53 protein-coding genes and 4 tRNA genes (2 of these 57 running past the window's edge) are annotated in these 57,671 nt (G+C 58.0%); 36 read left to right on the top strand and 21 right to left on the bottom strand.

Annotated features, from left to right (window positions below; genetic code table 11):
* The 4 genes from G5332_RS13770 to G5332_RS13755 all read left to right on the top strand — a co-directional run.
* On the top strand, positions 1-420 hold the end of the coding sequence (locus G5332_RS13770) for a fimbria/pilus outer membrane usher protein (protein ID WP_227341713.1). Its footprint begins 2,046 nt before the window's first position; only the last 420 of its 2,466 coding nucleotides appear in the window; its start codon lies off the left edge, out of view; its stop codon occupies positions 418-420.
* Between the two features lie 34 nt (positions 421-454).
* The gene (locus G5332_RS13765; RefSeq protein WP_216952570.1) at positions 455-1,198 is read left to right on the top strand and encodes a fimbria/pilus periplasmic chaperone; all 744 of its coding nucleotides are present in this window, start codon (positions 455-457) and stop codon (positions 1,196-1,198) included.
* Positions 1,199-1,328: 130 nt separating this feature from the next.
* Complete coding sequence (locus G5332_RS13760; RefSeq protein WP_216954480.1) at positions 1,329-1,775, top strand: fimbrial protein; 447 nt, start codon at positions 1,329-1,331, stop codon at positions 1,773-1,775.
* A gap of 185 nt (positions 1,776-1,960) precedes the next feature.
* Positions 1,961-2,869: a hypothetical protein gene (locus tag G5332_RS13755; protein ID WP_216952568.1), complete on the top strand. Its 909-nt coding sequence runs from the start codon at positions 1,961-1,963 to the stop codon at positions 2,867-2,869.
* A 284-nt stretch (positions 2,870-3,153) separates the two neighbouring features.
* On the opposite strand, the gene G5332_RS13750 is transcribed toward G5332_RS13755, so the two are convergent.
* From G5332_RS13750 to fabV, 4 genes are all read right to left on the bottom strand, one after another.
* Positions 3,154-4,401: a winged helix-turn-helix domain-containing protein gene (locus tag G5332_RS13750; RefSeq protein ID WP_421311297.1), complete on the bottom strand. Its 1,248-nt coding sequence runs from the start codon at positions 4,399-4,401 to the stop codon at positions 3,154-3,156.
* A 216-nt stretch (positions 4,402-4,617) separates the two neighbouring features.
* Complete coding sequence (locus G5332_RS13745; protein ID WP_421172825.1) at positions 4,618-5,802, bottom strand: NAD(P)/FAD-dependent oxidoreductase; 1,185 nt, start codon at positions 5,800-5,802, stop codon at positions 4,618-4,620.
* Between the two features lie 150 nt (positions 5,803-5,952).
* Positions 5,953-6,477: a non-heme ferritin gene (gene ftnA / locus G5332_RS13740; RefSeq protein ID WP_005339225.1), complete on the bottom strand. Its 525-nt coding sequence runs from the start codon at positions 6,475-6,477 to the stop codon at positions 5,953-5,955.
* A gap of 92 nt (positions 6,478-6,569) precedes the next feature.
* Positions 6,570-7,757: an enoyl-ACP reductase FabV gene (gene fabV / locus G5332_RS13735; protein ID WP_421172826.1), complete on the bottom strand. Its 1,188-nt coding sequence runs from the start codon at positions 7,755-7,757 to the stop codon at positions 6,570-6,572.
* Between the two features lie 401 nt (positions 7,758-8,158).
* Here fabV and G5332_RS13730 point away from each other — a divergent pair, with 401 nt between their 5' ends.
* Positions 8,159-8,596: a universal stress protein gene (locus G5332_RS13730; protein WP_005339229.1), complete on the top strand. Its 438-nt coding sequence runs from the start codon at positions 8,159-8,161 to the stop codon at positions 8,594-8,596.
* A 192-nt stretch (positions 8,597-8,788) separates the two neighbouring features.
* Positions 8,789-9,802, top strand: a complete 1,014-nt coding sequence (gene trpS, locus G5332_RS13725) for a tryptophan--tRNA ligase (protein ID WP_103252027.1) — start codon at positions 8,789-8,791, stop codon at positions 9,800-9,802.
* On the opposite strand, the gene G5332_RS13720 is transcribed toward trpS, so the two are convergent.
* A complete protein-coding gene (locus G5332_RS13720; RefSeq protein WP_227341710.1) occupies positions 9,781-10,740 on the bottom strand; it encodes a LysR family transcriptional regulator in 960 nt (319 codons plus the stop codon). The two genes, trpS and G5332_RS13720, sit on opposite strands and share 22 nt — an antisense overlap.
* Positions 10,741-10,831: 91 nt before the next feature.
* On the opposite strand from G5332_RS13720, the gene G5332_RS13715 reads away from it, so the two are divergent.
* Together G5332_RS13715 and G5332_RS13710 are read left to right on the top strand one after the other, a co-directional pair.
* Complete coding sequence (locus G5332_RS13715) at positions 10,832-11,731, top strand: DMT family transporter (protein WP_219265247.1); 900 nt, start codon at positions 10,832-10,834, stop codon at positions 11,729-11,731.
* Complete coding sequence (locus G5332_RS13710) at positions 11,716-11,877, top strand: hypothetical protein (RefSeq protein WP_005339236.1); 162 nt, start codon at positions 11,716-11,718, stop codon at positions 11,875-11,877. Before G5332_RS13715 ends, G5332_RS13710 begins: the two co-directional genes overlap by 16 nt.
* Before the next feature lie 504 nt (positions 11,878-12,381).
* Here G5332_RS13710 and G5332_RS13705 read toward each other — a convergent pair.
* A complete protein-coding gene (locus G5332_RS13705) occupies positions 12,382-12,843 on the bottom strand; it encodes a DUF6314 family protein (protein ID WP_216952561.1) in 462 nt (153 codons plus the stop codon).
* Positions 12,844-12,882: 39 nt separating this feature from the next.
* Between G5332_RS13705 and G5332_RS13700 the strand changes: the two genes are divergently transcribed.
* On the top strand, positions 12,883-13,737 hold the full coding sequence (locus G5332_RS13700) for a carboxylate/amino acid/amine transporter (RefSeq protein WP_421249737.1): 855 nt from the start codon (positions 12,883-12,885) through the stop codon (positions 13,735-13,737).
* Positions 13,738-13,743: 6 nt separating this feature from the next.
* Here the strand turns inward: G5332_RS13700 and G5332_RS13695 are convergent, their stop codons facing one another.
* Both G5332_RS13695 and G5332_RS13690 read right to left on the bottom strand, forming a co-directional pair.
* The gene (locus G5332_RS13695) at positions 13,744-14,607 is read right to left on the bottom strand and encodes a sensor domain-containing diguanylate cyclase (protein WP_216952557.1); all 864 of its coding nucleotides are present in this window, start codon (positions 14,605-14,607) and stop codon (positions 13,744-13,746) included.
* A 70-nt stretch (positions 14,608-14,677) separates the two neighbouring features.
* A complete protein-coding gene (locus tag G5332_RS13690; RefSeq protein ID WP_005357122.1) occupies positions 14,678-15,391 on the bottom strand; it encodes a 3-deoxy-D-manno-octulosonic acid kinase in 714 nt (237 codons plus the stop codon).
* Between the two features lie 222 nt (positions 15,392-15,613).
* Here G5332_RS13690 and G5332_RS13685 point away from each other — a divergent pair, with 222 nt between their 5' ends.
* From G5332_RS13685 to G5332_RS13650, 8 genes are all read left to right on the top strand, one after another.
* Positions 15,614-16,666 carry a glycosyltransferase family 9 protein gene (locus G5332_RS13685; RefSeq protein ID WP_421172827.1) on the top strand — a complete coding sequence of 351 codons (1,053 nt, stop codon included), beginning with the start codon at positions 15,614-15,616 and terminating at the stop codon, positions 16,664-16,666.
* Between the two features lie 303 nt (positions 16,667-16,969).
* A complete protein-coding gene (gene gmk / locus G5332_RS13680) occupies positions 16,970-17,596 on the top strand; it encodes a guanylate kinase (protein ID WP_005339253.1) in 627 nt (208 codons plus the stop codon).
* A gap of 79 nt (positions 17,597-17,675) precedes the next feature.
* The gene (gene rpoZ / locus G5332_RS13675; RefSeq protein ID WP_005307060.1) at positions 17,676-17,951 is read left to right on the top strand and encodes a DNA-directed RNA polymerase subunit omega; all 276 of its coding nucleotides are present in this window, start codon (positions 17,676-17,678) and stop codon (positions 17,949-17,951) included.
* A 131-nt stretch (positions 17,952-18,082) separates the two neighbouring features.
* Entirely contained in the window at positions 18,083-20,200 is a 2,118-nt protein-coding gene (gene spoT, locus G5332_RS13670; RefSeq protein ID WP_005339255.1) for a bifunctional GTP diphosphokinase/guanosine-3',5'-bis pyrophosphate 3'-pyrophosphohydrolase, read from the top strand.
* A 44-nt stretch (positions 20,201-20,244) separates the two neighbouring features.
* The gene (gene trmH, locus G5332_RS13665) at positions 20,245-20,976 is read left to right on the top strand and encodes a tRNA (guanosine(18)-2'-O)-methyltransferase TrmH (RefSeq protein ID WP_421311296.1); all 732 of its coding nucleotides are present in this window, start codon (positions 20,245-20,247) and stop codon (positions 20,974-20,976) included.
* The gene (locus G5332_RS13660) at positions 20,976-21,635 is read left to right on the top strand and encodes a CatB-related O-acetyltransferase (protein WP_421311295.1); all 660 of its coding nucleotides are present in this window, start codon (positions 20,976-20,978) and stop codon (positions 21,633-21,635) included. The genes trmH and G5332_RS13660 overlap by 1 nt, the downstream gene beginning before the upstream one ends.
* Positions 21,635-22,675, top strand: a complete 1,041-nt coding sequence (locus tag G5332_RS13655) for an alpha/beta fold hydrolase (protein ID WP_421311294.1) — start codon at positions 21,635-21,637, stop codon at positions 22,673-22,675. The genes G5332_RS13660 and G5332_RS13655 overlap by 1 nt, the downstream gene beginning before the upstream one ends.
* An 89-nt stretch (positions 22,676-22,764) precedes the next feature.
* Entirely contained in the window at positions 22,765-23,580 is an 816-nt protein-coding gene (locus tag G5332_RS13650) for a Cof-type HAD-IIB family hydrolase (protein ID WP_005339262.1), read from the top strand.
* Positions 23,581-23,614: 34 nt separating this feature from the next.
* Here the strand turns inward: G5332_RS13650 and G5332_RS13645 are convergent, their stop codons facing one another.
* From G5332_RS13645 to G5332_RS13625, 5 genes are all read right to left on the bottom strand, one after another.
* Positions 23,615-24,130 (bottom strand): ricin-type beta-trefoil lectin domain protein, encoded by a 516-nt coding sequence (locus G5332_RS13645; RefSeq protein WP_421258371.1) that lies wholly within the window; start codon positions 24,128-24,130, stop codon positions 23,615-23,617.
* A gap of 179 nt (positions 24,131-24,309) precedes the next feature.
* A tRNA-Pro gene (locus tag G5332_RS13640) sits at positions 24,310-24,386 on the bottom strand.
* Positions 24,387-24,462: 76 nt separating this feature from the next.
* Positions 24,463-24,548: transfer RNA gene (locus tag G5332_RS13635), tRNA-Leu, on the bottom strand.
* A gap of 20 nt (positions 24,549-24,568) precedes the next feature.
* A tRNA-His gene (locus G5332_RS13630) sits at positions 24,569-24,644 on the bottom strand.
* A 51-nt stretch (positions 24,645-24,695) separates the two neighbouring features.
* Positions 24,696-24,772, bottom strand: a tRNA-Arg gene (locus G5332_RS13625).
* 232 nt (positions 24,773-25,004) lie between these two features.
* Here G5332_RS13625 and G5332_RS13620 point away from each other — a divergent pair.
* The 10 genes from G5332_RS13620 to G5332_RS13575 all read left to right on the top strand — a co-directional run bounded on the left by G5332_RS13620 (position 25,005) and on the right by G5332_RS13575 (position 41,506).
* Positions 25,005-25,601, top strand: coding sequence for a TetR/AcrR family transcriptional regulator (locus G5332_RS13620; RefSeq protein WP_005339267.1), 597 nt, complete (start codon positions 25,005-25,007; stop codon positions 25,599-25,601).
* On the top strand, positions 25,598-26,731 hold the full coding sequence (locus G5332_RS13615) for an efflux RND transporter periplasmic adaptor subunit (RefSeq protein WP_216952544.1): 1,134 nt from the start codon (positions 25,598-25,600) through the stop codon (positions 26,729-26,731). The genes G5332_RS13620 and G5332_RS13615 overlap by 4 nt, the downstream gene beginning before the upstream one ends.
* A gap of 15 nt (positions 26,732-26,746) precedes the next feature.
* Complete coding sequence (locus G5332_RS13610) at positions 26,747-29,827, top strand: multidrug efflux RND transporter permease subunit (RefSeq protein WP_216952542.1); 3,081 nt, start codon at positions 26,747-26,749, stop codon at positions 29,825-29,827.
* Positions 29,828-29,945: 118 nt separating this feature from the next.
* Positions 29,946-31,913, top strand: a complete 1,968-nt coding sequence (locus tag G5332_RS13605) for an ATP-binding protein (RefSeq protein ID WP_421311293.1) — start codon at positions 29,946-29,948, stop codon at positions 31,911-31,913.
* 76 nt (positions 31,914-31,989) lie between these two features.
* On the top strand, positions 31,990-33,339 hold the full coding sequence (gene gorA, locus G5332_RS13600) for a glutathione-disulfide reductase (RefSeq protein WP_421311292.1): 1,350 nt from the start codon (positions 31,990-31,992) through the stop codon (positions 33,337-33,339).
* Positions 33,340-33,698: 359 nt separating this feature from the next.
* Entirely contained in the window at positions 33,699-35,393 is a 1,695-nt protein-coding gene (kdpA, locus tag G5332_RS13595; RefSeq protein WP_421311291.1) for a potassium-transporting ATPase subunit KdpA, read from the top strand.
* Between the two features lie 67 nt (positions 35,394-35,460).
* Entirely contained in the window at positions 35,461-37,518 is a 2,058-nt protein-coding gene (gene kdpB / locus G5332_RS13590) for a potassium-transporting ATPase subunit KdpB (protein WP_421311290.1), read from the top strand.
* A 62-nt stretch (positions 37,519-37,580) separates the two neighbouring features.
* Positions 37,581-38,108: a potassium-transporting ATPase subunit C gene (locus G5332_RS13585; protein WP_042054362.1), complete on the top strand. Its 528-nt coding sequence runs from the start codon at positions 37,581-37,583 to the stop codon at positions 38,106-38,108.
* 126 nt (positions 38,109-38,234) lie between these two features.
* Complete coding sequence (locus G5332_RS13580) at positions 38,235-40,823, top strand: sensor histidine kinase (protein ID WP_005355773.1); 2,589 nt, start codon at positions 38,235-38,237, stop codon at positions 40,821-40,823.
* A complete protein-coding gene (locus G5332_RS13575; protein WP_047439862.1) occupies positions 40,823-41,506 on the top strand; it encodes a response regulator in 684 nt (227 codons plus the stop codon). Before G5332_RS13580 ends, G5332_RS13575 begins: the two co-directional genes overlap by 1 nt.
* A gap of 4 nt (positions 41,507-41,510) precedes the next feature.
* Here the strand turns inward: G5332_RS13575 and G5332_RS13570 are convergent, their stop codons facing one another.
* Positions 41,511-42,638 carry a multidrug effflux MFS transporter gene (locus G5332_RS13570; protein ID WP_421311289.1) on the bottom strand — a complete coding sequence of 376 codons (1,128 nt, stop codon included), beginning with the start codon at positions 42,636-42,638 and terminating at the stop codon, positions 41,511-41,513.
* Positions 42,639-42,730: 92 nt separating this feature from the next.
* Here G5332_RS13570 and G5332_RS13565 point away from each other — a divergent pair, with 92 nt between their 5' ends.
* Positions 42,731-43,555 carry an AraC family transcriptional regulator gene (locus G5332_RS13565; RefSeq protein ID WP_421311288.1) on the top strand — a complete coding sequence of 275 codons (825 nt, stop codon included), beginning with the start codon at positions 42,731-42,733 and terminating at the stop codon, positions 43,553-43,555.
* Here G5332_RS13565 and G5332_RS13560 read toward each other — a convergent pair.
* Positions 43,485-43,718 (bottom strand): hypothetical protein, encoded by a 234-nt coding sequence (locus tag G5332_RS13560; protein ID WP_421311287.1) that lies wholly within the window; start codon positions 43,716-43,718, stop codon positions 43,485-43,487. The genes G5332_RS13565 and G5332_RS13560 overlap by 71 nt on opposite strands.
* Before the next feature lie 292 nt (positions 43,719-44,010).
* Here G5332_RS13560 and G5332_RS13555 point away from each other — a divergent pair, with 292 nt between their 5' ends.
* Positions 44,011-45,261: a valine--pyruvate transaminase gene (locus tag G5332_RS13555; protein WP_421311286.1), complete on the top strand. Its 1,251-nt coding sequence runs from the start codon at positions 44,011-44,013 to the stop codon at positions 45,259-45,261.
* Between the two features lie 72 nt (positions 45,262-45,333).
* Here G5332_RS13555 and G5332_RS13550 read toward each other — a convergent pair whose 3' ends face one another.
* Both G5332_RS13550 and G5332_RS13545 read right to left on the bottom strand, forming a co-directional pair.
* Positions 45,334-45,774 (bottom strand): Hsp20 family protein, encoded by a 441-nt coding sequence (locus tag G5332_RS13550; RefSeq protein ID WP_139735959.1) that lies wholly within the window; start codon positions 45,772-45,774, stop codon positions 45,334-45,336.
* A 92-nt stretch (positions 45,775-45,866) separates the two neighbouring features.
* A complete protein-coding gene (locus tag G5332_RS13545) occupies positions 45,867-46,280 on the bottom strand; it encodes an Hsp20 family protein (protein WP_005339298.1) in 414 nt (137 codons plus the stop codon).
* A 280-nt stretch (positions 46,281-46,560) separates the two neighbouring features.
* Between G5332_RS13545 and G5332_RS13540 the strand changes: the two genes are divergently transcribed.
* A complete protein-coding gene (locus tag G5332_RS13540) occupies positions 46,561-47,331 on the top strand; it encodes an MBL fold metallo-hydrolase (protein WP_421311285.1) in 771 nt (256 codons plus the stop codon).
* Positions 47,332-47,422: 91 nt separating this feature from the next.
* Positions 47,423-48,382 (top strand): helix-turn-helix domain-containing protein, encoded by a 960-nt coding sequence (locus G5332_RS13535; RefSeq protein ID WP_319920837.1) that lies wholly within the window; start codon positions 47,423-47,425, stop codon positions 48,380-48,382.
* 103 nt (positions 48,383-48,485) lie between these two features.
* Here the strand turns inward: G5332_RS13535 and gyrB are convergent, their stop codons facing one another.
* The 4 genes from gyrB to dnaA form a co-directional block, all read right to left on the bottom strand.
* A complete protein-coding gene (gene gyrB, locus G5332_RS13530) occupies positions 48,486-50,897 on the bottom strand; it encodes a DNA topoisomerase (ATP-hydrolyzing) subunit B (protein ID WP_158114267.1) in 2,412 nt (803 codons plus the stop codon).
* Positions 50,894-51,997, bottom strand: a complete 1,104-nt coding sequence (gene recF / locus G5332_RS13525; RefSeq protein WP_005339305.1) for a DNA replication/repair protein RecF — start codon at positions 51,995-51,997, stop codon at positions 50,894-50,896. The genes gyrB and recF overlap by 4 nt, the downstream gene beginning before the upstream one ends.
* A 2-nt stretch (positions 51,998-51,999) precedes the next feature.
* A complete protein-coding gene (gene dnaN, locus G5332_RS13520) occupies positions 52,000-53,103 on the bottom strand; it encodes a DNA polymerase III subunit beta (protein ID WP_005339306.1) in 1,104 nt (367 codons plus the stop codon).
* Positions 53,104-53,186: 83 nt separating this feature from the next.
* Entirely contained in the window at positions 53,187-54,557 is a 1,371-nt protein-coding gene (gene dnaA / locus G5332_RS13515) for a chromosomal replication initiator protein DnaA (RefSeq protein ID WP_005339307.1), read from the bottom strand.
* A gap of 311 nt (positions 54,558-54,868) precedes the next feature.
* On the opposite strand from dnaA, the gene G5332_RS13510 reads away from it, so the two are divergent.
* The 5 genes from G5332_RS13510 to rnpA form a co-directional block, all read left to right on the top strand.
* Complete coding sequence (locus tag G5332_RS13510) at positions 54,869-55,627, top strand: amino acid ABC transporter substrate-binding protein (RefSeq protein ID WP_005339308.1); 759 nt, start codon at positions 54,869-54,871, stop codon at positions 55,625-55,627.
* On the top strand, positions 55,628-56,296 hold the full coding sequence (locus G5332_RS13505; RefSeq protein ID WP_019445518.1) for an amino acid ABC transporter permease: 669 nt from the start codon (positions 55,628-55,630) through the stop codon (positions 56,294-56,296).
* Positions 56,297-56,308: 12 nt separating this feature from the next.
* On the top strand, positions 56,309-57,043 hold the full coding sequence (locus tag G5332_RS13500; protein ID WP_005339311.1) for an amino acid ABC transporter ATP-binding protein: 735 nt from the start codon (positions 56,309-56,311) through the stop codon (positions 57,041-57,043).
* A gap of 270 nt (positions 57,044-57,313) precedes the next feature.
* A complete protein-coding gene (gene rpmH / locus G5332_RS13495) occupies positions 57,314-57,448 on the top strand; it encodes a 50S ribosomal protein L34 (RefSeq protein ID WP_005307156.1) in 135 nt (44 codons plus the stop codon).
* Positions 57,448-57,671 carry the 5' portion of a ribonuclease P protein component gene (gene rnpA, locus G5332_RS13490; protein ID WP_005342318.1) on the top strand. The gene runs 136 nt beyond the window's last position, so 224 of the gene's 360 nt are visible here — the first part of the coding sequence; it begins with the start codon at positions 57,448-57,450; its stop codon lies off the right edge, out of view. The genes rpmH and rnpA overlap by 1 nt, the downstream gene beginning before the upstream one ends.

Raw genomic sequence — 57,671 nt, 5'->3', positions numbered from 1 at the left:
ACCTTCACGAATCAAAATGGCAAGGCGGTTGTAGCCGATATATCCAGCTACTATCGTCAACGAACCAGCATCGACATCGATCAATTGGGTGATGATGTTGAGCCTATTGGGACACCTATTTCCATGGGGACCCTGACCGAAGGAGCTATCGGTTATCGTCATTTCGATATGTTGTCGGGCGGCAAGCGCATGCTTGAACTGGTCAAAACAGATGGCAGCCCAGTTCCATTCGCCGCTGAAGTCGTCAATGACAAGGGGCAACAATTGGGGATGGTCGGTGATGATGGCATGGCCTATCTCGCAGGCCTGCATGAAGGAAGTCCTGTGGAGGCTCGCTGGGGCAGCGAGCAGCATTGCCGCTTTTATTTGCCATCACCGCTACCAGAAGTCTACACGACGGCGAGACTGACTTGTCAGTAATCGATTTTGTATAACCAGATTGAGATAAACCGATATGACCAAGAAACTGTTGTTCACTCTGCCTCTATTGCTAACCATGATGGCTAGCCAGGTTCAGGCTGCCGTCTCATTGGATCGTACCCGGGTGATCTACCCGGCGGGAGCCAATTCAATGAGCCTGACGATCCACAATAACAACAAAACACTGCCTTACCTGGCCCAGGCCTGGCTGGAAGATGCCAATGGCAACAAGATAAATAGTCCGTTCACCCTGTTACCACCGGTTCAGCGGCTGGAGCCGGGTATGGAGAGCCTGGTCAAGGTGCAAGCATTACCCGCTGTCGCTCTGCTGCCCCAGGATAAAGAGAGCTTGTTCTACTTCAACTTGCGGGAGATTCCCCCTCGCAGCGACAAGCCAAACACCCTGCAGCTTGCACTGCAAACCCGGATCAAGTTCTTCTACCGCCCCGCAACTCTGCTGGTTGAGCCGGGCAGCAACCAAGCGCCGTGGCAAGAAAAAGTTACCCTGCAAGCGGTAGGAGGAAAATACCAGTTGACCAATCCGACCCCTTACTACATCTCCATTGTGGATGGGGCCCGCACACTCAATGCGGGTAGTACTACGGGATTTGAGCCAGTCATGATTGCCCCCAATAGCAGTGCCATGGTCAATCTTGGTGTGGCCCAGCTTGGCCAGCAACCCACTTTTACCTATGTGGATGACTACGGCGGCCGTCGAACCCTGAGCTACCGCTGCACCGGGATCTGCCATTTGTTGCCCGCTCAAGATGCAAAATAGAGAGATAAATATGTCGCCAGGCTCTTCTCCGCGCGCGGCCCACTCAGGTGTTCGTTACCTGTGGTTCATATTGATCACATTGCAGGGCATGCTTCTCCCGTCTCAAGCTCAGGCGGGGAGTGATAACTTGATGATTAATGTTGTCGCAGAGGTAGTCAATCAAGCCTGTTCGCTGCGCCCCGGTGATGAAACCATCACCGTCAACTTTGGCAATATCGTGAACAAAGAGTTATTGAGGGACAAACGCACACCAAGTAGAGAGTTTCAGCTTCATCTTGAAGAGTGTGACCCCGATATCTCCAAGGGTGTGAAGGTGACATTCAGTGGTCAAGGAGCGCCAGACAATCCGGACTTGCTGGCGCTGATGGGGGACAGTACCGCCAAAGGGATTGCCATCGGACTGGAGCATCAGGGAAAGGCATTACCCCTCAACAAAGCAAGCCGTGCATTGATGTTAACTGCTGGTGACAACGTACTGACCTTTGCGACCTATGTGCAATTGCTACCATCGGGACAAACGGGCTTGGTATCAGGTACGTTTAGTACAAGTGCCAACTTCAAGCTAGAGTATGAGTAAAGATACTGAGTTAAAATTAGAATCCACAGTGTTCCTTCTCGAGATTTTCGACGCCCCCCCGTGGCTTACTAAATTTCTACATGTGGTGGTGGATAAGTCTTAAACTTAAGTTAAGCATCATGCTCCATGCTCTCTTAATAGCAATTTTTAGCACCTTATTAATATTTATGTGATACTGAGGTTATATGGTCTTTTTTTTCGAAATAATACGAGGTGTATTTAGCACCAGTGATTTTAAAAAACACCTTGGTTACTTTTGGTGCTTCATAACAAATGTTATGTTTGTTTTTTTACTTGGCATAACAAATACCTATGCATCTAGCCTTTCCATTTCTTTAACCGAAGCTCCAGGACTTACAACGAAAGGCGATCCATATATGAAAGCGGTAATTATTGGGGGAGATAATAATGATCTCACGCCTAATTTATGTGCTGGTAAGAAATGGGGTGATTGTTCCATATTAGCTTGGTTAGTTGAAAGGTCATGGCCAAACAAACAACTTGATGGGTATAAATCATATGATGCCGGTGGCATTAACTCAGAGTCATGGCGAAGCTGTGTAAATTCCAATGAAAATAAAACGTTAGGAAAGGTTATTTCTTGCTGGCGAAATAATGGCGTACTTCAGAGACCCTTATATGATACTATCGGTAGTCGTAGACTTAAATCAGGCCCTGATTTATGTCTTTTTTATGGAAGAGATATAGTACAATCAGCCTCATATCCTGGACCAATATCAAATTGCGTATCAGGTTATAAACCAGCTGAGAGTTGTAAATTTGGCCCTAACATTTCCATAAATGCAAAAGGTACAGCAAGCGAATTTAAAAATATGTCTGCAAGTGCAGAAAGTTACTTAGAGTGTACGAATACAACCTCAGGCACAATTAAATTAACCGATGAAAAAGGTCAATTGGTTTTAGATGGTGGAGGTTATTGTAATCTTGATTTAGGTTCTGGTCCAAATAAACCTCATAAGTTAACAGTGCAATATGGAATGCGGAAAAAAGTGATCGCTAAATGCCTATTTTCAGGCGTGAATACTCTAGGTTTACATCGAGGTGCGGGAATAATTGTATTTACGGTAGATTAAATGCCCAGAAAATTTGGAAGTGCTGCTTCGGCTCGTTACATATAAAGTAAAGATTAAGTTATAATTTGATATCACTTTGACGCTGATATCAGATTGTAACTTGACACATACGCTTTATATATTAGCTTTTACTTATAACTCCATATCAAAACAAGCATTATTATTCTGACTTTATTAACATCTCATTACCGATAATTCTATTTATAAAACAATGTGTCAGTCATTTCTCTATCTGGCGACAAGTAATCATCCATATTAATGAGACACTCAACTTTCTTAAAGTACTAACTATTTTTACCATTGAATACTTTTGTATAAAATAAAACCCCACCAAAAAGACTTGTTACATGAACAATCTCATTTTTTATCTTAATTGTGCGCAAATAAGCATCATCCTGTGTAAATTGATCAAAAATGGTATAAATTTGAGGATCGGCTTGCAAAATATCTTGCTGTATCGATTTGACCTTCAATGACTTATTCTCAAGATGTCTCAAACCATTCTCATAAAAATGCACGCGAGAAATCTTTTTTATTTCAAACACCATGTTTTGCTTTGCATCGTTAAACATCAAATCTTGAGCCCATGCGGCTTGTTCAACATTATCATTATCAATGCCGGTAGTTTTGATCAACATATAACCGATATAGTCTGCTTTAATCTGGCATGGGCGATAGAATCTCAAACGCACAAATCCCATCCCAGGAATATCGTGTACATTGATCGGTGAAACAGCTTCAAGATTAATATTCTGAGCAATGCATTCCAGCTGTTTCTTTATGTCCAGCCGCTCATCCATTAAAAATGTTTTTTGCCAAACTATATTATCCTTTATATTAAAGTCCAAATATGAGAATGCATCTTTTGATGCAAGAGCATAAAAGTTTCGGTCTTTTTTTATCAACTTTTCAATATATTTATACTCGTCAGGGGAACGAATATCCTCTGTATACATAACAATACGATTAACACTTGGTGTTGCTAATTCCTTTATCTTTTCAAGCTTTCTAAATTCTAATGAAACCTCATCTTTTTCTGTCAAAAAATAATATGATGTAATAGTTGAAATGACAGTAACAATAAAAACAAAGAACATTAATATATATTTATCAAGTCGACCGCGATCAAAGAGTCTTTGTTCCTCGTTTGCATCAACATCATCGGATTCCTCAGTCTTTGTGATCACCTCCGTACGGTGTGACAATTCATCACCATGACCAAGTTCAACCTCCAACTTGAAAATGTAACCCACACGAGGAATTGTTTCTATAGAATTGAAAATCCCGATAGACTCAAACTTCCTACGTAGTAGAAGAATTGTTTTGTTGAGACTAATATCCCTGCTTTCTGTTTCACCCCAAATATCATCAAGTATTTTTTTTCTTTCAACAACTCGCAGACTATTATCACAAAGCACTTCCAGCAATACGGTTTCTTTTTGACTGAGCTTTATTTCTTTCTCGTCAAGAATAATTCTGTATGTCTCAGGTTCAAATATGAACGTGTCGTTATACTTATATTGCTTTGTCATGATTTTATTTAATCTCAACGTTCTGTTGAACTACATTGTATATGATTTTATATACCTTAGAGGAATTTTCTAGGGAATGCGGTAACACGTAATCATGAACAGATAACTGTAGGCACAGCCCCAAGCCGACATACTCGGCCCCCAGTATGTCGGCAATGAAAAACCACACTTATACATAATGTTCTCTTGGGCTCTCCAACAGGGGATATACCCGAATTAGCAGTACTGCCCGGCCACCCAACCGGAAGACCAGGCCCACTGGAAGTTGTAGCCACCGAGCCAGCCGGTCACATCCACCACTTCACCGATGAAGTAGAGGCCCGGTACCTTGCGCGCTTCCATGGTCTTGGAGGAGAGCTCGTTGGTATCGACGCCGCCCAAAGTCACTTCAGCGGTGCGATACCCCTCGGTGCCGTTGGGCAGGATCTGCCAGTCACCCAGCAGGTTGGTGATCGCCTCAAGTTCCCGCTCGTTGTACTGACGCATCGGCTTGCTGACCAGCTGCCCCAGCTCCACCAGCTTGTCGACGAAACGCTTGGGCAGCTCGCGCCCCAGCACGGTTTTCAGCTCCTGCGCGGGGTGCGCTTGCGCCCACTCGCGCAGGGCGGCCGGAATATCCAGCTCCGGCAGCAGGTTGATGTGGATCTTCTCGCCGGCATGCCAGTAGGAGGAGATCTGCAGGATGACGGGACCGGAGAGGCCGCGATGGGTGAACAGCATCGCCTCCTTGAAGCAGGTGCCATCCTCGGCGGTCACCGCCACCGGCAGGCTGATGCCCGCCAGATCGGCGAACGCCTCTTTCTCTGCCTGATGGAGGGTAAAGGGCACCAGACCTGCGCGGGTCGGCAGCACCTTGAGACCGAACTGCTCCGCCAGCTTGAAGCCATACGGAGTCGCGCCCAGCTTGGGCATGGAGAGACCGCCGGTCGCCACCACCAGCGAGTGGCAGCCGATCTCACCCTTGCTGGTGGTCAACACAAAGCCTTCGTCCTGCTTGCTGACGGTGAGGATTTCGGTCTGGAACTGCAGGGTCACCCCGGCCCAGTCGCACTCGGTGAGCAACACATCGACGATATCCTTGGCGCTCTCGAGACAAAACAGCTGCCCCAGGGTGCGTTCGTGATAGCTGACCCCGTGGCGATCCACCAGATCGATAAAGTCCTGCTGGGTGTAGCGGGCCAGCGCCGACTTGCTGAAGTGGGGATTCTCCGACAGGTAGGCGTGAGCGCCCGCCTGATGGTTGGTGAAGTTGCAGCGGCCACCGCCACTGATGAGGATTTTGCGGCCCGGCTTCTTGGCGTTGTCGAGCACCAGCACGGAGCGGCCACGGTAGCCCGCCTGCGCCGCACACATCAATCCGGCCGCACCGGCCCCGATCACCACCACATCGACCTGCTTCATCATCACTCACTTATCAAAATAGAAACGGCACCTGGCCAGAACCGAGATTGCCTCTGGCGGAACAGAACCATAGTGGCTGCCCACCAGAATAAACAACGGCCCTTAAAAGGGCCGTTATTGTACTGGCTGAACACTAAGTGTCCACGACTATCAGGCGTTGCTGTCCATGATGCTGGCAGGGGCGCCCTTGGCCAGTTCGGCCAGCTCCTTGTCGATGAAGTAGAGGCCTTTGCCATCTTCACCCACCAGACCCAGACGGTCGACGATGCTCTTGAACAACTTCTCCTCTTCATGCTGCTCGGCCACATACCACTGCAGGAAGTTGAAAGTGGAGTAGTCCTGAGTGGTGAAGGCTACGTGGGCCAGACCATTGATGCACTTGGTGATGTGGTACTCGTGCTCCAGGGTGGTACGGAACACGTCGCCCAGCGACTTGAACTCGTGGGGAGGGGCATCGATGGCACCCAGCTTGGGCATGGCGCCGGTCTCGCTCACATAGGTGAACAGACGCTCCATGTGCTGGCGCTCCTCGACCGCGTGCTGACGCAGGAAGGTCGCCGCCCCTTCAAAGCCCTTGTCTTCGCACCAGGCGCTCATCTGCAGATAGAGATTGGAGGAGTAGAACTCCAGGTTAATCTGCTCGTTCAACTTCTCAATCATGGCTTGGGCCAGCATCTTGTTTCTCCTCAGTGATTTGGTATCGATTGTCGCCACACTCCCGCCGCGAATCAACCCGCCAACGAGAGGGAGATCCCGTTTCTTTCAGCTCAGGGGGTCAGCTCCCCAAGGGAGGCGACATCCACGGGCGCAGCATAATCTACGCCCGGCAGCTCGAAGCCGTTGAGCTGCATGAAATCCTGCCGCAGCCCGGCAAAGTCCCCCAGCGCGTGGAAATTGTCCGGCGTCACCTTGGGCCAGAGCGCCGAGACGGCGGCCTGAATGGCCGAGTCCAGCTCGTGGTCATCCATTCGGATCAGCCGGTTGCCATCGGCCACCACCCCATTGGGCCCGTACATCTTGGCGGCAAACAGTCGCTGCATCTGCTCGATGCAGCCTTCGTGCACACCGCGCTCCTTCATCACCCCCATCAGCAGGCCCAGATAGACCGGCAACACCGGAATATAGGCGCTCGCCTTGGTTACCAACGCCTTGCAGACTGACACCCAGGCATGGCCACCAATCTCGGCCAGCTGCAGGTTGATGGTCTCGGCGGTGGCGTGCAGATGCTCCTTGGCATAACCGATGGTGCCATCCCGATAGAGGGGATAGGTGGATTCGGGGCCGATATAGGAGTAAGCGACGGTTTGGGCACCGAGGGCCAGACAATCGGCCTGCTGCAACGCCTGCATCCAGAGCTGCCAATCCTCGCCCCCCATCACGGTGACGGTATCGCGGATCTCCTCCGGCGTGGCAGGCGCCAGCGACTGCTGCACCAGAGTATCGCGCTCCAGATCCAGCCCCCAGCCGCTGAATGGCTGGCCGGTGGTCTTGAGCACGGAGCGCACCTGCGTGCCGTCGGGCAGCACCCGGATGCCGCTCGCCATCGAATAGATCACCAGATCCACCTGCCCCAGCTGCTGACGGATGGTGTCGATGGCCTGCTGACGCATGCCGTCGGAGAAGGCATCACCGATCAGGTTGATGGCGATACGCCCCTCCTGCTCCGCCTCCTTGCGAAACCAGATGTTGTTGTACCAGCCGGCGCTGCCCAATCCTTTGTCGGAAGGGCCGCGCTCGAAGGAGATACCAATGGTGTCGGCACCGGCACCAAAGGCGAGTGCAATGCGCGACGCCAGTCCAAACCCGGAGGAGGCACCCAGCACCAGCACCCGCTTGGGGCCGTTGAACGGGCCAGCGGCCTTGATCCGTTCGATCTGCTGCTGCACGGCGGCGCGACAGCCGATGGGGTGACAGTTGCGGGCAACACAACCTTGAATCTGGGGATGAATGATCATGGGAAGGCCTCCAAAGAAACTGGCTACAGCATAACCAAATCGAAGGAGATTAACTTGATGCCGGATCGCTATCAGTCAGAAAAGCCGCGGGAATTGAGGCAGAAAAACAAAAGGGAGCACGTGGCTCCCCAAAGCGGTATTCAGATGCTTTTTGTTGTTTTGTGTTCATTGCGAAGCACGGGCCCATCCTATGCCTCTCCCCCCTGATCGGCAAGCCGAGGGGTGTGACCGGCGTCAAACTCTTGTTTAATTTATAGGCAAACAGTGGTTAATAACTGAGTGACTGACCCTGTGTCACACGTCATTAAACTCATTTAAATCCCAAAACTGTGCCTGAGGCACCATTTTAGTTTCAGCAGAGATTGGTATAGTGGACTGAAGGATCGGTAAGGAGAACCCCCATGAGTGGAACAACCTATTACAAGCATATTCTGGCCGCGATCGACCTCTCTGAAGATAACCGCAAGGTGATCGACAAGGCGGTGGACAGAGCCCGCTCCAACGGCGCCAAGCTGTCGGTTATCCATGTCGATGTGGACCTCAAGGATCTCTACACCGAGATGATCGATATCGACATCGACAACGTGCAGGATCAGGTGATCGCCGAAGCGAAAGAGAAGCTGGAGGCATTTCTGGCCTCGGTGGACTATCCCATCGAGAAGAAGCTGGTGATCTGCGGCGATCTGAGCGAGCGGGTCAATCAGGCGGTCAAGGAGTACGAGATCGACCTGCTGGTGTGCGGCCATCGCCAGAGCTTCTGGAGCCTGCTCACCTCGAGCGCCCGTCAGCTGATGAATACGGTGCCCTGCGATCTGCTGGTCGTCCCCTTGCAGAAGTAATGAAACCGGCGTAGTTTGATTTGCTATGAACATGACCGCATTCAATCACAACTACTGGTGGTGCTGCTCCTAAACAGGCGGCACCGCGTTTCCATTCAAGATTTCCCAAAGAAAACACCGTGACCGCCGAGAGGCGGTCAACTGTTTTTATCCCTTTGTCGCCTCCCGGCTCACCCAACTGGAGAGAGTGACATGCACAACCCCGTAATCCTGACTGGCGATCGTCCCACCGGCAAACTGCACATCGGCCACTATGTCGGCTCCCTGCGCCAGCGCGTCGAAGCTCAGCACCACTACCGTCAATTCGTGATGATCGCCGACCTGCAGGCGCTGACCGACAACGGCCACAACCCGGCCAAGGTGACAGACAACGTGCTGGAGGTGATGGCTGACTATCTGGCGGTCGGCCTCGACCCGGCCAAGACCACCTTCTGTTTGCAGAGCGCCCTGCCCGCCCTCGCCGAACTCACCTGCTACTACCTCAATCTGGTCAGCGTCGCGCGGCTGGAGCGCAACCCCACCGTCAAGGCGGAGATCCAGCAGAAAGGGTTCGAGCGCACGCTGCCGGCCGGTTTTCTGGTCTATCCGGTGAGTCAGGCCGCCGACATCACCGCCTTTCGCGCCAGCCATGTGCCGGTCGGGGAAGATCAGCTGCCGATGCTGGAGCAGACCAACGAGATCGTCCGCCGCTTCAACTCTCTGGTAGGCAAAGAGGTGCTGACCGAATGCCAACCGATCCTGAGTGACACCGGCCGCCTGCCCGGCATCGACGGCAAGGCCAAGATGTCCAAATCCCTCGGCAACACCATAGAGCTCGGCATGTCGGCGGAAGAGGTCAAACAGGCGGTGTTCGCCATGTATACCGACCCCAACCACCTCAAAGTGAGCGATCCGGGTCAGGTGGAGGGCAATACGGTGTTCGCCTATCTCGATGCCTTTCACCCCGACAAGGCGCTGGTCGCCGAGATGAAGGCGCACTACCGACGCGGTGGACTGGGGGACATGCGCTGCAAACAGGTGCTCAACGACTGCCTGCAGACCCTGCTCGCCCCGATGCGGGAGCGCCGTGCCGCGGCCATCGCCGACAAGAAGATGCTGCTGGAGCTGCTCTATCAAGGCACCGAGCAGGCTCGCATCATCACCGATGAGGTATTGGCGGAGGTGAAAAGCGCCATGGGGCTGGATTACTTCGCCAACATCCGCTGAGCGGGGGTCCCGAGCGCATCGTCGCCGTAGAGGTCGAACACCAGCTGGTGCAACAGGCTCTTGAACCAGCCTATCGCCTCGTCGTGGGCGGTGAGCGGGTGCCCCGCCATCAGGTAGACGATGGGGATTGCGGGGTCGAGCTGGTGCATCCGCAGCGGGTAGTAGCGGCAGAAGTGGCGCCCGATCATCTCGGGCACCACCACCAGATAGCGGCCGGTCGCCATCAGTGGCGGCACCGCCATAAAGCTCGGCAACCGCACGCCCAGCTCCCGCTCCACCCCGAAACGGGCCAGCCAGAGCTCCACCATCGCCTGACTGTGACCCCAGCTGGAGGTGTGGATGTGGGGGCGGCTCACCAGCTCGACCGGAGTCAGCACATCGGGCAATTCGCTGCCGAGCGGCGACAGGCAGACCAGCGGGTTGTTGAACCACTCCTCCCGCCACAAGCGGGGTGAGAGATGATTCGCCCCGGCGAAACCGATCACCAGATCCAGCTCACCCTTTTCCAACTCCCGCTCGTAGTCGCTGTCCGCCAGCTCGCACACCTCAAGCCGACAGTGAGGGGCCTGCCGATGGAGCCTCTCCACCAGCACCGGCACCAACCCATGCTCCACCGAGCCCGGGGTGGCGATACGGAAAATCCGCCGCGCAGTGGTGGGATCAAACCCTTTGGCCTGCCGCAATCCCTGCTCCAGCATCGCCAGCGCCTGGCGCACCGGCCCAGCCAGCGCCTTGGCTCGCTCGGTCGGCATCATCTCGCGCCGACTCATCACGAACAGCGGGTCATCCAGCGCCCCCCGCAGCCGCCCCAAGGCGTGACTGACGGTGGACTGGGAGAGATGCAGCCGTTCGGCGGCACGGGTGACATTGCGCTCCTGCATCAGCATGTCGAATACGGCGAGCAGGTTGAGGTCGAGACGGGCGAGCGAGCTATCCATCGATATTAGCCATAGTTAAATGCCAACAATTCATTTTTACCATAGTAACAGATTGCCTAGAATGCGCTGGCTTAATACATCGGAGATTCAAATGCGTAGCTATCTGTTATTGCTGGCCATTGGCCTGCTGTGGGGTTCCCAATTCATTTTCATGCACCAGGCCGTTGCCGAGTTGCCCCCCATTCTGGTGGCTGCCGGTCGTGCCCTGTGCGGCAGCCTGACCCTGGGTCTGCTCTGCCTGTTCATGCGGCTCAAGAGTGAGCACACCCCGTGGCGTACCTATATGCTGATCGCCCTGCTGGATGCCACCATCCCCTTCATCATGGTCGCCTGGGGCCAACAGTATGTGGATAGCGCCATCGCCGCCGTGGTCATGGGTTGTATCCCGTTTGTGACCATTCTGGCTGCACCGCTGTTTATTTCTGGTGAAAGAATCACCAAAGCCGGTCTGCTTTCCGTGATCATCGGCTTTGCCGGTGTGCTCACCCTGTTCTGGCCGAAACTCTCCCAGGGCATGAACGCCGGTCTGCTCGGTGCCATGGCCATCCTGCTGGGTGCCAGCTGCTTCGCCATCGGCCTGCTGATGATCAAGCGCTTCGCCAAGGACCATCCGGTCGTGGTCGCCCGCAATATCCTGATCTCCTCGGCAATCCAGTTGCTGCTGGTCGCCCCCTTCATGGTTGACCTCAGCAGCCTGGCCCTACCGAGCACCCAGGCCCTGAGCGCGATTACCGTGCTGGGTACCCTCTGTACCGGTCTGGTCTACTTCCTCTACATGGCGCTGATCCAGAAGGCCGGCCCGACGTTCGCCTCCTTCAGCAACTATCTGGTGCCGCTGTTCGGCGTGATGCTGGGTGCCCTGTTCCTCGGCGAGCAGATCCACCCCACCACAGGTGTTGCTCTGGCCCTGATCCTCGGCTCGGTCGCCATGAACCAGTGGGCGCAACAGCGTCGTATGCAGCGCGAGGTCTCCCTATGTCAGGCATCCTGACCACACTGTGCGGTGGTCTGGTACTGATTGCCGGCTGGCAGTATCGCCAGCGGCTGGCCGGGATCCTGGGCCTGCTGATGGTACTGCTGCCCTGGTTCTTCGATAGCAAGCTGCAAGCCATGCTGAGCTATGCCCTGAATGCCTGAAGTCCATCTCTGAATGTGTGACGAGAGTCTATCTCTCCTGTTTTTGGGACTGTTTTAAAAAACCTCCGATTTGTCCCCCGCTACCGGCGCTCTGCGCCGGTTTTTTTATGTTCGAGATCAGGAGAAGACCGTTACCTGTTATCAACTGTTTTGATGGGGGGCTGATCTAACAGTGGTTTCTCACCAACGGTGAATCCTTAAAGAACTGGGTATTAGGAATAAAACCGACTCATTAAGGTAATTTACATGCGTACTCATCTTGTCATATCCGATACCCTTCATGCCTTGGCGACCAATAGTCCGTTAGAAAACCTATGCGTTGCCGTAGCAGCGTTTGCCCTGATAAGGCTGATAAACGCTTTTGCAGAGCTACTGACAACATAGAGTGTGAGCAACACCTTCACGGGAAACTTAGCCGAGCTCGCCAGACTGATACACATTCCACCAGTCAGCCTGATATATCAGACTGACTGGCCAAAAAAGCCAACGACAACCATCTGAAACTCAAACCGAATAGCGATAGCTGAGTCGCTCGTTCTTGCGCGGCCCGGTGATCTGCCAGCTCAGCAGAAAACCGCCGTCTATCTCGGTCAGCTCGGCGCTGTAGTGATCCGCCCCGCACAGATGGGGCTCGGCTGTCAGCCAGCAGCCATCCCCCTGCGGCAGCAGCTCGAACAGTTCGACCGGCTCCTCATAACGCAGATGGGAGAGACGGATCCCCCGCGCACTGCGCTGCCACCAGAAGCGGTTATGCATGGCGAGCACCCTTCCATGGGGCGTGGTGTAGCGACCCTGCTCGCTAAACAGCCAGCCACCCTGATGATCGGTCACCTGCACACGCCCCTCGCCCCGACCATTCCAGTCGGTCGCCGACCCCTCGCCATTGCTGGCGGTAAAGGAAAATGCTCCGACCTGTGGCAATCGCCCCCATAAACACTGGATTGCCGCTTCCATCTCGGCCATCATAGCCCCCTTAAAATTGACAACTGACGATAAATCAAACACATGAACTACTTGATAGGGGTCACCCTGCTCTGGTCATTCTCCTTCAGCCTGATCGGGGTCTACCTCGCTGGCCAGGTGGATGCCTACTTCTCGGTGCTGACCCGCATCGCCCTCGCCAGTCTGGTGTTTCTGCCCTTCCTGCGCCGCCGCTGGCTGCGCCCCGATCTGGCGGCCAAGCTGATGGCGCTGGGCGCCATCCAGCTCGGCATCATGTATCTCTTCTACTACCACTCCTTCCTGCTGCTGACAGTGCCGGAAGTGCTGGTCTTTACCATCTTCACCCCCATCTACGTCACCCTGCTCCACGACTTGCTGGAAGGGCGCTTCAAGCCCACTTATCTGTGGGGTGCCCTGCTGGCGGTGCTCGGGGCTGCCGTCATCCGCTTCGACGGCCTGACCGAAAGTTATGTGCTGGGATTTCTGGTGGTGCAGGGGGCCAACCTCTGTTTCGCCCTGGGTCAAGTGGGCTACAAGGTACTGCTGGCAAGGGAGGTGGAGCAACCGCCGCAACTGGCGGTGTTCGGCTGCTTCTATCTGGGAGCGCTGGTGATCGCACTGCCCGCCTGGTGGCTGCTGGGCAAGCCGCAATACCCAACGTCAGGGTTGCAGTGGGGCATTCTGCTCTGGCTGGGGGTGGGTGCCTCCGGCCTCGGCTACTTCCTCTGGAACAAGGGGGCGACGCTGGTCACCAGCGGGGTGCTGGCCATCATGAACAATGCGCTCATTCCGGCCGGCTTGCTGGTCAATCTGCTGCTCTGGGGCAAGGATACCGACCTGACCCGACTGACCATCGGCGGCCTGCTGATGCTGGCCTCGCTCTGGGTCTGCCAGCGTGACAAGCGCGGCCAACCCTGACCGCACTCAGCCGACGACGGTGTTGTGCTCCCGTCTGGCCTGACTGTGACAGCTGGCCAGCCGGGCCAGCAGATGATCGAGCTGCTCGCCAGCCTGACTCTGCACCAGCCCGATGCTGACGGTGACCGGCCGCTGTGACAGCAGGCTGGCATCGGCAATCTCGAGGCGCAGCCGCTCGGCGATCTCCAGCGCACTCATCCGCTCGGTCTGGGAGAGCATCAGGATAAAACCGTCCTCATCCCAGCGGGCGAAGGGATCTTCCCGCCGCAGTTCGTGACGCACGATACGCGCCAGCTTGGCCAGCATGGCGTCGCAAGCCGCTTCACCAAACAGTTGCTGGATTTTGGCCATGTGATCGACCGAAAACTGCAGCAGACTGAAAGTGCCGCTCTCGGTCGCCAGCCGCTCTTCAAGCAGTTGCTCGAAACGGCCACGGCTCTCCAGACCGGTCAGCGGATCGGTGCCATGTCGCTCCTCCACCAGCACCACGGCAGGATCGAGGTGACGGACCACCCCCAGCAGATACCCCCGCTCATCGCGACGCATTCGCTCTTCCAGCCGGATGTAGTGACCGTGATGATGCAAAATGCGGTATTCGAGGCGCAGACCGCTGCTGCGGCCGCTCTGGCAGGCGAGCAGGGCATCTTCCAGCCGGGCAACATCGTCGGGATGAACCCGATCCAGCCAGCCGAGATCATCCGGCCAGCACTCTCCCAATCCCAACAGGCGCAGGCAGGAGGGATCACGCTGCAGTCCATGTTGGGCTGACCAGCTCCAGATCCCCGCCTCCAGCAGCGCCATGGCATCAGACAGCAGACCCGGATCAAGCCGGGCAGTCACATCGACCAAAGGTGTCTTGAGCATTTCCATGGGGGACCTCGAAACAGGATCTGAATACCTGCTCAATAAGTAACATTGGCGTTCACGCCGAGCAACAGGGTCAGATCGCTTTTCCCTGATACCCGTTCATCAAGGTCTGCCAGTTCTCCGGTACGAAGTGGAAACTGGTGTGCAGTTGAGACTCTTTATTGAATGAACGGAGCAAGCGTTCCAGATTGGCCTTCTGCCATTCGCCGGGGGAGCGGATCGCCCCCTTGTCAAAATCGATCACCCACACCTTGCCCTCTTTATCGAGCAGCAGGTTGTGGCTGTTGAGATCGGCGTGATAGACCCCGGCATCGTGCAGCTGGCGCACCGTCTGGCCTATCTTGTGCCACACCTCGGTCGCCACCGGCCCCTGCTTGAGCAGCGCCACCATATCCTTGGCACCGCGAATTCGCTCAATCAGGATATCGGCACGATAGAAGGGGCCCTGTTTGACCATGCGGGCACCAAACGGACGCGGCACCGGCAGCCCCAGCTCGCACAGCTTGGCCAGCAGGGTGTATTCGGCCATGGCGCGGCTCGACTCAACCCCTTCGAACCAAAAGCGATCCCGCACCACCTTGCCCACCATGCCGCCACGATAGTAGTGGCGCAGCACCAGATGGCGGGACTCATCCTTAACGAACCAGGTCACTCCCCGTCCGATGGAGGTTCCCACCACCTGACGGTTGTTCTGCCACCAGGCAGGATCGAATAACTGGGGAGAAGGGTCGCGAAAGGCCCCTTCGGCATACCAGCAGATCTGGTTGTGTTCGGTCTGTACTCGCATCGTGGAGATCCCGCTCGGTGGGTCATGGATCGCAATTTTTCAATTGGCGATGAGGCTGCCGCTCTGGCATGCCCGCAATAGTGGCCTTTAATCAACAACGTGCAGAGACAGGTCATGGCGCTGGGCCCGGCCTATCCCGGCTGACGATTGTGCGCAATTTTACAATCCAGAGGGGAGTTTGCATAATGCCATCCACCCTTTTTGCCAGCCGTGCGCCACAACATGCCGCTATTTCAAACGCCCCCCTCCTCCATCTGCATCCTGCGGCTCTCCGCCATCGGGGATTGCTGCCACGCACTGGCGCTGGTGCGCGTCATCCAGCGGGAGTGGCCACAAACCCGCATCACCTGGATCACCGGCAAAATCGAGGCAACCCTGTTTGCTGATCTGCCCGGCGTCGAAGTAATCCCCTTCGACAAGAGCAAGGGGTGGCGCGGCTATCGCGATCTCTGGCATACCCTCAAGGGGCGCAAATTCGATGCCCTGCTCCACCTGCAGGCGGCGATGCGGGCCAGCATTGCCACCCTCGGCATCAGCGCCAAGGTCAAACTCGGGTTTGATCGGGAGCGGGCCAACGACGGCCAGTGGCTGTTCACCAACCACAAAGTGCCTTCGCCTGCCTCCCCCCATGTGCTGGACGGTTTCCTCGCCTTCGCCAAAGAGCTTGGCATCAAGGATCTGACCCCGGACTGGCAACTGCCCATCAGCGCCGATCATCAGGCGTGGGCAAGGGAGAAGATTGGCGGCAAACCGACTCTGCTTATCTGCGCAGCCGCCAGCAAGGCATTCAAAAACTGGACGGCCGCAGGCTATGCCGCGCTGGCAGATCACGCCGCCAACAAGGGCTTTCAGGTCTATCTCTGTGGCGGGCCTGCCAAACTGGAGCGGGATCTGGCTGCCGAGATCCAGCGCTTAAGCCAGAGCAAACCGGTCGATCTGGTGGGGCAGACCAACCTCAAGCAACTGCTGGCGCTGATTGGTGAGGCGAGTCTGGTGCTGGCCCCCGATACCGGCCCCACCCATATGGCCACCATAGTGGGCACGCCGGTGATCGGTCTCTATGCCCACCACAATCCGGCCCGCACCGGCCCCTATCTGTGCCGCGACTACGTGGTCAGCGTCTATCAGGAGCTGGTCGAACAGGAGACCGGCAAGCCGCTGGCCGAATTGAGCTGGCGCACCCGTCTCAAAGACCCGGAGGCCATGCGAAAAATCACCAGCGAGCAGGTGATCACCGCCTTCGACCGCCTCTGTGCAGATCGTCAACTGCCGTAATGACAGGACACCTCGGGAATTCCGAGCCATCAGGCAGGGATAACCTGATAGCCTCTGCCCTCAGCCAAAGGCACAATGCAGGCTGATGTGGGTTACGCTCCCGCAGCAAGCTACGAATACTTTGATCGGCTGGAATATGATTCCGGCCGTTTTTTTATTCGCCGCATTCTGGTAAAATTCGCCGCCTTTACATCACCCTGACTCAAGAATTTTCCGCGTTTTGCGTTTGGCTGTCTCCCTTTCGGGCACAAGACGGCGGTCTCTGCTACAACCAAAACAGCGGTTTCGATTAAAGGTAATAATATGGCGCAACAAGGCACACTCTATATCATCTCTTCTCCGAGCGGCGCGGGTAAATCCAGTCTGCTCAATGCCTTGCTGACCAACCACAATCAAGCTGGCAAGATGCAGCTATCGGTTTCCCACACCACTCGCGCCACCCGCCCGGGCGAAGAGCACGGCGTACACTACCACTTCGTTCAGGTGGAAGAGTTCAAGGCGCTGATCGAGCGTGGTGATTTTCTGGAGTGGGCCGAAGTATTCGGCAACTACTACGGCACCTCACGCGCCGCCATCGAAGCCTGCCTGGCCAAGGGGATCGACGTATTCCTCGACATCGACTGGCAAGGTGCCCGCCAGATCCGCGAGCAGATGCCGACCAAATCCATTTTCATCCTGCCCCCCAGCCGCGAAGAGCTGGAGCGCCGCCTGATTGGGCGCGGTCAGGACAGCGCCGAAGTGATTGCCGGCCGGATGGCGAAAGCCATTGCCGAAATGGTGCACTACGACGAGTATGACTATGTCATTATCAACGAAGACTTCGAGCAGGCGCTGTTCCAGCTCAGGTCCATTATTGAGTGCCAACGGCTGGAGATGCGTCACCAGCAACAGGCTCAAAAAAACTTGCTGCAACAGCTACTGGCAGAGTAAGCCAAAAACAAGTAAACTTTTGCGTCATTTTTAAACACTGCTTTTCTAAATACAGAAAGCCCAAACACTGGAGTCCTGCATGGCACGCGTTACTGTAGAAGATGCTGTAAAACAGGTAGGTAACCGTTTTGACCTGGTGCTGGTCGCCGCGCGCCGCGCTCGTCAAATCGCGGTACAAGGCAAAGATCCCCTGGTCGACGAAGAGAACGACAAGCCGACTGTGATCGCCCTGCGTGAGATCGAGCTGGGTCTGGTGAACAATCAAGTGATGGACACCCAGGACCGCTACGAACAGCAAGAGCAGGAAGCCGCCGAGCTGGCTGCCGTTGCTGCCATCGCCGAAGGCCGCGGTTAAGTTATTCCTCCGGTTGGCACCCGCCCGGGTGCCGACTGTTCATCCCCATTTACAACCGCTCGAAAACCTCGCAAACTCAGGGCTATACCCTCAATTCCACGAATTGCCGTTTCACCGCTGCGGGGACTGTCTTGTATTTATTTGAAAACCTTAAAGAAATAGCCAGTTCCTACCTGCCGCCAGAGCAGGTTGAGAAGCTCAAGCAAGCCTATGTGGTGGCCCGTGATGCCCACCAGGGTCAGATGCGTTCCAGTGGCGAGCCCTATATCACCCACCCTGTTGCCGTTGCCCGGATCCTGGGTGACATGCGCCTCGATCATGAAACCCTGATGGCCGCCGTGCTGCACGACGTCATCGAAGACACCTCTGTCACCAAGGCCGATCTGGCCGAACAATTCGGCAACGCGGTTGCAGAACTGGTGGCCGGGGTCTCCAAGCTCGACAAGCTGAAGTTTCGCGATCGCAAAGAGGCGCAGGCCGAGAACTTCCGCAAGATGGTGATGGCGATGACCCAGGATATCCGGGTCATTCTGATCAAGCTGGCCGACCGCACTCACAACATGCGCACGCTAGGCTCGCTGCGCCCTGACAAACGCCGCCGCATCGCCCGGGAAACCCTCGAAATCTTCGCCCCCATCGCCAACCGCCTCGGTATTCACACCATGAAGAACGAGCTGGAAGAGCTGGGTTTCGAGGCGCTCTATCCCATGCGATCCCGCGTGTTGCGCGAATCGGTGCGCCGCGCTCGTGGCAATCGCCGCGAGATCATCGACTCCATCCAGAGCGAAATCAGCGGTCGCCTGAAAGAGGCAGGGATCGAGCATCAGGTCAGTGGCCGCGAGAAGAATCTGTTCTCCATCTACAACAAGATGGAGAAAAAAGAGCTGCAATTTCATGAGGTAATGGATATCTACGCCTTTCGTGTCAAGGTGAAGGACATAGATACCTGTTACCGGGTGCTGGGACAGATGCACAGCCTCTACAAGCCGCGCCCCGGCCGCTTCAAGGATTACATCGCCATCCCCAAGACCAACGGCTACCAGTCGCTGCACACCTCTCTGGTGGGGCCGCACGGGGTACCGGTCGAGGTGCAGATCCGCACCGAGTTCATGGACCAGATGGCCGACAAAGGGGTTGCCGCCCACTGGGCCTACAAGCAGGATGGCGACAGCTCGGGCACCACTGCCCAGATCCGCGCCCAGCGCTGGATGCAGAGCCTGCTGGAATTGCAACAGAGCGCCGGCAGCTCGTTTGAATTTATCGAAGGGGTCAAGACCGACCTCTTCCCCGACGAGATCTACGTGTTCACGCCGGAAGGACGCATCATGGAGCTGCCCGCTGGCGCCACGCCGGTGGACTTCGCCTACACGGTGCACACCGATATCGGCCATGCCTGCGTCGGTTCGCGGGTCGACCGCCACCCCTACCCGCTCAGCAGCCCGCTGCACTCGGGCCAGACGGTGGAGATCATCACGGCACCGGGCGCTCGCCCCAACGCGGCCTGGCTCAACTTTGTGGTGACCACCAAGGCACGATCCAAAATCCGCCAATTCCTCAAGAACCTGCGCACCGAAGAGTCGGTGGTGCTGGGTCGCCGCCTGCTCAACCATGCGCTGGGCGCCAAGAATATCGAAGACATCCCCGAGCCGCGCATCAAGCAGGTGCTGGCTGATACCAAGCATGAGAACCTGCAGGGGCTGCTGGCCGATGTGGGCCTCGGCAACGCCATGAGTGTTATGGTGGCGCGCCGCATGCTAGGGGATGAACTGCCGCCGGAAGAGCAGCCCAAAACCAGCAGCAAAAAGATGCCGATCAAGGGTGCCGACGGCATGCTGGTCACCTTCGCCAACTGCTGCCGCCCGATCCCGGGGGATGCCATTATCGCCCACATCAGCCCGGGCAAGGGTCTGGTGATCCACCAGGAAGCCTGTCGCAACATCAAGGGCTACAGCAAGGAGCCGGACAAGTACCTGCCGGTGCAGTGGGAAGTGGACAAGGAGCAGGAACAGGAGTTCCGCACCGGTATCAGCATCGAGATCGTCAACCATCAGGGTGCGCTGGCCGAGCTGGCCAACGTGATTGCCGCCACCGGCGCCAACATTCACGCCATCAGCACCGAAGAGAAGGATGGCCGGGTCTATCAGGTCAGCCTGCTCATCACCACCAAGAGCCGCATCCACCTGGCCAACATCATGCGCAAGATCCGCGTGATGCCCAACGTGCTCAAGGTGAGCCGACAGAAGAACTGAACACAGGCGGCGCAAGCCGCCTGCTGCTTTTATAGAGACAAGCCATGACCCCCGAACGCTTCAAGCGCATCACCGATATGCTGGCCCAGCGTCAGCTCGATTTGACCGTCTGTATGGAAGAGGTCCACAAACCTCACAATCTGGCCGCTATCGTGCGTACCGCCGATGCCATCGGCATCCACCGGGTACACGCCGTCTGGCCCAAAACCTGGATCCATAAGCGCAAGGGCACCGCCCGCGGCAGCCAGAACTGGGTGGATGTAAAACTGCACTCGGATATCGGCACAGCCGTTGCCGAACTGAAAGCTTCAGGCATGCAGATCCTGGCAACCCACCTCTCCGACAGCTCCGTCGATTTTCGCGCTATCGACTACACCAAACCGACCGCCATTCTGGTGGGTCAGGAGAAACACGGCATCGGTGAAGAGGCGCTGGCGCTGGCCGACCACCATATTGTCATTCCCATGGTCGGCATGGTGCAGTCCCTCAACGTCTCGGTGGCTGCTGCCGCCATCCTCTACGAGGCGCAGCGCCAGCGCGAGCTGGCCGGTTGCTATCAGCGCGGCTGCCCGCTCACGCTGGAGGAGCAGAACAGCATCCTGTTCGAGGGGGGTTATCCTATCTATGCCCAGCTCTGCAAAGAGAAAGAGATACCCTACCCCCAGCTCGGCCCGGCCGGTGAAATTCTGGCGGACGAAGAGTGGTGGCAACGGATGCAGCTGACCCGCAAAGGGTGGGCACAGCAGAGCGAGCAGGACGACCTACAGGAGGAGTGATGGAGAACCCTTTTGGCAGCTGGCTGGAATCGCAAATCATCCGGGATCACCTGACCAACCCGAACATAGAGGCCGGCGACTACAGCTACTACTCCGGCTACTACCACGGCAAACCGTTCGAGGATCACTGCGTCCGCTACCTGCTCGGCGATGGCTCGACCCGCGACACCTGGGAGAGCGGCCTCTGGGGCGAGGTGGATCGGCTGATCATCGGCAAGTTCTGCTCCATCGGCTCGGGCGCCACCTTCATGTTGGCGGGCAATCAGGGCCACCGGCTGGATTGGGTCTCAACCTTCCCGTTCAACCCCGACACCTTTGGCGAAGGTGCCCGCAGCGGCTTCCAGCGCAAGGGGGACACCCGGATTGGCAACGATGTCTGGATCGGCTCGGAAGCGATGATCATGCCCGGCATCACCATAGGTGATGGTGCCGTCATCGCCACCCGCGCCGTGGTGACCAAGGATGTGGCCCCTTACACCATAGTCGGCGGCAACCCGGCCCAACCGATCCGCCGCCGTTTCAACGATGAGCAGATCCTCATGCTGCAAGAGATGCAGTGGTGGGACTGGCCCCTGCCTCGCTTGCAAGCCTGCATGGCGCTGCTCTGCTCGGGGGATATCGCCGCCCTTTATCACCATTGGCAACAGGAGTGTGCCTGATGAAACCCCTCTCTCTTGCCCTGTTGGCCCTGACCCTGTTTTCTGCCGGAGCCCTTGCCGTGACCAATACCTATCAGCTCACCAGCGAAGCCGATGTACCCAGCCTCTACCAGCAAACCCTGCCCGACTTCTGGCGCCAGCATGCGGTGGAAGGAGAGTTCAAGGGCAAGGATGGGGTGACCATCCGCTATGCCGCGCTGCGGCAGGAGAAGGTCGATCGCGCCATCCTGATCGTCAATGGCCGGGTCGAAAGCTACCTCAAGTATCAGGAGCTGGCGTGGGATCTCTGGCGTCAGGGCTACAGCCTCTATCTCATCGACCATCGCGGTCAGGGGATGTCCGACCGGATGCTGAATGACCCGCAGAAGGGATATGTCGACCAGTTCGACGATTATGTGGCCGATCTGAAGCAGTTTCACGACCAGATCATCATGGCGGACCAACCTGCCAAGCTGTTCCTGCTGGCCCACTCCATGGGCGGTGCCATCTCGGCCCGCTATCTGGAGCGCTGGCCCGATGATATCAAAGCAGCCGTACTCTCCTCCCCCATGCTGGGCATCAATCTCGGCGGTCTGCCCAAGTGGCTGGCCAAGGGATTGGCGAGCACCATAGGCACGGTCGGCGGTTGGATTAGTGAGCCTCCCTACGGCCCCGGTCAGGGAGCCTATCAGGATCACGGCTTTGCCGATAACGAACTGACTCACAGCCAGCCCCGCTATCAGGCCTTCCGCCAAATCTACGAGCAGCACCCGCAGATCAAGCTGGGTGGCGCCACCGCCCACTGGATTTATCAGGGGATCACAGGTGCCGATGCCGCCATCGCCGATGCGGGCGCCATCAAAACCCCGCTGCTGGTACTGCAGGCTGGCAACGACAGCGTGGTGGACAATGCCGCGCAGGATCGCTTCTGCACCATAGCCAAGTGCGAAGGGGGCAAACCACTGCGCATCGAGGGTGCCTGGCACGAGCTGTTTATCGAATCCGATGACAAGCGCCAGCCAGCCCTGACCGCGATGGTCGACTTTTTCGCCCGCTTCTGAGCTGGCTATTTTTTGTAACCCTAAATAAATGGGGTGACAGTGCGGGCTAAGGTAAACTGCCCCTGTTTTCAATCGATGCCGAGGTAATGATGTTCAAGGTAGTTGTATCCGATCTCGATGGCACTCTGCTCAACAAGCAGCACCAGATCTCTCCCCGTACCCGGGATACCCTGCACCGCCTGGTAGAACAAGGTGTGAAATTCGTGGTCGCCACCGGCCGTCATCACGTTGACGTACGCAGCTTCCGCGATGCGCTGGGGATGGACATCTACCTCATTACCTCCAATGGCGCCGTGGTCCATGACAAACAGGATCAGCTGATTTTCAACCAGCCGCTGCCGACCGAGATCGCCGCCGAACTGATTGCGCTGGAGCGCGACCCCTCTATCCACCTAAATGTCTATCAGGGTGATGACTGGGTGGTGGAAGAGGAGCTGCCCTGGCTGCTGCAGTTCCACGACGAGTCAGGGTTCACCTACCGTCTGGTCGATGACCTGAAACAGGAACCGAAAGAGCAGATCAACAAGGTGTTCTACATCGGCGACCACGAGAAGCTGCTGAAAATCGAGGCACACCTCAACCAGCGCTATGGCGATCAGCTCAACGTCACTTTCTCCCTGCCGGACTGCCTCGAAGTGATGCACGCCGGGGTGCATAAGGGCAATGCTGTGCGTGCCGTGCTGGAGCAGAACGGGTTCGATATGTCCGAGGCGATCGCCTTCGGGGATGGCATGAACGACTTCGAGATGTTGACCATGGTGGGACGCGGTATCGTGATGGGCAACGCCCATGACCGCCTGAAAATGGCGCTGCCGGAGTATGAGCAGACCCTCACCTCCGACGAAGATGGCGTCGCCGTCTATCTGGAGAAGCTGTTCGAGCTGGAGAGCGTCAGCGCCGCCTGATCCTCTTCATCCCGACATTCGATTCAACAAAGCCTCACCATGTGAGGCTTTGTTTTTTCAGGGTTTCCAGCCAGGGATTGGGCCGCTGCCAGCTGAAGCTCTGGTTTGCGCCACCGTAACATTCGGCCAGCCGCAGCGGCGTGCCGGGGGTATGGCGTCGCCCGGCCACATCGAGGCAGCGGGAGACCTTGCTATTGAACAGCTTGTCTTTCTGCCACTCCCACTGCGCCTGACCGTCACAGGGGGCCAGCATCACTTCGCTGTCGTTTTTAGCTTGCAAACAGAGATCCTGCAGGCGCAACTCACCCAGATCCCACTCGAACAGTTGATCGTCTTTTCCGCTGCAAGGTTGTGCCAACACCTTCTGTCGGGATACTGCGACACAAAAGCCGCCGCTGGTCAGCAAGGGAGAGATCACCCGATCTTCCGACGGTCTCGAAGCGATTGAGTCCATAATTTCATCGGTTGATAGCGGCTTGATGGTACACCCCCCCAGCAGCAAGGCAGCCAGCAGGGCAGGAGAGCAAGCAAAGGAAATTTTGTTATTCATGGAAAAATGCCTGAAATGGGCCGATGACATCCGGTTGTCAGTGACTCGAGGCTGAAGCATAACCGAAAGGCGGGGCGCGCTGCCCAAATAGAGTGTAAACAGACGTAACAGGGAGAGAGTACTGGCACGGCGGAGGCCGGAAAGCAAAAAACCCCGCCGAAGCGAGGTTTTTCTAAATGTGGTCGGTGATAAAGGATTCGAACCTTTGACCCTCTGGTCCCAAACCAGATGCGCTACCGGACTGCGCTAATCACCGAGGCTATTTCTTTCAAAATAGTTTACTTCAAAAAAACAAAGACGACCTGATGGCCATCCTCGTCATGCAGCAAGTATGGTGCGAAGAGAGGGACTCGAACCCTCACACCCGGGGGGCACTAACACCTGAAGCTAGCGCGTCTACCAATTCCGCCACCTTCGCGTACCTGACAAGCTGTAAAATGGGGTGGCTGATGGGGCTCGAACCCACGACAACCGGAATCACAATCCGGGACTCTACCAACTGAGCTACAGCCACCACAGCTGTTTTCGTTCCACAACAACGCCCGTTTAACCGACGCACTTTTGATGGTGCGCCCGACAGGATTCGAACCTGTGACCTCTGCCTCCGGAGGGCAGCGCTCTATCCAGCTGAGCTACGGGCGCTACGCTGTCGAACGGGGCGCATTATTAATGATGGTTGCTGGTTTGTCTACACTTTTCTGTCACCGAAACACTGTTCGTTGCTTTTTCAAGCACATTGCGCACTTTTCTTCCACTATTCCCCTGCTGCCAGCCGAAAAGGGGCAGATCGCTGTCACAAATCACCTTGCTGCCTTGACTTGATTTGATGCCCATCTAGAATGAATGAACGTTCATTCAATCGAAAGTCACACTGATGATTCTGGATAAAAAAGAGAGCATCTTCAACGCGGCCCATGAGGTGCTGGGTGAACGGGGTTTTCATGGTCTGTCGATTGCAGAAGTCGCCAAGAAGGCCAATGTTGCCACCGGCACCATCTATCGCTACTTCGGCGACAAGGATGATCTGATCCGGCAACTGCACCAGCACACTATCTTGCAGTGTGTGCCCATGGTCATGGCCGATGTAGCAATCGATAAAGTTTCATTTCAACAATTTCGCCAATTATGGCTCAATATTCATGCCATTTTTGTTAACGAACCCAACGCTATCCGGTGCAAATTGCAGTACGAGAGCTCTCCGCTAGGGGCAGAATTGGAGACCAATCCTGTCATTCTGGCCGCCTGGGAGCCTCTGGACCGATTTTTTGAACAGGGCGTTGAACAAGGATTGTTTATTGATTTACCGATACGGGCACTCCAGGTGTTGAGTCTGGACAGTGTCATGCATCTGGCCCTGCAGTGCAGGGTGCACAACATCACGCTGACCGAATCGCAGTTGGAAACCGCGATCCGGGCCAGCTGGAATGCCATTTTATCCCCCAATCTTTCCACCTCAGGAGCCTGTTCATGAAAAAGTGGATGGCCATTATGTTGCTGATAGCGATCGCCTTGTTTGGCAGCGTCATCGGCTTCAATTTGTTCAAACAGAAGATGATTGCCCAATACATGGCCAACCGGCCGGAACCCGAGTTCCCCGTCACCGCCATGGTGACCAAGGCGCAGGATTGGGTACCGACCATCGAAGCGATCGGCTTCATCGAGCCGAATCAGGGGGTGACCCTCTCCACCGAACTGGCTGGCACCATTGATGCCATCACCTTTGAGTCGGGCAAACCGGTCAAGGCTGACCAACTGCTGCTGAGCCTGGACTCCACCGTGGAGAAGGCCAATCTGCGCGCCTCCCAGGCCAAGCTGCCAGCGGCAAAAGCCAAATTCGAACGCTTCCAGAACCTCTACAAGACCAGCTCCATCTCCAAAGAGCAGCTGGATGAAGCCGAAGCGGCCTATCGCTCGCTGGAAGCGGATATCGAGAGTCTGAAGGCGACCATTGCCCGTCGTGAAGTGCGCGCGCCCTTTAGCGGCGTGGTCGGCCTGCGCAATGTGTTCCTTGGCCAGTATCTGCAACCAGGCACAGATATCGTGCGCTTGGAAGATACCAGCGTGATGCGTCTGCGCTTCACCGTGCCCCAGACCGATATCTCCAAAATCAAGCTGGGCCAGACCATCAAGATCAATGTGGATGCCTATCCGCAAACCCAGTTTGACGGCCATATCACCGCCATCGAGCCTGCGGTCAACTTCCAGAGCGGCCTGATCCAGGTACAGGCAGACATTCCGAACAACGACGGTCAGCTCCGTTCCGGTATGTTCGCCCGCGCCAGCATCATTCTGCCGACGGTGAAAGATCAGATCGTGATCCCGCAGACCGCTATCTCCTTCACCCTTTACGGTCAGAACGTCTATGTGCTCAAAGAGGGCGAAGAGACCGACAAAGAGGGTAACAAGGTGAAAGTGCTGCGAGCCAAGCAGGTTGTGGTCAAGGCGGGTGAGCGCCGTGGCAACGATGTGCATGTGCTCTCCGGCATCCAGGCCGGTGACCAGATCGTACTGTCGGGTCAGGTTCGCCTGAGCAACGACACCAAGGTGCATGTGGTCGAGAACGATGCCCTGGCCGTTCCGGCACAAACCCCGATGCTGTAAGCGCGGAGATCTGCGATGCGATTTACTGACATATTTATAAAACGGCCTGTGCTGGCGATCTCGCTCAGCTTCCTGATCGCCTTGCTGGGCTTTCAGGCCATCTTCAAGATGCAGGTACGGGAATACCCCGAGGTGACCAACACGGTGATCACCGTCAGCACTGGCTACTATGGCGCCAGTTCTGATCTGATCCAGGGGTTCATCACCCAGCCGCTGGAACAGGCGGTCGCGCAAGCCGACAACATCGACTTCATGACCTCCTCCAGCCAGCTGGGTAGCTCCACCATCACTGCATACATGAAGCTCAATACCGACCCCAACGCCGCGCTGTCCGACATCCTGGCGAAGGTGAACTCGGTGCGCTCTCAGTTGCCGAAAGAGGCGGAAGACCCCTCGGTCACCTCCTCCACCGGTTCAACCACGGCGGTGCTCTACCTCGGCTTTACCAGCCCGGAGCTCAACTCCAGCCAGATCACCGACTATCTGGAGCGGGTTATCAAGCCGCAGCTCTTTACTGTCGGCGGGGTCTCCAAGGTTGACCTCTACGGCGGTGTCGAGTTTGCCCTGCGGGTATGGCTGGATCCGGCCAAGATGGCGGCCTTCAACCTGACTGCCAGCGACGTGATGACGGTGCTCAACAGCAACAACTATCAGTCCGCGACAGGTCAGGCGACCGGTTACTTCACCCTGTTCAATGGCAATGCCGAGACCCAGGTCAAGGATGTCGACGAGCTGAAGCGACTGGTGGTGGCTACCCGCGACGGCAAGGTGATCCGTCTGGCGGACATCGCCAAGGTAACCCTCGAGAAGAGTCACGATGTCTATCGTGCCAGCGCCAATGGTCGCGAAGCCGTGGTCATGGCGGTCAACGCCGCCCCGACAGCCAACCCCATCAACATCGCCCGCGATGTGCTGGCACTGCTGCCGAGCCTTGAGCGCAATATGCCGAGCACCATGCGTCTCAACGTGATGTATGACTCCACCGTGGCGATCAACGAGTCCATCCACGAGGTTATCAAGACCATCCTGGAGGCAGCCGCCATCGTTCTGGTGGTCATCACCCTGTTCCTCGGCTCGTTCCGCGCGGTCATCATCCCGATCATCACCATTCCGCTCAGTCTTATCGGCGTGGTGATGATGATGGATATGTTCGGCTTCTCGATAAACCTGATGACCCTGCTGGCGATGGTGCTGGCGATCGGTCTGGTGGTGGATGACGCCATCGTGGTGCTGGAGAACGTCGACCGCCATATCAAAGAAGGTGAAGAGCCGTTCCGGGCCGCCATTATCGGTACCCGTGAAATTGCGGTGCCGGTTATCGCCATGACGGTCACCCTGGCGGCGGTATACGCACCTATCGCCCTGATGGGGGGTATCACCGGCTCCCTGTTCAAGGAGTTTGCCCTGACCCTGGCAGGTGCCGTGTTCGTCTCGGGCATCATCGCCCTGACCCTGTCACCGATGATGTGTTCCAAGATGCTCAAGGCCAACGAGCAACCGGGCAAATTCGAGAGCACGGTCCACCACCTGCTGGAACGGATGACCGATCGCTACGACAGCATGCTGCACGCCGTGATGAAAAAGCGCCCCGTCATCGTGGTGTTCGCCGTCATCGTGTTCGCCAGCCTGCCGTTGCTGTTCAAGTTCATCCCGAGCGAACTGGCACCGTCAGAGGACAAGGGGGTAATGGCCGTGCTGGGTACCGCACCGTCCAACGCCAACCTGGACTACATCGAAAACACCATGGCGGATGTGAACAAGATCCTGGACGAGCAGCCCGAGATCGCCTTCTCCCAGGTCTTCTCAGGGGTGTTCAACGCCAACCAGGCGTTCGGTATCGCCTCCATGGTGCCCTGGAGCCAACGTGAAGCGAGCCAGAAAGAGGTGCTGGATCGGGTCGCCAATCTGGTGAAAGACATCCCGGGTATGGCCATCACCACCTTCCAGTTCCCGGAACTGCCGGGAGCATCGAGTGGTCTGCCGATCCAGTTCGTCATCACCACCCCGAACAGCTTCGAAAGCCTGTTCCTGGTGGCCGGTGAAATTCTGGCCGCGGCGCAGAGTAACGGTCAGTTCGTCTATTCGGATCTCGATCTGAACTACGACTCCGCCACCATGAAGATCCGCATCGACAAGGACAAGGCGGGTGCCTACGGCATCACCATGCAGGATATCGGTATCACCATGGGCACCATGATGGCGGACGGTTACGTCAACCGTATCGACCTGGATGGCCGCTCCTACGAGGTGATCCCGCAGGTCGAGCGCAAATACCGTCTCAATCCGGAGTCCATCAAGGGCTACTACGTGCGGGCCGCAGATGGCAAGTCGATCCCGCTCGGCAGCCTGATCACCATTGAAGTGGTTGGCGAGCCCCGCGCCCTGCCCCACTTCAACCAGCTGAACTCCGCCACTATCGGTGCCGTTCCGGCTCCGGGTGTGGCCATGGGTGATGCGATCAACTGGTTCCAGACCACCGCCGACGAGAAGCTGCCGCAAGGCTATCGTTACGACTTCATGGGTGAAGCCCGTCAGTTCGTCACCGAAGGCAATGCGCTCTATGCCACCTTCGCGCTGGCACTGGCGATCATCTTCCTGGTGCTGGCGATCCAGTTCGAGTCGGTGCGTGACCCGCTGGTCATCATGGTCTCTGTACCGCTCGCCATCAGCGGGGCCTTGATTGCCTTGGCTTGGGGACTGGCGACCATGAACATCTACTCCCAGGTGGGCCTCATCACCCTGGTGGGTCTGATTACCAAGCACGGCATCCTGATCTGTGAAGTAGCGAAGGAAGAGCAGCTGCTGCGCGGCATGAACCGGATGGAAGCCGTGATGCAAGCCGCCAAGGTGCGTCTGCGTCCGATCCTGATGACCACCGCCGCCATGATTGCCGGTCTGATCCCGCTGCTCTACGCCGCAGGCGCCGGTGCAGCACAACGATTCAGCATCGGTATCGTCATCGTGGCAGGCCTTGCCATCGGTACCCTGTTCACCCTGTTCGTACTGCCGGTGATCTACACCTATCTGGCTTCCGAGCACAAACCCTTGCCGGTATTCGATGAAACCATTCCGCCCAAGGCAAACGGCGGACACTGATCATCAATCACTTGCCAAGGCCCCGATACGGGGCCTTTTTTATGGTTCGCAGGAAAGACGACATAAGTCCATGAAGCAGTTAAACTAAAAAACACAACATCCAGACCGCAAGGACGCCATGTCAGGACTCATCTCCAAGACCGCCGAGGCCGTAGGCCGCAACGGACTCTCATACCGCCTGCTCTCCTATATTCTGGTGTGTAGTACCGTATTGGCGATGATCATTACGGTGCTGCAACTCGCCTGGGATTACCGCAAGGATGTCGCCGTCATCGAAGACAGCATCGGCCAGATCGAAGCCTCCTTTTTGCAACCTATTGCCGCCAGCTTGTGGAACCTCGATGAGGAGCAGGTCAAAGTGCAGATCGAAGGGATCATGAACCTGCCCAACATGCAGTTTGTGATGGTCAAGGAGATGCTCGGCAACTCCGAAGTGCCACTGTTGACCCAGGGAGTAGAACGGGAAAGCTATGACATCTCCCAGGAGTTCAATCTCACCTATCAGGGGGAAATTGTCGGCAAGCTGTTTGTCGCCGCGTCGCTGGAGCAGATTTACCAGCGTCTGATTGAGAAGTCAGTGCTGATCATGGTCAGCCAGACCATCAAGACCCTGGTGGTCTCATTTTGTATCCTGATCATCATTTACTATCTGGTGGTCAGGCACATCAACCGCATCGCCAACTACGCCCAGAAGTTCAACCTCGATCGGCTCGACATGGCGCTGGAGCTGGAAGGCCGCCCGCAGCCGCGCAAGAAACCCGACGAACTGGATACCCTGGTCTCCACCCTCAACCAGATGCGCACCCGGCTACGTGACGAGCTGGTCGCTCGTCATCAGGCGGTGGAACAACTGCAACAGGAGCGGGATTTCTCCGCCACCCTGATCAACTCCGCCAACATGGTCATCTGCTGCATGGAACCAGACTTGACCATCGCCAGCATCAACCCGGCAGCCATACTGCTGACCGGCTACCACCAGCAGGAGCTGCTCCAGCACAACTGGCTGGATCTCTTCGTCAGCCCGACCCAGCGGGAAGAGCTGAACAATATCCTGAACGAAGAGGGGTCACTGGCAGACAAAGAGGTCATCATGCATGACCAGCAGGCCCACGAGCTGGTGCTGCAGTGGACCTTCGTACCCTTCTATGAAGGGCCGAACCTCAAGTACCAGATCGGGTTCGGCTACGACATCACCCAGTTGAAAAAGGTCGAGCGGGAGATTATCCAGCTCAATGAGCAGCTGGAAGGAAAAGTGGTGGAACGTACCCGCAGCCTGAGTGAAGCCAACAACCAGCTCGGCAAAGCGTACGACGACCTGAAACAGGCCCAGCAGACTCTGGTGGAGTCGGAGAAGATGGCCTCCCTCGGCTCGCTGGTAGCCGGGGTGGCACACGAGATCAACACTCCGATCGGCATCAGCGTGACCGCCTCCTCCTACCTGCAAGAGCGGGTCGCCGACTTCAAGTCTCATATCGACTCCAAGCAGCTGTCGCGCTCCTATCTCAACGAGTTCACCGTCAACCTCGACGAATCGATGCAACTGCTGCAGAGCAACCTGCGGCGCGCCTCCGAGCTGATTGCCAGCTTCAAGCAGGTGGCGGTCGACCAGTCATCGGAAGCTCGCTACAACTTCAGTCTCGCCGACAACCTCCATCAGGTGGTGGTCTCGCTTGGCCACAAACTGAAGAAGAGCCAGTGCGAAGTGGATATCCAGTGCGATCCCAAGCTGTCGATCTTCTCCTTCCCGGGCAGTTTTACCCAGATCTACTCGAACCTGATCCTCAACTCCATCAACCACGGGTTCGACAGCTGGGACAAACCGAAGAAGATCACCATCAAGGTGGAACAGCAGGGAGAGGAGCTGTTTATCGACTATTCGGACAACGGCCGCGGCATCCCGCCCGAAATCTTGCCGCGCATCTTCGATCCCTTCGTCACCTCCAAGCGGGGTCAGGGTGGCAGCGGTCTGGGCACCCACATCATCTACAACCTGGTGGTGCAACTGCTGAAAGGCCGTATCAGCTGTGCCAGCGAACCGGGCCAGGGCGCCCAGTTCCATATTCGCCTGCCGATCCAACATAACTGAGCGCTGGCTCTTGTGAGCCAGCCGCTTTATCCCCATCATGCTGTGATTGCATTCTTAATGAGCGGAGAACCTCGCAATGGCACAGCATTTTGACTATATCGCCATCGGCGGCGGCAGCGGCGGTATTGCTTCTGCCAACCGGGCTGCCATGTACGGTAAGAAAGTTGCCCTGATTGAAGCCAAAGAGTTGGGTGGAACCTGCGTCAACGTAGGCTGCGTACCGAAGAAGGCCATGTGGTATGCAGGCCAGATCGCCGATGCCCTGAAATATGGCGCCGACTACGGCTTTGACACCACCCTCAACCACTTCAACTGGGCCAAGCTGGTCGAGTCCCGCCAGGCCTACATAGGCCGCATTCACCAGTCCTATCAGAACGTGCTGGGCAAGAACCAGATCACCGTCATCAAGGGCTTCGCCCGCTTCGTCAGTAGCAACACCATCGAGGTTAATGGCGAGCACTACACGGCCGATCATATCCTGATCGCTACCGGTGGCCGCCCGGAAATTCCGGCCATCCCGGGTGCCGAGCTGGGTATCGACTCCGACGGTTTCTTCGAATTGCAGGCACAACCGAAGCGGGTTGCCGTAGTGGGTGCTGGCTACATCGCAGTCGAGATCGCCGGGGTGATGCAGGCGCTCGGCTCCGAGACCCATCTGGTGGTGCGCAAGCACGCGCCGCTGCGCAACTTCGACCCCATGATCCACGAGACACTGGTCGAAATCATGGCGCAGGAAGGGCCCAAGCTGCACACCCACGCCATTCCCAAAGCCGTGCTCAAGAACGCAGACAACAGCCTGACCCTGCAACTGGAAGATGGTCGCCATCTCACCGTCGACTGCCTGATCTGGGCCATCGGCCGGGTACCGGCTACCAACAACCTCAATCTGGCTGCCGCAGGAATCGCGCTGGACGAGAAGGGCTTTATCCCGACCGACAAGTTCCAGAACACCGCCGTCGCCAACATCTATGCAGTGGGTGACAACACGGGTCGCATCCAGCTCACCCCGGTGGCCGTCGCTGCGGGCCGTCGCCTCTCCGAACGGCTGTTCAACAACAAGCCGAACGAGCACCTCAACTACGATCTGGTGCCGACCGTGGTGTTCAGCCACCCGCCCATCGGCACCATCGGCATGACCGAACCTGAAGCTATCGCCGAATACGGCGAGGACCAGGTGAAGGTCTACCGCAGCCAGTTCACCGCCATGTACTCGGCACTGACCCAGCATCGCCAGCCCACCCGGATGAAGCTGGTCTGTGTCGGCCCGGAAGAGAAGGTGGTCGGTCTGCATGGTATCGGCTTTGCCATGGACGAGATCCTGCAAGGCTTTGGCGTCGCCATGAAGATGGGGGCCACCAAGGCGGACTTCGACAACTGCGTTGCTATCCATCCGACCAGCGCGGAAGAGTTCGTCACTATGCGCTAAGGGCAGATGAAGTTGGCCTGTCACGAGCAGCCGGCGTCTACAGCCATGTAACCCCTTCACCCAAACCCGGCTCAGGCCGGGTTTTTTGATCACTCCTCGCCATTTCTCTCGCAAATCCGTCGTTCTTTACGCCGATTTTACGCCTGCCACATGGCGCTTTATGGCACCTTTACGCCTGTTTTACATACCCTTTTCAGCGTCAATGACACCAACAGAGTCGATATGATCTTACATCGGCTCTCGCAGCTAATTATCTCAATGGAGTCGATATGAATTGGCTATATCTGCTGCTCGTCCTCGCCTTGATGGCCTATCTGATGCGCGCACTCACGCGCAGTCACGAGTGAGGGACTACCTATATGCAGCAAGAAATTATCTATCCGGTGGCCTTCGTGCTGCTGGTTCTGCTGCCGGCACCGCTGCTGGGCAACTACATCTACCGGGTATTTGAAGGCAAAATCCGCTGGCTGGCACCGGTCGAGCGCGCCACGCTGGCTTGCTGTGGCACCGATGGACGGGAGCAGGACTGGAAGTCCTACGCCCTCAGCCTGCTGGCCTTCAACGGCGCCGGTTTCGGTCTGCTGTTCCTGATCCTGATGGCGCAGGGGTTGCTGCCCCTCAACCCGCAACAACTGCCGGGTCTGAGCTGGCAACTCGCCTTCAACACCGCAGTCAGCTTTATGACCAACACCAACTGGCAAGCCTATTCCGGTGAGGCCAGCCTCTCCTACTTCAGCCAGATGGTGGGGCTGACCACCCAGAACTTCGTCTCCGCAGGGACGGGCGCTGCCGTCGCCATTGCCCTGTTCCGCGGTATCGCCCGTCAGCAGACCATCAACCTTGGCAACTTCTGGCAGGATCTGGTTCGTTTCTGCCTCTATGTGCTGCTACCCATCGCGCTGATCATGGCGCTGCTGCTGGTATGGCAAGGTGTTCCGCAAAGCCTCTCCGCCTATCTGCCGTTCCAGGGTGTGGAGGGTCAGGAGCAGCTGCTGCCCCTCGGCCCGGCGGCCTCGCAGATCGCCATCAAGCAGCTTGGCTCCAACGGCGGCGGCTTCTTCGGCATCAACTCGGCACATCCGTTCGAGAACCCGACAGCCCTCTCCAACTGGCTGGAGATGGTCGCCCTGCTCACCATCGCCGCCGCCATGGTCTTTACTCTGGGCCGCTATGTGAAGGACATGGCCCACAGCCGCGCCATTCTCGGTGCCATGACCCTCATGCTGATGCTGGGGCTCTTCGTCTCCCTCTCACAGGAGCTGAAACCGGATCACACCCTCGCCCAACTCATCACTGACGCCAGCAACATGACTGGCAACTGGGAAGGCAAGGAGAGCCGCTTCGGCCCTGTGCTCTCCAGCATCTGGGAAGTGGCGACTACTGCCGCCTCCAACGGTGCCGTCAACGCCATGCACGACAGCTTTACTCCGCTCGGCGGCATGGTGGGCATGATCAACATGCTGCTGGGTGAGGTCATCTTCGGCGGGGTCGGCTCCGGTATCTACGGCATGATGCTGTTCGTGCTGCTGACCGTGTTCCTGTGCGGCCTGATGGTGGGACGTACCCCGACCTATCTGGGCAAACGGCTCGGTATCACCGAGATGAAGTGGGTGGTCGCCAGCATGCTGGTCATGCCGGTGGGTGTTTTGGTGATCGGTGGTGTCACCCTGCTGATGCCGGATGCCAGCACCATCATCGGCCATGATGGCCCGCACGGTCTGTCACGCCTCATCTATGCCTACGCCTCGGCTGCCGGCAACAACGGCTCCGCCTTCGCCGGTTTTGCCGCCGGTGACAACTGGCAGTGCATCGCCATCGGTCTGGCCATGCTGCTCGGTCGCTTCGGCTACATCATTCCGGTACTGGCCATCGCCGGTCAGCTGGCCCGTGCGCCCCGTCAGGAGACGAGCGAAGGGGACTTCCCCATCAGCGGCCCGCTGTTCGTTGCCCTGCTGATTATCACCGTCCTACTGATAGGTGGCCTCTCCTTCCTGCCGGTGCTGGCACTGGGCCCGGTGGCTGAACATCTGAGTCTGATCGGAGGTGCATTCTGATGAACCTGACCCTGTCGATCACCATCCGGATGCCAATGGCCAACTATCTGATGCTGGGAGCTTTCCAATGAGCAAGTCCACTGCAATGAGCACCGACACCATGTTGGTGAAGGGCAACAAACAGAAATCACAGATCACCCAGGCAATGGTTGAGGCCCTTTATCGCTTCAATCCCAAGGCGCTGTTTGGCAGTCCCATCCTGTTCACCCTCTGGCTGGCCGCAGTCATGGCGACCGTGGAGTCCCTGCTGGGGCAGCCCTTCTCGGGGGTTGCCCCCTCGCTGGCCTGGCAGCTGACCGCCTGGCTCTGGCTGACTCTCTGGTTTGCCAACTTCGCGGAAACCCTGGCCGAGGGGCGCGGCAAGGCCCGCGCCGACAGCCTGAAAGCTGGTATGAGCCAGCTCAAGGCCCGCCGGGTGGCGAATGCCAAAGATGGTCAGGGTGAATGGGTACCCGCCACCAGCCTGATGAAGAGTGATCTGGTGCTGGTACGCAGCGGCGAGATGATCCCTGCCGACGGTGAAGTAATCGCCGGCATCGCCTCGGTCAACGAAGCCGCCATCACCGGCGAATCCGCCCCCGTCATCCGCGAGTCGGGTACCGACCGCAGCGGCGTGACCGGCAACACGACGGTCGTCTCCGACGAGATCTGGGTGCGCGTCAGCAACAATCCGGGCGAGAGCACGCTGGATCGGATGATCGCACTGGTGGAAGGGGCCAAGCGCCAGAAGACCCCCAACGAGATGGCACTCGATGCCCTGTTGGTGGGTCTGACCCTGATCTTCCTGCTGGTGGTCGCCACCCTGCCCTGGTTCCTCGACTACAACGGCACCCAGGTACCGCGTCTCTACCTGATCGCTCTCTTCATCACCCTGATCCCGACCACCATCGGCGGCCTGCTCTCCGCCATCGGCATTGCCGGTATGGATCGACTGGTGAAGCTCAACGTCATCGCCAAGTCTGGCCGTGCCGTGGAAGCGGCCGGTGACGTGCGCACCCTGCTGTTGGACAAGACCGGCACCATCACCTTCGGCAACCGGATGGCCGACGAGTTGATCCCGGCACCGGGCGTCGACCCAGCCCTGCTGGCACAAGCGGCCATGCTGGCCTCGCTGGGTGACAACACCCCGGAGGGCAAATCCATCCTGACTCTGGCCAGCAAGAGCATGGCCAAGCCGAGTCAGCTGGAGAGCGACAAGGTGATCCCCTTCAGCGCCGAAACCCGGCTGAGCGGACTGGATCGCAACGGTCATCAATATCGCAAGGGTGCGGTAGATGCCGTGCTGAACTACCTCAGCCTCGACCGCAAGGCGGTACCTGAGCTGGTGCTCAAGTCAGTCGACAGCATCGCCCGTCAGGGTGGGACTCCGCTGCTGGTCTGCACGCAGGAGAAACTGCTGGGGGTGGTCTACCTCAAGGACATCATCAAGCCCGGTATCAAGGCTCGCTTCCAGATCCTGCGCCACATGGGGATCCGCACCGTGATGATCACCGGCGACAACCCGAAAACCGCCGCAGCCATCGCCGCCGAAGCCGGGGTGGATGACTTCATCGCCGAAGCGACGCCGGAGAAGAAGCTCGCCTATATCCGGCAGGAGCAGGCCGATGGTCGTCTGGTCGCCATGTGCGGCGACGGTGCCAACGATGCACCTGCGCTGGCACAGGCTGATGTGGGTCTGGCCATGAACGAGGGTACCCAGGCCGCCAAGGAGGCGGGCAATCTGGTGGATCTCGACTCCAACCCCACCAAGCTGCTGGATGTGGTGCTGGTCGGCAAACAGCTGCTGGTGACCCGTGGCGCCCTGACCACCTTCTCCATCGCCAACGACGTGGCCAAGTACTTCGCCATCCTGCCAGCCCTGTTCATCGCCGCCTACCCGCAACTGGGCGCGTTGAACCTGATGCAGCTGGGCAGCCCGCAGAGCGCCATCCTGTCGGCCATCATCTTCAACGCCCTGATCATTGTGGCGCTGGTGCCGCTGGCACTGCGCGGTGTCGACCTGAAAGGCTCGGCCGCCAGCCTGCTGCGCCGCAACCTGCTGATCTACGGTGTCGGCGGCCTGCTGGTGCCGTTTATCGGCATCAAGCTGATCGATCTGGTCATTACCGGCCTGGGTCTGGTGTAACGACATAACCGGGATGCGGGTCAGACCCGCATCCCCAGCCATCCTTTTGGAGCAAGAGAATCATGATAGCAATCAGAACCCTGTTGACCCTGACCCTGCTGCTGGGCGTGGGTTATCCGCTGGCGGTGACCGGGCTGGCCCAGCTGCTCTTCCCCTGGCAGGCCAACGGCAGCCAGCTCACCGACAGCAAACAGCAACTGATCGGTAGCGCCCTGCTGGGGCAGAAATTCGAGCGAGCTGACTACTTCCATCCCCGCCCCTCAGCCAGCGATTTCAACACCATAGGCGGCAGCGCCAGCAATCTGGGGATGAGCTCACCGCTGCGGGCAGAGTTTGCCGAACAGGCAGCCAAGGCTCAGCCTGGAACCCGCTCCCCCGCCATGCTGACCCGCTCCGCCTCCGGCCTCGATCCCCACCTGCCGCTGGATGCGGTGCTGGCTCAGGTCGACCGCGTCGCCAAAGAACGTGGACTGGATCCCGCCCAACTGACAGAGCAGGTCAAGTCGGCCACACAAGCTGGTATCCTTGGCCCGCAGGTGGTCAACATTCTCCAGCTGAATCTGCAACTCGATCATCAAAAGGGCGCCTGATGGCGCCCATTCCGGTTTGGTGATGACCTCGATTTTCGAAACGGGCAGTTGGCTCGATAGGGATAACAATGGCTGATGTAGCAAGCGCTGATGCCCTGCTGACGAGTCTGATGCAGGAGCATGGGGATGCGTGATGAGGTAAGGGCCGACGCCCTGCTGGCGAGCCTCGAACAGGAGCACAAGGGCAAGCTGAAGGTGTTTCTCGGGGCCGCTCCCGGCGTCGGCAAGACCTACGCCATGCTGCAGGCGGTGCGGGAACAGGCCAAAGAGGGGGTCGACATCCTGATCGGCGTGGTGGAGACCCATGGCCGTCAGGAAACACTGGCTCTGCTCGACAAGCTCGCCATCATGCCGCGCAAGATCCACATGCACCGCCAGCAGCGACTGGAAGAGATGGATCTCGACGGCCTGCTCGCCCGCAAACCGGCCATCGCCGTGGTGGACGAGCTGGCCCACAGCAACGCCCCCGGCAGCCGCCACGAGAAGCGCTGGCAGGATGTGGAGGAGCTGCTCAACGCCGGGATCGACGTCTACACCACCCTCAACGTGCAACATCTGGAGAGTCTCAACGATCTGGTGTGGCAGCTGACTGGGGTCAGGGTGAAAGAGACTCTGCCCGATCAGGTGCTGCTGGAAGCCGACAGTCTGGTGCTGATCGACCTGCCCCCCAAAGAGCTGCTCGGCCGCCTCAAGGAGGGCAAGGTCTATGTGCCCCATCAGGCCAAGGCTGCGTTGCAATCCTTCTTCTCCCTCAACAACCTCACCGCATTGCGGGAGCTGGCGATGCAGACCGCCGCCAGCCATGTGGAGGGCGATCTGCAACTGCAGTGGCAGGCTGCAGGCAAGAGCACCTTGCCGCTGCGGGGCAAGCTGATGGTTTGTCTCGGTGACCTGCACGGCTCGGCGCTGGTGCGCTACGGCCACCGCTTTGCCCAGCGCCGCCAGCTTCCCTGGCTGGTGGTGCATGTCGACAGCAATGGCCGCCGCTCTGCCGATGTGGAGCAGGCGCTGGCGCTCGCCTCTCACCTCGGAGCCAAGGTGCTGACGCTCTCCAGTCCGGCGGTCGCCAACACCCTGCTGGAGACCGCCGAACAGCAACAGGTCTCCCAGCTGCTGCTCGGCAAACCTCACAAGGCGCCATGGCGCCGCTCGCTGGTGCAGCACCTGCTCAAGCAGGCGCAGGGGCTCGAAATCACGCTGGTCGATACCGAGAAGCAGAAGCCCGAAGTGGGGATGCGCGTCCCGACCCCGAAGGATATTCACCACAGCCTGCTGGCGGTGACCATCATGGGGATCACCTCGGCTGCCGCCTGGGGGCTCTCCTACTGGCTACCACCCGCAGCGTTGCCGCTCATCTTCGTGCTGGGGGTGCTGGCGACGGCCCTCACCACCAGCCTGGTACCCGCCACGCTGGCGGCGGTGCTGGGCTTTATCGCCCACAATCTGCTCTTCACCGCCCCCTACTTCTCCCTGAGCGTCGCCAACCACAGCGATCTGCTCACCCTGTTTGTGCTGCTTATCGTCGGCATGACGGCGGGGCGGCTCGCCTCCCGTCAGCGCCAGCAGTTGATCGGTCTGCGAGAGACCCAGCAGCTGGGCAATGCCCTGCTCTCCCTCAGTCAGGGGCTGGCCACTGCCAGCAGCCCGGAGGAGGTTTTGAGACAAGGTGCCCAGGCCATTTCGCTGGCGCTCGGCCAGCCGACCGTGGTGATCGACAAGGAGTTCAACGATCGGCTCGGCAACGAGAAGCACAGGCCCGGGCAGACCGACAAGGCGGCCATCGACTGGTGTCTGGCCCAGAAGCAGAGCGCCGGTGCCCACACCGCCACCCTCAATGCCGCCGAGGCGCAGTATCACCACCTCAGCGATGACCTGGTGATCGGTATAACGCTGGCCAATCCGCTCTCCTCCTCTGCCGAACATCAGCTGCAGGCGCTGCTCACCGACATTCGCGCCGCGCTGGCGCGGATCGACCTCAACGAGCGGCTGGCCGACAGCCAGCTGCAGGCGGAAACAGACCGGATGCGGGCCGCCCTGCTCTCCTCGGTCTCCCACGACTTGAAGACGCCGCTGGCCACCATCATGGGTGCCGGCAGCACCCTGCTGGAATATGGTGACCGGATCCCCGCCGAAGACCGCGACGAACTGCTCCACTCGGTGCAGGAGGAGGCGCGCCGCCTGCACAGCTATGTGCAGAATCTGCTGGATATGACCCGCATCGGCTCCCCCGACTTCCAGCTGAAACGGGACTGGGTCGATCTGGCGGATCTGGTGGAGAGCGCCCGCAAGCGGCTCGACTCCTCCTGGCGCCAGCACAAGCTGCTGGTCCATTTCGATCAGCATGTGCCCCAGCTTTATGTGCACGGCGCCCTGATCGAGCAGGTGCTGGTCAACATTCTCGACAACGCCTCTCGCTACTCGCCGGCTGGCACCCCTATCGAGTTCAAGGTGATGGTGGCCGAACCCGACCTCATCATCGACATCATCGATATCGGGGTCGGTATCGCCGAATCGGATCGGGAGAAGATCTTCAACCTCTTCTACACCCAGCCGGTTGGCGATTGCGGCAGCCGCGGCACCGGGCTTGGCCTCGCCATTTCCCGCGCTATGATAGAGGCCCACGGCGGCAAGATTTGGGCCTTCTCCGGCCCCAATGGCAACGGCACCTGCATGCGCATCTCCCTGCCGCTCGCACTCAATTCACCGGAGGTTTGATGGCGCACATTCTGGTCATAGATGATGAAGCGGCGATCCGTCGCTTTCTGCGGATCAGCCTGATTGCCGAGGGGCATCAGGTGAGCGAAGCGGTGGGGGTCAATGAAGGGCTGGAGCAGTATCGCCACCTCAACCCCGATCTGGTGATCCTCGATCTCGGTCTGCCGGATGGCGATGGCATTCAGGTGTTGCAGGCCATTCGCGAGCACCACCCCAATCCGGTGCTGGTGTTGTCGGCCCGCGATTCGGAGCAGGAGAAGGTGCGCTTGCTGGATGCCGGTGCCAACGACTACATGAGCAAGCCGTTCGGCATCGGCGAGATGATGGCTCGCATTCGCGTGCTGTTGCGCCAGCGGGCTGGCGTCAGCAGCGGCGAGCGGCGCCACTTCCCCCAATGCGGCCTGACGCTTGATGTCAGCAGCCACAAGGTGACCATGAAGGAGGAGGAGATCCCTCTCTCCCGTAAGGAGTTCGCCCTATTGCAGGCGCTGGTGTGCCACCCCGGCAAGCTGGTGATGCAGACCCAGCTGCTCAACGACATCTGGGGGCCGAGCCACAAGGAGGATACCCACTACCTGCGCATCGTCATCGCCAGTCTGCGCAAAAAGCTGGGGGATAACCCCCAGCAACCGACGCTTATCGAGACCGAATCAGGTATCGGCTACCGTTTTATCGGCAACTGACGTTTCACGTGGAACGACGCCCGCAGCAAAACAGTGCCAGCAAGCCACAGCCACTCAGCAACAGGCCGAGATCCTGCAATCCGGCCGCCACCGCCAATCCCAGACTGAGCAGCAGGTAGTAACCAAGCCCGAACAGGGCGCCTGCACTACCCGCCACCTCGCGATAGGCCAGCAGCGCCTGACTCAGCACATTGGGAATAGCCAGCCCGAAAGCGACGACGACACCCATCATGGGCAACAGGAACCAGAGGCTGGCCTGAGTCGCCCATACCAGCAGCCCGGTAACCAGCGCCAGAGCGCAAGCCAACCTGACCAGAGATGACGGCAGCCACCCCCTCCCCAGCAGATGCTTGTTGAGCAAGCTGCCGAGCAGAGTCGCCAGCGCCAGCAAGATCCCCGAATAGCCAAACTCGCCGGTGCTCAACCCCAACCCAGCAAACAGGAACGGGGCCAGACTGTAGTAACCAAACAGCATGGTGTTGAACAGGGCGACCAGCATGGCACTGCGCCAGAGTCCGCCATCCTTCATCATCCGACACGCCAGCGGCCAGAGTGCGACTTGCCGGGTGGTGGCCGGACGGGTTTCCGGCAGTTGCCAGCAGGTCACCAGCAGCAAGCCTACCGCCAGTATCAGCAAACCGCTGAACACCCCGAGATAGCCGAACCCGCTCGCCAGCTGGCCGCCACTGAGCAGCCCCAGCACCGGGCTCAAGGAGAGCGCTATGCCCATCACCGAGAAGACCCGTGCCAGATCGCTGCCCTGATAGCTATCGCGCAGCATGGTCTGGGTCACCACGGAGCCCACGGCGGCGCCAAAGGCCGAGATAACCCGGGCCAGCAGCAGGGTTTCAAACTGGTTGGCCAGCAGCGCCAGCAGGGTGCCGACGCCATAGGTGAGCAGACCTGCCAGCATGGCGGGACGCCGCCCGATCAGATCGCAGAGCCGTCCCCAACAGACCACGCCCACCGCAAACGCCAGAAAATAGACCGACAGGGTCTGGGATGCCTGCCCTTCGCTCACCCGAAACTGGCTGGCGATGTGGGTCAGGACCGGGCTGTAGATGGTTTCCACAATTTGGGGAAACATCATCAATCCCACCACCAGCCAAAGCGGTGGCAACTTGTTGTTCATGACAAACCTCCTTCATAAGAGGTCGCTATTCTAGAGAGACGCCGACTGTCTGATTACAATAAGCAGGACTATAAATATCAAAAATCGGACATATGGCCTTTATTCTTCCCGATCACCCTTTTGACCCCGACCAGCTGACGGGCAGCGTGATCGGCATTGCCTCCGCCCTCGGCTGGCACGACTCGGGCCTGCATCAGCATCAGCGCCACCAGCTGCTGTTCGCCCAATCCGGCTGCATGACCATGGAGCTGGAAGGCCGGGTCTGCCTGCTGCCGCCAACACGCGCCGCCTGGCTGCCTGCTGGCACCGCACACCGGATCTTGATGCGCGGTGTCGTTGCCTACCGCTCCCTCTACTTCCAGCCGCACCCCGAGTTGCCCGGCACGGTGGAAGTGCTGGCAGTCAATCCGCTGCTGCACGAACTGATCGAACGGATGGCGCTCTGGCCGTGGGACAAACCGCAAGAGCAGCAGCAACGGACGGTGGCACTGTTTATGGAGGAGTTGGAGCAGGCACCGCGGGAGTCGTGGCAGTTGCCGCTGCCGACCGCTCCCAGACTGGGCGACTGGCTACAGCAGTTGAAACGGGGGGATGCCCTGCCCGATCGGCTCAACCGGCTGGCCAAGCGGGTGGGTGCCAGTGACAAGACCATTGGCCGCATCTTCATGCGGGAGACCGGCATGAGCTATCAGGCGTGGCGTCAGCAGTGGCGGCTGTTGCGCGCCATGGAGCTGCTGGCAGAAAGCGAGCCCATCAGCCGGATTGCCGCTGCGCTGGAGTTCTCCAGCGACAGCGCCTTCATCAGCTTCTTCAAACAACATACGGGACAGACCCCCCTGCGCTACCTCAACTCTCGGGGTGAGTCGCCACAGCCTGGCTCGCCTCCACCACCAGGGTATCCAGCGCCAGCGGCTTGAGATTGTGCAGCGCATCCTGCATCACGGCGTGGGATGCCTGTTGCAACTCGCTCTGCACATCTTGCTCCAGCTGGGCACTCTCCAGCTCGGGCCGCGGGTTCTCGTTGGCCATCACGTTCAGGCTCAGGGCACTCACAATCAGGGTGGCGATCAGGATTTTCATCTGGTTTGCTCCGGTATGGTTGAGATGACCAGATAGCTATTCCAATTGTTGTGCCACTCTTCACAAATCACATAACATGATGATTTTGTTTAAATTCACCATCTTGCGATACCAAATTGAGTTGCAAAATGCATCCTGCTCGGTCATTTTTAAACCAACAGTTGGTACTTTTAACCACGCTTGATTTTTGCACCATGTTCCACGTGGAACGTCCCGCTATTTTGATCGACACCCGCTTTTAAACTGAGCTATGGTGCTACATCTTCCTAACTGACTCTGGATCTGTCACCGAATGGAATTTTCCTTGTTCGGCGAGAAGTTCACTCGCCACGCCGGTATTACCCAACTCATGGATGACCTCAATCAGGGGCTGACCAATCCGGACGCCATCATGCTGGGTGGCGGCAATCCTGCCCCCATCCCCGCCATGCTGGAACGCTTTCAGGCCGAGGCCAAGAGCCTGCTCGACAACGGCGAGCTGGTGAAAGCGATGGCCAACTACGACGGCCCCCAGGGCAAAGATCGGTTCACCAAGGCGCTGGCCGCCCTGCTCAGCAAGGAGCTGGGCTGGGATATCTCGGCCCGCAATATCGCCCTGACCAACGGCAGTCAGAATGCCTTCTTCTACCTGTTCAACCTGCTGGCTGGCGAATTTGCCGATGGCCGCAAGAAGAAGGTGCTGTTCCCGCTCGCTCCCGAATACATCGGCTATGCCGACTCGGCGCTGGCCGACGACTACTTCGTGGCCTACAAGCCCACCATCGAGAAGCTGCCCGATGGCCAGTTCAAATACCACGTGGATTTCGAGAGCCTGCAGGTGGGTGACGACATAGGGGTGATCTGCGTCTCCCGCCCCACCAACCCCACCGGCAATGTGCTGACCGACGAAGAGATCGAACACCTCGACCAGATTGCCCGCGACAAGGGGATTCCGCTGCTGATCGACAACGCCTACGGCGTGCCCTTCCCGGGCATCATCTTCAGCGAGGCCAAGCCGTTCTGGAACGCCAATACCATCCTCTGCATGAGCCTCTCCAAGCTCGGCCTGCCAGGCACCCGCTGCGGCATCGTCATCGCCGACGAGAAGATCATTCAGGCAATCACCAACCTGAGTGGCATCATCAATCTGGCGCCGGGCAGTCTGGGTCCCGCCATCACCATCCCGATGATCGAGAGCGGCGAGATCATCGCCCTCAGCGAACAGGTGGTGAAACCCTTCTATCGGCAGAAGGCGGAGCTGGCGGTGCAACTGCTGCGCGAAGCGATCCCCGATCCGCGCTTCCACATCCACAAGCCGGAAGGCGCCCTCTTCCTCTGGCTCTGGTTCGAGGGTTTACCGATCCACTGTCAGGAGCTCTATGAGCGACTGAAGGCGAAGAACCTGCTGATCGTGCCGGGTCACTACTTCTTCCCCGGCATCGACGACCCAGAGTGGCGCCACAGCCAGGAGTGCATCCGCCTCAACTACTCCCAAAGCGAGGAGCTGGTTCGCCGCGGCATCGCCATTCTGGCCGATGAAATAAACGCCCTCTACGCCGGCTAAGTCAGTCCGGCCAGCCAAAAACAGAAAGGCCTGCATCTGCAGGCCTTTATTGTTTATCGCGATCCGGTTTGCTTAGCCGGGCAGCGCCAGCTGCTCGGGTTTGCCGATGGGGATGGTGCGGGGCTTGAGCGCCTCCGGCAGTTCGCGCGCCAGATCGATGGTCAACAGACCATGCTCCAGCTTGGCGCCCTGCACTTCCACGTGCTGGCTCAGCTTGAAGGCGAGCTCGAAGTCACGCTCGGCAATCCCCTGATGGAGGAACTGACGCTCACCGGCCGCAGCCCCTTTGCGCCCCTTCACCTTGAGGGTGCCGTTTTCGGTCTCCAGCTCCAGCTCTTCGCGCTCGAAGCCAGCCACGGCGACCGTGATGCGATAGCCATCCTGATCGCGCTTTTCAATGTTGTACGGGGGATAAGCGGCGGTCTTCTGCTCGAACAGACCTTCCAGCTCACGGGCCATCCGCTCGAAGCCGACGGCGTTGGAATAGAGATGAGAAAAATCGAGGTTACGCATAATCCTATCCTTCTAATAAGCAACAGGTTCAACTCTCCACAGGCCCGTTATCGGCACCTGGGAAATTTTAAAATTTCAGTGAATTCAGGCTATCAGCCGTTGATCTCGATCTTGCGCGGCTTCATCGCCTCGGGCACCTCACGAACCAGCTCGATGTGCAGCAAGCCGTTTTTCAGGTCGGCCCCTTTCACCCGCACATAGTCGGCCAGCTGGAAGCGGCGCTCGAAACCACGTTCGGCGATCCCCTGATAGAGATAGTTGCGCCCGGTGTCGGCCTGCTTATTGCCCTTCACCGTCAACAGATTTTCCTGGAAGCTCAGCTCCAGCTCTTCCTGGGTAAAGCCCGCCACCGCCATGCTGATGCGGTAGTCGTTGTCACCCAACTGCTCGATGTTGTAGGGGGGATAACCGGCATTGCCATTGCTGGCCGCAGATTCGATGAGATTAGCCAGACGATCGAAACCGATGGCAGAACGATAGAGTGGAGAAAAGTCGATAGAACGCATAGTATTACCCTCTTGTGAGCGATAACGGATTGTTTGCCCTCCTAATGGACGGGCACCTGGTCGAAACCTCTGTCGAGCATTCCGGCCTTGTTACCTATATAGGGGCTCACTTTTTCCTTTCAAGGGGATTTTTTCAAATTTTTTAAATGGCCTCACCGACCTTTGGCACATCAACCAGTTGGCCCGATAGTGATGATAATCGACCCGTGGGCCACTGATGGCAATGCGCTCCGCACCCCATAATTGGTTGCATATCCACCAGCCAACATGGAGCCATCCCATGAAGATTACCCAGGTTCGCAACGCCACCCTGCTGCTCAACTATGCCGGCACCCGCTTTCTGATCGACCCCATGCTCTCTGCCAAGTGGGCCTTCCCCGGCTTTGAGGGCACCGCCAACAGCCATCTGCGCAATCCGCTGGTCGAGCTGCCGCTATCGATCGATGAGCTGGTCGATGTGGACGCCGTTATCGTCACCCACGACCATCCCGACCACTGGGATGACGCCGCCAGAGCCCAGATCCCCAAGCATCTGCCGCTCTTGGTACAACATCAGAAAGATGCCGATGCCATTCGTGCCAGTGGCTTTGAGGATGTGCGCCTGCTGAGCGACCAGCCCGAGTTTGCCGGCATTCGCCTGCAGCAGACCGGTGGCCAACACGGCAGCGACCAGTTGATGGCGGTACTGGGCGAGCGCATGGGAGAGGTATGCGGCGTGGTCTTCACCCACCCCGATGAGCAGTGCCTCTATCTGGCCGGTGATACCATCTGGCATCCCACGGTCGAGCAAGCCCTGCAACAGCATCAGCCTGAGGTCATCATCCTCAACTGTGGCGATGCACAGGTGCCCGGACTCGGTTCCATCATCATGGGCAAGGAGGATGTCGCCGCCGTTTATCAGGCCGCACCGCAAGCCACGCTGATCGCCAGCCATATGGAGGCGGTCAACCACGCCGTGCTGTCACGCCTAGAGCTGCGCGACTATCTGTCGGAACGGGGCATGATGGATCGGGTACGGGTGCCAGAAGATGGCGAGGCGATATCGCTGTGACCCGCAGGAGGGCCATGCCAGAGATGGCCCTTCGGCTTTCACTACCGAACGATTATGATGAGTGGTCTGAGCGCAGAGAGGAGCCAACACCATGACCACCCCGATCGTTGCCGTGGTGACCTTCGATCACTTCAGCCCTTTTCACTGCGCCGTCCCCTGCCTCATCTTCGGTGATATCCTGCCGGGCCAGCCGCTGTTCGAGCTCAAGATCTGCTGCGGTGATGGCAACCCTCATTCACACTCGGCGCAAGGATTCACCATTCAGGCTCCTCATGGGCTGGAGGTGCTGGCCGAGGCGGAGATCATCGTCATCCCCTTCTGGCACGACCCGGCAGCACGGCCACCAGCAGCGCTGCTCGATGCCCTGATTGCCGCCAGAGCCAGAGGTGCCCGGCTGGTCGGGCTCTGCCTCGGTACCTATGTGCTCGCCTACGCCGGGCTGCTCAATGGTCGCAAGGCATCGACCCACTGGGAGTACGAGCAAGATTTCTGCCACCGCTTTCCCTGCGTGCAGCTCGATACCAACGCCCTCTATGTGGATGACGAAGGGCTTGTCACCTCGGCAGGCACTGCCGCCGGGCTGGACTGCTGCCTCTATCTGGTACGCCAGTACCACGGCTCGGCCATCGCCAACAAGGTGGCACGGCGGCTGGTGATCCCGCCCCACCGGGAAGGGGGTCAGGCCCAGTTTATCGAGCAGCCGGTGCCCGCCTCCACCCGCGATGTCCGGATGAACCAGTTGCTCGACCACCTGCGTGCCCATCTGGCCGAACCCCACACCCTGGATTCTCTGGCAGACCTCACCCTAATGAGTAGACGCACCTTTACCCGCCGTTTTCATCAGGCAACCGGCCTCTCGGTGGGTGAATGGCTGCTGGCGGAACGGCTCAGGCGCAGTCAGGAGCTGCTGGAGGTAAGCGGCCATTCCATCGATCGCATCGCCGAGCTGGTTGGCTTCAAGAGTGCCACCTCCCTGCGCAATCACTTCCGTGCCCGCTTTGCCATCTCCCCCAGCGAGTGGCGACGATCTTTTCGTGGCCAAAACCACTGATACACAGACTCGATGTTTCACGTGGAACGTGCAACTCCTTCCGCCCAAAAACAAAAAGCCGCTCACAGGGAGCGGCTTTTTTATATCGGGCTGACAGCGTCGATTAGACGTCGAGGTTGGCTACGCGCAGAGCGTTGGTCTCGATAAAGTCACGACGGGGCTCAACGGCATCACCCATCAGGGTGGAGAAGAGCTGGTCGGCACCGACGGCATCGTCGATGGTGACGCGCAGCATGCGGCGGGCTTCCGGATCCATGGTGGTTTCCCACAGCTGGTCCGGGTTCATCTCGCCCAGCCCTTTATAGCGCTGGATGTAGATGCCGCGCTTGCCTTCGCCCATCAGCCACTCGACCGCTTCGACGAAGCTGGAGACCGGCTTGACCTTCTCGCCACGCTTGATGTAACCGCCTTCCTCGATCAGGTTGGCGATCTCCTTGCCCAGCGAGACCAGCTGACGGTACTCGGAGGATTGCAGGAAGTCGTAGCTGAGCGGATATTCGCGATCAACACCGTGCTGACGTACCACGGCGTGCGGCACGTACAGGCTGCGCTCTTCGTCACGACGAACCTGGATCTGGTACTGGATACCGTGGTTGCTCTCGTTGAGCACGGCTTCCATACCCTGACACCAGGCCAGCAGATCGCTCTCGCTGTTCAGCAGCGCTTCATTCAACTCCGGCTGATAGATCAGTTGGGTCAGCACGGCTTCCGGCGCACGACGAGACATGCGGGTGATCAGGTGAGTCACCGAGCGGTGCTGGTTGACCAGACGCTCCAGTGCCTCGCCACCGATGGCCGGGGCAGACTCGTTGACGTGCAGGGTGGCACCGTCCAGCGCCATGGCGGTCTGGTACTGCAGCAGCGCGTCTTCGTCTTTCAGATACTGCTCCTGCTTGCCCTTCTTCACTTTGTAGAGCGGCGGCTGGGCGATGTAGACGTAGCCACGTTCGATAATTTCCGGCATCTGACGATAGAAGAAGGTCAACAGCAGAGTTCGGATGTGCGCACCATCGACGTCCGCATCGGTCATGATGATGATGTTGTGATAACGCAGCTTGTCCGGATTGTACTCGTCGCGACCGATACCGCAGCCCAGTGCGGTGATCAGGGTGCCCACCTCCTGGGAGGAGATCATCTTGTCGAAACGGGCCTTCTCTACGTTCAGGATCTTGCCCTTGAGCGGCAGGATGGCCTGGTTCTTCCGGTTGCGACCCTGCTTGGCGGAACCGCCAGCAGAGTCCCCTTCCACTATGTAGAGTTCGGAGAGAGCCGGGTCTTTTTCCTGACAGTCAGCCAGCTTGCCGGGCAGACCGGCGATATCCAGCGCGCCTTTGCGGCGGGTCAGTTCGCGAGCCTTGCGGGCCGCTTCACGGGCACGGGCCGCATCGATGATCTTGTTGACCACGATCTTGGCATCGCCCGGGTTTTCCAGCAGGAAGTCAGCCAGCTTCTCACCCATCGCCTGTTCAACGGCGGTCTTCACTTCGGAAGAGACCAGCTTGTCCTTGGTCTGGGAGGAGAACTTGGGATCCGGCACCTTGACGGAGATAACGGCAATCAGACCTTCACGCACGTCGTCGCCACTGGCGGCAGACTTGGCCTTCTTGCTGTAGTCCTCTTTGTCCATATAGGAGTTCAGAGTACGGGTCAGTGCGGTACGGAAGCCAACAAGGTGAGTACCACCATCCCGCTGCGGGATGTTGTTGGTGAAGCAGTAGACCCCTTCCTGATAGGCGTCGTTCCACTGCATCGCCACTTCAACGCCGATACCATCCTGCTCGGTGGTGAAATGGAACACCTTCGGGTGGATCGGGGTCTTGTTCTGGTTCAGGTACTCAACGAACGCTTTGATGCCGCCTTCGTAACAGAAGTGCGCCTCACGGCCGTCACGCTCATCCATCAGACGGATGGAAACACCGGAGTTGAGGAAGGAGAGCTCGCGCAGGCGCTTGGCCAGGATCTCGTAGTGGAACAGGGTGTCGCTGAAGATGGTCGGGCTCGGCCAGAAGCGAACTTCAGTACCGGTGCCGGTGCTGTCGCCAATCTGCTTGAGCGGCGCTTGCGGCTCACCCAGATGATAGGTCTGTTCGTAGACGTGGCCGTTACGACGAATGGTCAGCAGCAGCTTGTCAGAGAGCGCGTTAACAACGGAGACGCCGACGCCGTGCAGACCACCGGAAACCTTGTAGGAGTTGTCATCGAACTTACCGCCAGCGTGCAGCACGGTCATGATGACTTCGGCAGCGGATCGGCCCTCTTCCGGGTGAATATCGACCGGAATACCACGGCCGTTATCGCGCACGGAGACGGAGCCATCGGAATGGATCTTGACCTGAATATCGGAGCAGTAGCCAGCGAGCGCCTCGTCAATGGAGTTATCGACGACCTCGAACACCATGTGGTGCAGACCCGAGCCATCATCCGTATCGCCGATATACATCCCCGGGCGCTTGCGGACCGCATCCAGGCCCTTCAGCACCTTGATATTCGAGGAGTCGTAAGTATTTTCACTCATAGCTTACTCTCTGCCTTCTCTAACGTTTCGGAGATTTTACCCTGTTCCACGTGGAACAACTTGCAGTCATTCGCATCCATCATGTCTGCGAGCTGACCGGTGTCGATGGCGGTGATAAACACCTGGGACGCACACTGCTTCAGCCTTGCGGCCAGCAAGCGGCGCTTGTCGACATCCAGTTCAGAGGCAAAATCGTCAATTAAAAAAATACAGCCACGGCTGCTATGTTGATTCAAATAGAGCCCTTGGGCCAGTCGCATGGCGCAGACCAGCAACTTCAGCTGACCCCGGGACAAAATATCCTGAGCGGGCACCCCGTTCGCCTTGAGACGCACATCGGCTTTCTGTGGACCGACACCGGTATAGCCCAGCGCCCGATCCCGCTCAAACCCCGCCTCCAGCAGATCGCCGAGGGGAGTATCTTTCTCCCAGCCCCGGTAAAAGCCGAGACTGATATCGAATTCCGGCAGAAAATCCGCCGTCATCTCCTTGATCAGGGGCGTAATGGCCTGACAATAACTGGCGCGAAACTCGGCCAGCTCACCACCCAGCCGCACCAACTCCTGATCCCAGAACGCCAGCTGGCGGTATTGGGTGCTCTGGCGCAACAGCGCATTGCGCTGTTTCAGCAGCCGCCGCACTCGTCCCCACAGGGCAAAGAAGGTCGGCTCCTGATGGAAGACACCCCAATCGAGCCAGGCGCGGCGAGCCTGAGGCCCGCCCGTCAGCAAGTTGAAACCATCGGGATGGATCAACTGCACCGGCAACAGCTCCGCCAAATCGGCAAGCCGCTGGGCCTGTGCCCCGGCAATCTTGAGCTGGGTCTCGCCACTCTTGTCTTTGGCAAGACCGATCGGTACCTGACGCCCCTCCAGCTCGCACTGGGCAAACAGGGTAAAGGCCCTCTCCCCCTGGCGGATGACCCGCCCGGTCAAATGAGTGCGAAAGGAGCGCCCCAGACCAAGGTAGTGAATGGCTTCCAGCACACTGGTCTTGCCGCTGCCATTGCACCCGACCAGAATGTTGAGGCCGGGCGACAGCTTGAGACTGGCTTGCTGGATATTGCGAAAGTCGCTGAGCTGGAGTTTGACCAGGGACACGACTAGATCCGCATCGGCATCACCACGTACTGAGCATCCTGATGTTCAAAATCCTCAATAATGGCACTGCTGATGGAATCGCTCAGGCTAATCCGAATTTGGTCACATTTTAACGTATTCAGCACGTCGAGCACATAAGAGACGTTAAAGCCGATCTCCATCTCGCCAGCGGCATATTGTACGTCAAGCAGCTCTTCGGCTTCTTCCTGTTCCGGGTTGTTCGCGGTGATGCGCAGCAGGTTTTCCTGCAGATTGAGACGCACCCCACGGAATTTCTCGTTGGAGAGGATGGCGGCGCGGGCAAACGCCTGACGCAGATCCTCACGACCGGCGATCAGGGCCTTGTCGCTGTTGCGCGGAATGACGCGGCGCCAGTCCGGGAAGCGGCCATCCACCAGCTTGGAGGTGAAGATGAAGCCGTCCAGCGCAGCGCGCAGGTTGCTGCGACCGATCTGCAGACGTACCGGCTTGTCTTCCGCCTCCAGCAGACGCACCAGCTCCAGTACCCCTTTGCGCGGCAGGATAACCTGATGATCGGGCAGCGATTCCCCTACTACCTCGCGGCGGCAGGTGGCCAGACGGTGACCGTCGGTCGCTACGGTGCGCAGACCGTGACCTTCGCTCTCGAACAGCATGCCATTCAGGTAGTAACGCACATCCTGGCTGGCCATGGAGAACTGGGTCGCATCGATCAGCTTCTTCAGCTCCAGCTGGCTGATATCGAACTCGAGCACGGATTCCCAATCCTCGATGTTCGGATACTCGGTCGCCGGCAGGGTCGAGAGGTTGAAGCGGGAACGACCGGACCGGATGATCAGGCGCTCGCCTTCGGTATTGAGACGGATCTCGGCGCCTTCCGGCAGACCACGGCAGATATCCAGCAGCTTGCGCGCCGGTACTGTGGTGCGGCCATCTTCGCTGGCCCCGTTCAGATAGACCTGACCGATCATCTCTACTTCGAGATCGGTACCGGTCAGTGACAGCAGACCGTTGCTGACATCAAGCAGCACGTTGCCGAGTATCGGCAGGGTCGGTCGGCCGCCGAGGGCGCCGGACACCAGTTGCAGAGGACGTAACAGGGCCTCACGGCTAATTTCGAGCTGCATCTGTGCTCTCCGTTGTGATTAGGAGGAAAAGATTCGGATCAGGTTGGAATATTCGCGCTGCATCTGTCCACTCGATTCCGTTATCAGGAAGAAAGGGTACGGATCAGGTTGGAATAGTCCTCCTTGATGTCGTGACTCTCCTCCTTCAGCTGCTCGATCTTGCGGCAGGCATGAAGAACGGTAGTGTGGTCACGGCCACCAAAGGCATCACCTATCTCCGGCAAACTGTGGTTGGTCAGCTCCTTGGCCAGTGCCATCGCCAGTTGGCGCGGACGGGCAACAGAGCGGGAACGACGCTTGGAGAGCAGATCCGCCAGCTTGATCTTGTAGTACTCCGCCACCGTCTTCTGGATATTGTCGATGGTGACCAGCTTCTCCTGCAGTGCCAACAGGTCGCGCAGCGCTTCGCGCACGAAATCGATGTTGATGGCACGGCCGGTAAAGTTGGCGTTGGCTATCACCCGGTTGAGGGCGCCTTCCAGTTCACGGACGTTGGATCGCAGACGTTTGGCGATGAAGAAGGCCACTTCGTCCGGCAGATGGATCTGGTTCTCGTCTGCCTTGCGCATCAGGATCGCGACGCGGGTCTCCAGCTCCGGCGGTTCGATCGCCACGGTCAGGCCCCAGCCGAAGCGGGACTTGAGGCGATCCTCGACACCGTTGATCTCCTTCGGATAGCGATCCGAGGTCAGGATGATCTGCTGGTTACCTTCCAGCAAGGCATTGAAGGTATGGAAGAACTCCTCCTGGGAGCGCTCCTTGTTGGCGAAAAACTGGATGTCATCGATGAGCAGGGCATCGACGCTACGGTAGTAACGCTTGAACTCTTCAATAGCGTTGTTTTGCAGCGCTTTCACCATGTCCTGAACAAACCGCTCGGAGTGCATATAGATGACTTTGGCATCTTTTTTACTCTCCTTGATGGCATTGCCAACGGCGTGCAGCAGGTGGGTTTTACCCAGGCCGGTGCCGCCATAGAGGAACAGCGGGTTGTAAGCACCACCCGGATTGTCCGCTACCTGACGGGCAGCCGCACGCGCCAACTGGTTGGACTTACCCTCGACGAAATTCTCGAAGGTATAGTTCACGTTGGTGTTGCTCTTGTGGTTCGGCTCGGGCTTGGCTTCAGCCTTGCTTTCCCAGCTCTTCTGCAAGTTATTCACAGGCGCGGCACCCTGTACCGGCGCTCTGGCGACAGCAACAGGATGGGGACGATTACCTATATCAAAACGCAGGGCGGGGCCGTCGACCCCGCAGAGTTCGTTGATGATGCCGTTAACCCGGATGAGATACTTGTCTCGTACCCAGTCCAGAACAAAGCGATTCGGTGCATACAGGGTCAGAGTATTGTCACTCAACTCCGCTTGAAGCGGCCGGATCCACATGCTGAATTCTGCCGAGGGCAACTCATCTTGCAGCCGGTTAAGGCACTGCTGCCATAGCGAAGCAGTCACTCTAAACTCCTGTCGATTGATTAACTAAAGACCGGCTATTCTACGTTTTTAGCCGCCGGATCTCCAGCCATCGCCCGGTGGATCCAGCAAATAAGATCCTTGACTTTCAAGGATCCAGCGCCTTTGGATCGGATTTCATCCCCAAAGTTACCCACAGCTTGATCCACCGTCCGGATTGGTCGATCCCGTGCTTCTCTCCTGTTATTTCATATAACCAAATGTCATTTATTTTTTAAATTTTATTCCAATAACATCAGGGCCAAACCAGTTATTACAACTACAAATACAAGACATTGAGAGAGAGAAACACCATGAAAACATCCATCAAACTGATTTCCGGCGCAGCCATCCTGCTCGCCACCCTGTCCGGTCAGGCCATCGCCCAGGAGACCATCAAGGTCGGCATGTCTGGCAAATATTTCCCGTTCACCTTCGTCAAGCAGGACAAGCTGCAAGGCTTTGAAGTGGATATGTGGAACCAGATCGGCGAGCGCACCGGCTACAAGGTCGAATTCGTGACCGCCAGCTTCTCCGGCCTGTTCGGCATGCTGGAAACCGGCCGCATCGACACCATCTCCAACCAGATCACCATCACCGACGAGCGCAAGGCGAAGTACGACTTCTCCCAGCCTTACGTCTATGACGGCGCCCAGATTGTGGTACGCAAGGGCAACAGCACCATCCACGGCATCAAGGATCTGGAAGGCAAGAAGGTGGCCGTGAACCTGGGTTCCAACTTCGAAGAGCTGCTGCGCAAGAACGACCCGAACAAGAAGATCGACATCCGCACCTATGACTCCGCCTTCGAGCAGGATGTCGCCCTGGGTCGCATCGATGCCTTCGTGATGGACCGCGTCTCCACCGCCCAGCTGATCAAAGAGTCCAAGCTGCCGCTGCAACAGGCTGGCGCACCGTTCGAGACTATCGAGAACGCCCTGCCCTTCCTGAAGACCCCGGAGAAACAGGCGCTGCTGAAGAAGGTCGACGAGGCTCTGACCGCCATGCGCAAGGATGGCTCCCTGCGTCAGATCTCCGAGAAATGGTTCGCTTCCGACATCACCGACAAATAAATGATGGAATTTGACCTCGAATACACGCTGGGGCTGTTTCCCATCCTGCTCAAATACCTGGGCACCACGATGGAGATGGCCCTGTGGGGATTCGTGCTAGCACTCGTACTCTCGCTGGCCCTGGCGATAGTACGGGTGTTTCGCGTCCCTGCGATTCACTGGCTGGCGATGCTCTATATCTCGTTCTTTCGGGGTACACCGCTACTCGTTCAGCTGTTCCTGCTCTACTACGGACTGCCGCAACTGTTCCCGATCTTCGTGGGGATGGATGCCTTTACCGCCGCCATCGTCGGTCTGACCCTGCACTTCGCCGCCTACATGGCCGAGTCGATCCGCGCAGCCATCCTCGGCATTCACAAAAGCCAGATGGAAGCGGCGCTCAGTATCGGCATGAGCCGTTATCAGGCGATGCAGCGGATCATCCTGCCGCAGGCAGCCCGCATCGCCACCCCGTCGCTGATGAACTACTTCATCGACATGATCAAAAGCACCTCACTGGCCTTCACCCTGGGAGTGGCCGAGATCATGGGCAAAGCGCAGATGGAAGCCTCCTCTTCCTTCAAGTTCTTCGAGAGCTTTATGGCGGTGGCGCTGATCTACTGGGTGGTGGTGATCTTCTTTACCCGCTTGCAGCATCTGCTGGAAGTCCGTCTCAACCGTGCCTATTAAAGGAGGGCGTTCATGATCAAGCTAACCGGCCTCTCCAAGGCATATCACGGCAATCAGGTGCTCAACGGCATCGATCTGGAGGTCAAAAAGGGGGAAATTGTCGTCATCATCGGCCCCTCCGGCACCGGCAAGTCGACCCTGTTGCGCTGCCTGAACCTGCTGGAGACCCCGGATGCGGGCACCCTTGCCATCGACGATCTCGAGCTGAATCTGGCCAAGGCCAGCGAACAGCAGGCGATCGAGCTGCGTAAACGAGCCTCCTTCGTGTTCCAGAACTACGCCCTGTTTGCCAACAAGACGGCGCTCGACAACATCGCCGAAGGGCTGATCACCGTCTGGAAGCAGCCAAAAGCGGAGGCCCGCGCCACAGCGCTCGGCATCCTCAAGGATATTGGTCTTGCCGACAAGCAGGATGCCTATCCGGCGTCTCTCTCGGGCGGCCAGCAGCAGCGGGTCGGCATTGGCCGCGCCATGGCGGCCCACTCCAAGGTGATCCTGTTTGACGAGCCCACCTCGGCCCTCGATCCCGAGTGGGTCGACGAGGTTTTGGGACTGATGAAAGAGTTGGCCCGCCAGCACCAGACCATGGTGGTGGTGACTCATGAGATTGAATTTGCTCGTGATGTTGCCGATCGGGTGATCTTCATGGAAGGAGGGCGGATCGTCGAGCAGGGCCCGCCGGATCAGATATTGGTCGATCCCAAGGATCCCCGTACCCGGGAGTTCTTGCGGAAAGTCCTTAAATAGCTCTCTCTTTGGCGGCCTGGCCGCCTTTTTTATTGAGGGATCCCTTGTTTAACCCCGGGTTGCCAGTATAATCCGGAGCCCTTGATCCTCTGGATCCTCACGCTCGGCAGTGGCCTTTTCAAGACCATGGCAGGATGAGAGGGAACGGCGGATTGACTAAAAGCCGAACTCTGTTTAGAATTCGGCCTCTTTTGCTAGTCGTCACACGCTATAGCTGGCGCGTCGGCTAAGTGTGACAATCAAAACTGTACAGAAATACGGAATCGAATCATGAAACGTACTTTTCAACCGTCCAACCTGAAGCGCAAGCGCTCTCACGGTTTCCGCGCCCGCATGGCAACTGCCAACGGTCGTAAAGTTCTGGCCGCTCGTCGTGCCAAGGGTCGTGCCCGCCTGGTAGTCTAATGCCTACCCAGCACACCTTCTCTCGGGAGTTACGTCTGTTAACTCCCGAACACTTCAAACGCGTTTTTGCCGAGCCTGTCCGGGCCGCCTCTCCGCAGATTACCCTTCTCGCTTCTCCCAATTCGCTCGAACACCCTCGTCTTGGTCTCGCTGTGCCCAAAAAAGCACTCAAGCGTGCCGTCTGGCGTAACCGTGTCAAACGGGTGGTTCGGGAAAGTTTCCG

Origin of the sequence: Aeromonas sp. 603757, assembly GCF_049171255.1 — a bacterium.
Classification (GTDB): domain Bacteria; phylum Pseudomonadota; class Gammaproteobacteria; order Enterobacterales; family Aeromonadaceae; genus Aeromonas; species Aeromonas veronii_A.
Note: the sequence above shows the minus strand (reverse complement) of the source record. Positions and strands in the feature narration are given on the sequence as shown.

Coding starts and splice junctions, on each gene's coding strand:
- G5332_RS13765 (WP_216952570.1), top strand. CDS start 455: ATGACCAAGAAACTGTTGTTCACTCTGCCTCTATTGCTAACCATGATG.
- G5332_RS13760 (WP_216954480.1), top strand. CDS start 1,329: ATGATTAATGTTGTCGCAGAGGTAGTCAATCAAGCCTGTTCGCTGCGC.
- G5332_RS13755 (WP_216952568.1), top strand. CDS start 1,961: ATGGTCTTTTTTTTCGAAATAATACGAGGTGTATTTAGCACCAGTGAT.
- G5332_RS13750 (WP_421311297.1), bottom strand. CDS start 4,401: ATGACAAAGCAATATAAGTATAACGACACGTTCATATTTGAACCTGAG.
- G5332_RS13745 (WP_421172825.1), bottom strand. CDS start 5,802: ATGAAGCAGGTCGATGTGGTGGTGATCGGGGCCGGTGCGGCCGGATTG.
- ftnA (WP_005339225.1), bottom strand. CDS start 6,477: ATGCTGGCCCAAGCCATGATTGAGAAGTTGAACGAGCAGATTAACCTG.
- fabV (WP_421172826.1), bottom strand. CDS start 7,757: ATGATCATTCATCCCCAGATTCAAGGTTGTGTTGCCCGCAACTGTCAC.
- G5332_RS13730 (WP_005339229.1), top strand. CDS start 8,159: ATGAGTGGAACAACCTATTACAAGCATATTCTGGCCGCGATCGACCTC.
- trpS (WP_103252027.1), top strand. CDS start 8,789: ATGCACAACCCCGTAATCCTGACTGGCGATCGTCCCACCGGCAAACTG.
- G5332_RS13720 (WP_227341710.1), bottom strand. CDS start 10,740: ATGGATAGCTCGCTCGCCCGTCTCGACCTCAACCTGCTCGCCGTATTC.
- G5332_RS13715 (WP_219265247.1), top strand. CDS start 10,832: ATGCGTAGCTATCTGTTATTGCTGGCCATTGGCCTGCTGTGGGGTTCC.
- G5332_RS13710 (WP_005339236.1), top strand. CDS start 11,716: ATGTCAGGCATCCTGACCACACTGTGCGGTGGTCTGGTACTGATTGCC.
- G5332_RS13705 (WP_216952561.1), bottom strand. CDS start 12,843: ATGATGGCCGAGATGGAAGCGGCAATCCAGTGTTTATGGGGGCGATTG.
- G5332_RS13700 (WP_421249737.1), top strand. CDS start 12,883: ATGAACTACTTGATAGGGGTCACCCTGCTCTGGTCATTCTCCTTCAGC.
- G5332_RS13695 (WP_216952557.1), bottom strand. CDS start 14,607: ATGGAAATGCTCAAGACACCTTTGGTCGATGTGACTGCCCGGCTTGAT.
- G5332_RS13690 (WP_005357122.1), bottom strand. CDS start 15,391: ATGCGAGTACAGACCGAACACAACCAGATCTGCTGGTATGCCGAAGGG.
- G5332_RS13685 (WP_421172827.1), top strand. CDS start 15,614: ATGCCGCTATTTCAAACGCCCCCCTCCTCCATCTGCATCCTGCGGCTC.
- gmk (WP_005339253.1), top strand. CDS start 16,970: ATGGCGCAACAAGGCACACTCTATATCATCTCTTCTCCGAGCGGCGCG.
- rpoZ (WP_005307060.1), top strand. CDS start 17,676: ATGGCACGCGTTACTGTAGAAGATGCTGTAAAACAGGTAGGTAACCGT.
- trmH (WP_421311296.1), top strand. CDS start 20,245: ATGACCCCCGAACGCTTCAAGCGCATCACCGATATGCTGGCCCAGCGT.
- G5332_RS13660 (WP_421311295.1), top strand. CDS start 20,976: ATGGAGAACCCTTTTGGCAGCTGGCTGGAATCGCAAATCATCCGGGAT.
- G5332_RS13655 (WP_421311294.1), top strand. CDS start 21,635: ATGAAACCCCTCTCTCTTGCCCTGTTGGCCCTGACCCTGTTTTCTGCC.
- G5332_RS13650 (WP_005339262.1), top strand. CDS start 22,765: ATGTTCAAGGTAGTTGTATCCGATCTCGATGGCACTCTGCTCAACAAG.
- G5332_RS13645 (WP_421258371.1), bottom strand. CDS start 24,130: ATGAATAACAAAATTTCCTTTGCTTGCTCTCCTGCCCTGCTGGCTGCC.
- G5332_RS13620 (WP_005339267.1), top strand. CDS start 25,005: ATGATTCTGGATAAAAAAGAGAGCATCTTCAACGCGGCCCATGAGGTG.
- G5332_RS13615 (WP_216952544.1), top strand. CDS start 25,598: ATGAAAAAGTGGATGGCCATTATGTTGCTGATAGCGATCGCCTTGTTT.
- G5332_RS13610 (WP_216952542.1), top strand. CDS start 26,747: ATGCGATTTACTGACATATTTATAAAACGGCCTGTGCTGGCGATCTCG.
- G5332_RS13605 (WP_421311293.1), top strand. CDS start 29,946: ATGTCAGGACTCATCTCCAAGACCGCCGAGGCCGTAGGCCGCAACGGA.
- gorA (WP_421311292.1), top strand. CDS start 31,990: ATGGCACAGCATTTTGACTATATCGCCATCGGCGGCGGCAGCGGCGGT.
- kdpA (WP_421311291.1), top strand. CDS start 33,699: ATGCAGCAAGAAATTATCTATCCGGTGGCCTTCGTGCTGCTGGTTCTG.
- kdpB (WP_421311290.1), top strand. CDS start 35,461: ATGAGCAAGTCCACTGCAATGAGCACCGACACCATGTTGGTGAAGGGC.
- G5332_RS13585 (WP_042054362.1), top strand. CDS start 37,581: ATGATAGCAATCAGAACCCTGTTGACCCTGACCCTGCTGCTGGGCGTG.
- G5332_RS13580 (WP_005355773.1), top strand. CDS start 38,235: ATGCGTGATGAGGTAAGGGCCGACGCCCTGCTGGCGAGCCTCGAACAG.
- G5332_RS13575 (WP_047439862.1), top strand. CDS start 40,823: ATGGCGCACATTCTGGTCATAGATGATGAAGCGGCGATCCGTCGCTTT.
- G5332_RS13570 (WP_421311289.1), bottom strand. CDS start 42,638: ATGAACAACAAGTTGCCACCGCTTTGGCTGGTGGTGGGATTGATGATG.
- G5332_RS13565 (WP_421311288.1), top strand. CDS start 42,731: ATGGCCTTTATTCTTCCCGATCACCCTTTTGACCCCGACCAGCTGACG.
- G5332_RS13560 (WP_421311287.1), bottom strand. CDS start 43,718: ATGAAAATCCTGATCGCCACCCTGATTGTGAGTGCCCTGAGCCTGAAC.
- G5332_RS13555 (WP_421311286.1), top strand. CDS start 44,011: ATGGAATTTTCCTTGTTCGGCGAGAAGTTCACTCGCCACGCCGGTATT.
- G5332_RS13550 (WP_139735959.1), bottom strand. CDS start 45,774: ATGCGTAACCTCGATTTTTCTCATCTCTATTCCAACGCCGTCGGCTTC.
- G5332_RS13545 (WP_005339298.1), bottom strand. CDS start 46,280: ATGCGTTCTATCGACTTTTCTCCACTCTATCGTTCTGCCATCGGTTTC.
- G5332_RS13540 (WP_421311285.1), top strand. CDS start 46,561: ATGAAGATTACCCAGGTTCGCAACGCCACCCTGCTGCTCAACTATGCC.
- G5332_RS13535 (WP_319920837.1), top strand. CDS start 47,423: ATGACCACCCCGATCGTTGCCGTGGTGACCTTCGATCACTTCAGCCCT.
- gyrB (WP_158114267.1), bottom strand. CDS start 50,897: ATGAGTGAAAATACTTACGACTCCTCGAATATCAAGGTGCTGAAGGGC.
- dnaN (WP_005339306.1), bottom strand. CDS start 53,103: ATGCAGCTCGAAATTAGCCGTGAGGCCCTGTTACGTCCTCTGCAACTG.
- G5332_RS13510 (WP_005339308.1), top strand. CDS start 54,869: ATGAAAACATCCATCAAACTGATTTCCGGCGCAGCCATCCTGCTCGCC.
- G5332_RS13505 (WP_019445518.1), top strand. CDS start 55,628: ATGATGGAATTTGACCTCGAATACACGCTGGGGCTGTTTCCCATCCTG.
- G5332_RS13500 (WP_005339311.1), top strand. CDS start 56,309: ATGATCAAGCTAACCGGCCTCTCCAAGGCATATCACGGCAATCAGGTG.
- rpmH (WP_005307156.1), top strand. CDS start 57,314: ATGAAACGTACTTTTCAACCGTCCAACCTGAAGCGCAAGCGCTCTCAC.